Source organism: Streptomyces sp. CB02980 (assembly GCF_014451325.2).
In the GTDB taxonomy this organism is placed as follows: Bacteria; Actinomycetota; Actinomycetes; order Streptomycetales; family Streptomycetaceae; genus Streptomyces.
On sequence record NZ_JACSCH020000020.1, the window covers coordinates 1 to 56,900 of the forward strand.

At 72.3% G+C, this 56,900-nt stretch carries 46 protein-coding genes, 1 tRNA gene and 1 rRNA gene (1 of these 48 running past the window's edge); 23 read left to right on the forward strand and 25 right to left on the reverse strand.

The features are described from left to right. Positions 1-112 precede the first annotated feature (112 nt). Positions 113-229: ribosomal RNA gene (gene rrf, locus E0F75_RS32240) — 5S ribosomal RNA — on the forward strand. Between the two features lie 4 nt (positions 230-233). Then, positions 234-309: transfer RNA gene (locus tag E0F75_RS32245), tRNA-Thr, on the forward strand. A gap of 96 nt (positions 310-405) precedes the next feature. On the opposite strand, the gene E0F75_RS32250 is transcribed toward E0F75_RS32245, so the two are convergent. Further along, positions 406-3,051, reverse strand: a complete 2,646-nt coding sequence (locus E0F75_RS32250; RefSeq protein ID WP_229314507.1) for a SpoIIE family protein phosphatase — start codon at positions 3,049-3,051, stop codon at positions 406-408. 269 nt (positions 3,052-3,320) lie between these two features. Here E0F75_RS32250 and E0F75_RS32255 point away from each other — a divergent pair, with 269 nt between their 5' ends. The 9 genes from E0F75_RS32255 to E0F75_RS32295 all read left to right on the forward strand — a co-directional run bounded on the left by E0F75_RS32255 (position 3,321) and on the right by E0F75_RS32295 (position 17,696). Next, positions 3,321-8,798, forward strand: coding sequence for a HAMP domain-containing protein (locus tag E0F75_RS32255; protein WP_374115472.1), 5,478 nt, complete (start codon positions 3,321-3,323; stop codon positions 8,796-8,798). A 327-nt stretch (positions 8,799-9,125) separates the two neighbouring features. Beyond that, positions 9,126-9,800, forward strand: coding sequence for a two-component system response regulator (locus E0F75_RS32260; RefSeq protein WP_015036579.1), 675 nt, complete (start codon positions 9,126-9,128; stop codon positions 9,798-9,800). A gap of 126 nt (positions 9,801-9,926) precedes the next feature. Beyond that, a complete protein-coding gene (locus E0F75_RS32265; protein WP_229314509.1) occupies positions 9,927-12,764 on the forward strand; it encodes a DNA translocase FtsK in 2,838 nt (945 codons plus the stop codon). 298 nt (positions 12,765-13,062) lie between these two features. Beyond that, a complete protein-coding gene (locus E0F75_RS32270) occupies positions 13,063-13,890 on the forward strand; it encodes a helix-turn-helix domain-containing protein (RefSeq protein ID WP_030326335.1) in 828 nt (275 codons plus the stop codon). A 90-nt stretch (positions 13,891-13,980) separates the two neighbouring features. After that, positions 13,981-15,507: a 30S ribosomal protein S12 methylthiotransferase RimO gene (gene rimO, locus E0F75_RS32275; RefSeq protein ID WP_229314510.1), complete on the forward strand. Its 1,527-nt coding sequence runs from the start codon at positions 13,981-13,983 to the stop codon at positions 15,505-15,507. After that, a complete protein-coding gene (gene pgsA / locus E0F75_RS32280; RefSeq protein WP_229314511.1) occupies positions 15,504-16,178 on the forward strand; it encodes a CDP-diacylglycerol--glycerol-3-phosphate 3-phosphatidyltransferase in 675 nt (224 codons plus the stop codon). The genes rimO and pgsA overlap by 4 nt, the downstream gene beginning before the upstream one ends. Further along, complete coding sequence (locus tag E0F75_RS32285) at positions 16,175-16,696, forward strand: CinA family protein (protein ID WP_229314512.1); 522 nt, start codon at positions 16,175-16,177, stop codon at positions 16,694-16,696. The genes pgsA and E0F75_RS32285 overlap by 4 nt, the downstream gene beginning before the upstream one ends. Positions 16,697-16,805: 109 nt before the next feature. Next, positions 16,806-17,189 (forward strand): helix-turn-helix domain-containing protein, encoded by a 384-nt coding sequence (locus tag E0F75_RS32290; protein ID WP_030326330.1) that lies wholly within the window; start codon positions 16,806-16,808, stop codon positions 17,187-17,189. Positions 17,190-17,426: 237 nt separating this feature from the next. Beyond that, positions 17,427-17,696: a hypothetical protein gene (locus tag E0F75_RS32295; protein ID WP_229314513.1), complete on the forward strand. Its 270-nt coding sequence runs from the start codon at positions 17,427-17,429 to the stop codon at positions 17,694-17,696. On the opposite strand, the gene E0F75_RS32300 is transcribed toward E0F75_RS32295, so the two are convergent. The 3 genes from E0F75_RS32300 to E0F75_RS32310 all read right to left on the reverse strand — a co-directional run bounded on the left by E0F75_RS32300 (position 17,644) and on the right by E0F75_RS32310 (position 24,105). Beyond that, entirely contained in the window at positions 17,644-18,540 is an 897-nt protein-coding gene (locus E0F75_RS32300; protein ID WP_374115473.1) for an SDR family NAD(P)-dependent oxidoreductase, read from the reverse strand. The genes E0F75_RS32295 and E0F75_RS32300 overlap by 53 nt on opposite strands. After that, the gene (locus E0F75_RS32305; protein ID WP_229314515.1) at positions 18,537-19,352 is read right to left on the reverse strand and encodes a DNA-formamidopyrimidine glycosylase family protein; all 816 of its coding nucleotides are present in this window, start codon (positions 19,350-19,352) and stop codon (positions 18,537-18,539) included. The genes E0F75_RS32300 and E0F75_RS32305 overlap by 4 nt, the downstream gene beginning before the upstream one ends. A gap of 103 nt (positions 19,353-19,455) precedes the next feature. Beyond that, positions 19,456-24,105, reverse strand: a complete 4,650-nt coding sequence (locus tag E0F75_RS32310) for a DEAD/DEAH box helicase (RefSeq protein ID WP_229314516.1) — start codon at positions 24,103-24,105, stop codon at positions 19,456-19,458. Positions 24,106-24,216: 111 nt separating this feature from the next. Here E0F75_RS32310 and E0F75_RS32315 point away from each other — a divergent pair, with 111 nt between their 5' ends. From E0F75_RS32315 to E0F75_RS32325, 3 genes are read left to right on the forward strand one after another with little or no spacing between them, the layout of a single operon-like run. Beyond that, complete coding sequence (locus tag E0F75_RS32315) at positions 24,217-25,062, forward strand: AraC family transcriptional regulator (RefSeq protein ID WP_374115476.1); 846 nt, start codon at positions 24,217-24,219, stop codon at positions 25,060-25,062. A gap of 10 nt (positions 25,063-25,072) precedes the next feature. Beyond that, on the forward strand, positions 25,073-25,813 hold the full coding sequence (locus tag E0F75_RS32320) for an AzlC family ABC transporter permease (protein WP_229314518.1): 741 nt from the start codon (positions 25,073-25,075) through the stop codon (positions 25,811-25,813). Further along, complete coding sequence (locus E0F75_RS32325; protein WP_055601382.1) at positions 25,810-26,118, forward strand: AzlD domain-containing protein; 309 nt, start codon at positions 25,810-25,812, stop codon at positions 26,116-26,118. Before E0F75_RS32320 ends, E0F75_RS32325 begins: the two co-directional genes overlap by 4 nt. Before the next feature lie 85 nt (positions 26,119-26,203). Here the strand turns inward: E0F75_RS32325 and E0F75_RS32330 are convergent, their stop codons facing one another. After that, positions 26,204-27,133 carry a hypothetical protein gene (locus tag E0F75_RS32330; RefSeq protein WP_229314519.1) on the reverse strand — a complete coding sequence of 310 codons (930 nt, stop codon included), beginning with the start codon at positions 27,131-27,133 and terminating at the stop codon, positions 26,204-26,206. Between the two features lie 79 nt (positions 27,134-27,212). On the opposite strand from E0F75_RS32330, the gene E0F75_RS32335 reads away from it, so the two are divergent. After that, positions 27,213-27,407: a DUF3046 domain-containing protein gene (locus tag E0F75_RS32335; protein WP_229314520.1), complete on the forward strand. Its 195-nt coding sequence runs from the start codon at positions 27,213-27,215 to the stop codon at positions 27,405-27,407. A 348-nt stretch (positions 27,408-27,755) separates the two neighbouring features. After that, positions 27,756-28,940: an AI-2E family transporter gene (locus tag E0F75_RS32340; RefSeq protein ID WP_308189621.1), complete on the forward strand. Its 1,185-nt coding sequence runs from the start codon at positions 27,756-27,758 to the stop codon at positions 28,938-28,940. Positions 28,941-29,021: 81 nt separating this feature from the next. Here the strand turns inward: E0F75_RS32340 and E0F75_RS32345 are convergent, their stop codons facing one another. The 4 genes from E0F75_RS32345 to E0F75_RS32360 all read right to left on the reverse strand — a co-directional run bounded on the left by E0F75_RS32345 (position 29,022) and on the right by E0F75_RS32360 (position 33,417). Continuing rightward, positions 29,022-29,801: a cytochrome d ubiquinol oxidase subunit II gene (locus tag E0F75_RS32345; RefSeq protein ID WP_229314522.1), complete on the reverse strand. Its 780-nt coding sequence runs from the start codon at positions 29,799-29,801 to the stop codon at positions 29,022-29,024. Positions 29,802-29,866: 65 nt separating this feature from the next. Next, a complete protein-coding gene (locus E0F75_RS32350; protein WP_229314523.1) occupies positions 29,867-31,213 on the reverse strand; it encodes a cytochrome ubiquinol oxidase subunit I in 1,347 nt (448 codons plus the stop codon). A gap of 165 nt (positions 31,214-31,378) precedes the next feature. Next, positions 31,379-32,047, reverse strand: coding sequence for a response regulator transcription factor (locus E0F75_RS32355; protein ID WP_055604269.1), 669 nt, complete (start codon positions 32,045-32,047; stop codon positions 31,379-31,381). Beyond that, entirely contained in the window at positions 32,044-33,417 is a 1,374-nt protein-coding gene (locus E0F75_RS32360) for a sensor histidine kinase (RefSeq protein WP_229314524.1), read from the reverse strand. The genes E0F75_RS32355 and E0F75_RS32360 overlap by 4 nt, the downstream gene beginning before the upstream one ends. Before the next feature lie 72 nt (positions 33,418-33,489). Between E0F75_RS32360 and E0F75_RS32365 the strand changes: the two genes are divergently transcribed. Further along, positions 33,490-34,002, forward strand: a complete 513-nt coding sequence (locus E0F75_RS32365; RefSeq protein ID WP_229314525.1) for a hypothetical protein — start codon at positions 33,490-33,492, stop codon at positions 34,000-34,002. Here E0F75_RS32365 and E0F75_RS32370 read toward each other — a convergent pair. Further along, positions 33,999-35,684 carry an IucA/IucC family protein gene (locus tag E0F75_RS32370; RefSeq protein WP_229314526.1) on the reverse strand — a complete coding sequence of 562 codons (1,686 nt, stop codon included), beginning with the start codon at positions 35,682-35,684 and terminating at the stop codon, positions 33,999-34,001. The two genes, E0F75_RS32365 and E0F75_RS32370, sit on opposite strands and share 4 nt — an antisense overlap. 47 nt (positions 35,685-35,731) lie before the next feature. Here E0F75_RS32370 and E0F75_RS32375 point away from each other — a divergent pair, with 47 nt between their 5' ends. Further along, on the forward strand, positions 35,732-37,294 hold the full coding sequence (locus tag E0F75_RS32375; protein ID WP_229314527.1) for an IucA/IucC family siderophore biosynthesis protein: 1,563 nt from the start codon (positions 35,732-35,734) through the stop codon (positions 37,292-37,294). An 8-nt stretch (positions 37,295-37,302) separates the two neighbouring features. Here E0F75_RS32375 and E0F75_RS32380 read toward each other — a convergent pair whose 3' ends face one another. The 3 genes from E0F75_RS32380 to E0F75_RS32390 form a co-directional block, all read right to left on the reverse strand. After that, positions 37,303-37,815: a DUF3291 domain-containing protein gene (locus tag E0F75_RS32380; RefSeq protein WP_229314528.1), complete on the reverse strand. Its 513-nt coding sequence runs from the start codon at positions 37,813-37,815 to the stop codon at positions 37,303-37,305. Positions 37,816-37,847: 32 nt separating this feature from the next. Continuing rightward, positions 37,848-38,555 (reverse strand): metalloregulator ArsR/SmtB family transcription factor, encoded by a 708-nt coding sequence (locus tag E0F75_RS32385; RefSeq protein WP_229314529.1) that lies wholly within the window; start codon positions 38,553-38,555, stop codon positions 37,848-37,850. Positions 38,556-39,042: 487 nt separating this feature from the next. Then, a complete protein-coding gene (locus E0F75_RS32390; protein ID WP_229314530.1) occupies positions 39,043-39,648 on the reverse strand; it encodes a GPP34 family phosphoprotein in 606 nt (201 codons plus the stop codon). 675 nt (positions 39,649-40,323) lie between these two features. On the opposite strand from E0F75_RS32390, the gene recA reads away from it, so the two are divergent. Beyond that, the gene (gene recA, locus E0F75_RS32395; RefSeq protein ID WP_229314531.1) at positions 40,324-41,460 is read left to right on the forward strand and encodes a recombinase RecA; all 1,137 of its coding nucleotides are present in this window, start codon (positions 40,324-40,326) and stop codon (positions 41,458-41,460) included. 4 nt (positions 41,461-41,464) lie between these two features. Continuing rightward, on the forward strand, positions 41,465-42,031 hold the full coding sequence (gene recX / locus E0F75_RS32400; RefSeq protein ID WP_030325669.1) for a recombination regulator RecX: 567 nt from the start codon (positions 41,465-41,467) through the stop codon (positions 42,029-42,031). 43 nt (positions 42,032-42,074) lie between these two features. Here the strand turns inward: recX and E0F75_RS32405 are convergent, their stop codons facing one another. The 8 genes from E0F75_RS32405 to E0F75_RS32435 all read right to left on the reverse strand — a co-directional run bounded on the left by E0F75_RS32405 (position 42,075) and on the right by E0F75_RS32435 (position 48,654). Then, positions 42,075-42,491, reverse strand: a complete 417-nt coding sequence (locus tag E0F75_RS32405) for a rhodanese-like domain-containing protein (RefSeq protein WP_229314532.1) — start codon at positions 42,489-42,491, stop codon at positions 42,075-42,077. After that, positions 42,488-43,069: a cysteine dioxygenase gene (locus tag E0F75_RS32410; RefSeq protein ID WP_229314533.1), complete on the reverse strand. Its 582-nt coding sequence runs from the start codon at positions 43,067-43,069 to the stop codon at positions 42,488-42,490. Before E0F75_RS32410 ends, E0F75_RS32405 begins: the two co-directional genes overlap by 4 nt. A gap of 100 nt (positions 43,070-43,169) precedes the next feature. Continuing rightward, positions 43,170-43,256, reverse strand: a complete 87-nt coding sequence (locus E0F75_RS40790) for a putative leader peptide (protein WP_311605579.1) — start codon at positions 43,254-43,256, stop codon at positions 43,170-43,172. A 32-nt stretch (positions 43,257-43,288) separates the two neighbouring features. Next, positions 43,289-45,094 carry an FAD-dependent monooxygenase gene (locus E0F75_RS32415; RefSeq protein ID WP_229314534.1) on the reverse strand — a complete coding sequence of 602 codons (1,806 nt, stop codon included), beginning with the start codon at positions 45,092-45,094 and terminating at the stop codon, positions 43,289-43,291. A 192-nt stretch (positions 45,095-45,286) separates the two neighbouring features. Next, positions 45,287-46,189 carry an amino acid ABC transporter permease gene (locus E0F75_RS32420; protein WP_229314535.1) on the reverse strand — a complete coding sequence of 301 codons (903 nt, stop codon included), beginning with the start codon at positions 46,187-46,189 and terminating at the stop codon, positions 45,287-45,289. Continuing rightward, the gene (locus tag E0F75_RS32425; protein WP_229314536.1) at positions 46,186-46,860 is read right to left on the reverse strand and encodes an amino acid ABC transporter permease; all 675 of its coding nucleotides are present in this window, start codon (positions 46,858-46,860) and stop codon (positions 46,186-46,188) included. The genes E0F75_RS32420 and E0F75_RS32425 overlap by 4 nt, the downstream gene beginning before the upstream one ends. A 120-nt stretch (positions 46,861-46,980) precedes the next feature. Then, on the reverse strand, positions 46,981-47,802 hold the full coding sequence (locus E0F75_RS32430) for a glutamate ABC transporter substrate-binding protein (RefSeq protein ID WP_229314537.1): 822 nt from the start codon (positions 47,800-47,802) through the stop codon (positions 46,981-46,983). 54 nt (positions 47,803-47,856) lie between these two features. Continuing rightward, positions 47,857-48,654 carry an amino acid ABC transporter ATP-binding protein gene (locus E0F75_RS32435; protein WP_374115474.1) on the reverse strand — a complete coding sequence of 266 codons (798 nt, stop codon included), beginning with the start codon at positions 48,652-48,654 and terminating at the stop codon, positions 47,857-47,859. 274 nt (positions 48,655-48,928) lie between these two features. On the opposite strand from E0F75_RS32435, the gene E0F75_RS32440 reads away from it, so the two are divergent. Both E0F75_RS32440 and E0F75_RS32445 read left to right on the forward strand, forming a co-directional pair. Continuing rightward, the gene (locus E0F75_RS32440) at positions 48,929-49,642 is read left to right on the forward strand and encodes a response regulator transcription factor (protein ID WP_229314538.1); all 714 of its coding nucleotides are present in this window, start codon (positions 48,929-48,931) and stop codon (positions 49,640-49,642) included. A gap of 18 nt (positions 49,643-49,660) precedes the next feature. Further along, a complete protein-coding gene (locus E0F75_RS32445) occupies positions 49,661-51,094 on the forward strand; it encodes a HAMP domain-containing sensor histidine kinase (RefSeq protein ID WP_229314539.1) in 1,434 nt (477 codons plus the stop codon). Between the two features lie 102 nt (positions 51,095-51,196). Here E0F75_RS32445 and E0F75_RS32450 read toward each other — a convergent pair whose 3' ends face one another. The 4 genes from E0F75_RS32450 to E0F75_RS32470 form a co-directional block, all read right to left on the reverse strand. Next, positions 51,197-52,195 (reverse strand): TAXI family TRAP transporter solute-binding subunit, encoded by a 999-nt coding sequence (locus E0F75_RS32450; RefSeq protein WP_229314540.1) that lies wholly within the window; start codon positions 52,193-52,195, stop codon positions 51,197-51,199. Between the two features lie 386 nt (positions 52,196-52,581). Then, positions 52,582-53,757: a chromosome condensation regulator RCC1 gene (locus E0F75_RS32455; RefSeq protein ID WP_267499835.1), complete on the reverse strand. Its 1,176-nt coding sequence runs from the start codon at positions 53,755-53,757 to the stop codon at positions 52,582-52,584. 43 nt (positions 53,758-53,800) lie between these two features. Then, on the reverse strand, positions 53,801-54,988 hold the full coding sequence (locus tag E0F75_RS32465; RefSeq protein WP_229314541.1) for a chromosome condensation regulator RCC1: 1,188 nt from the start codon (positions 54,986-54,988) through the stop codon (positions 53,801-53,803). A gap of 14 nt (positions 54,989-55,002) precedes the next feature. Then, entirely contained in the window at positions 55,003-56,229 is a 1,227-nt protein-coding gene (locus E0F75_RS32470; protein WP_229314542.1) for a sialidase, read from the reverse strand. A gap of 663 nt (positions 56,230-56,892) precedes the next feature. Between E0F75_RS32470 and E0F75_RS32475 the strand changes: the two genes are divergently transcribed. Then, positions 56,893-56,900, forward strand: partial view of a hypothetical protein gene (locus E0F75_RS32475; RefSeq protein ID WP_229314543.1) — the beginning only. The gene runs 478 nt beyond the window's last position; the window shows 8 of its 486 coding nt (coding positions 1-8); its start codon is at positions 56,893-56,895; its stop codon lies off the right edge, out of view.

Here is a 56,900-nt window from a genome sequence, read left to right on the forward strand (position 1 = left end):
TGGAGCTGACCGGTACTAATAGGCCGAGGGCTTGTCCTCAGTTGCTCGCGTCCACTGTGTTAGTTCTGAAGTAACGACCGTGTTGTCATCCGGTTGGTTAACTTCATAGAGTTTCGGTGGTCATAGCGTTAGGGAAACGCCCGGTTACATTCCGAACCCGGAAGCTAAGCCTTTCAGCGCCGATGGTACTGCAGGGGGGACCCTGTGGGAGAGTAGGACGCCGCCGAACACCCGCCCTTTTAGCTCAGTCGGTAGAGCGTCTCCATGGTAAGGAGAAGGTCAACGGTTCGATTCCGTTAAAGGGCTCCAAGTAAAAAGGCCCCCGCCTTGTGGCGGGGGCCTTTTTGCGTTCCCGGAGCCAGACGGACCAGTCGGCGATCCCCCATGAGGGGATCGCCGGCATCGTCAACGGTCGTCCGGCTCCCGGAGGCGCATGGCCAGGATGGCCATGTCGTCGGAGGCCGGTGCCTGGGCGAAGCGTTCCACCGCGCGGAGCACTCGGGAGGCGACCGCACCGGCCGTCAGGCCCGTGCAGGTCTTGAGGACTTCGGCGAGGCCGTCGTCGCCCAGCATGCGGGTGCCCTCGCGGCGTTCCGTCACGCCGTCCGTGACGCAGAGGAGGACGTCGCCCGGGTCGAGCGTGATGGTCTCCTCGTACAGCTCGAGGTCGTCCATCACGCCGAGGAGCGGCTGCGGCTCGGCCGCGGACGTGACCGTGCCGTCCGGGCGGAGGCGCAGGGGGAGCGGATGGCCGGCGCAGACGACCTTGAGGATCGCGGAGCCGTCCTCCTGGGGGCGCATCTCGCCGTACAGGAGGGTGAGAAAGCGGCTGCGGGCGCCCTCGTCGAGGATCGCCGCGTTCAGCCGTTCCAGGACGGCCGGGCCGCCGAAGCCCTCGCGGGCCAGCAGACGGAGGGCGTGGCGGGCCAGGCCGGTGACGGCGGCTGCCTCAGGGCCCGTACCGCAGACGTCGCCGATGGCGAAGCCGTAGGCGCCGTCGCGGATCGGGAAGAGGTCGTAGAAGTCGCCTCCGACCTCGTTGCCCTCGCCTGCCGCGCGGTAGATGACGTCGACCTCGACACCCGGGATGTGGGGGAGGCCGGGCGGGAGGAGGCTGCGCTGGAGGGACTGGCTGATCGCCACGCGCTCCGAGTACAGCCGGGCGTTGTCAAGGGCCAGGGCGGCCCGGCGGGAGAGGTCCTCGGCGAGCTCCAGGATCTCCTGGCGGAAGTGGTCCTCCGAGGGCCGGCCCAGGGTCAGCATGCCGATGACCCGATTGCGGGCGACCAGCGGCAGGACGACCGTCTCGCCGGCGACCGCGCTCGCGGTGGCCAGGGTGGTGTCGATGCCGGAGGAGAGCGGGCTCGTGGGGTGGTCGAGGGCGCGGACCGAGGCGGTGAGGGCCGCGCGGTGGGCGGCGTCGCCCGGTGCGGTCCAGACGCGGGCGCCGGGGGTCGGCACCGGGTCGGGCGGGGAGATGGAGGAGAGCAGGTCCTTGAGGCCGTCGATGCGGTCCTCGTCCTCGTGGAGCACGTACGAGAGGTACGGGTCGGAGGACTGGTCGGCGATCGTGTAGACCGCGCACCAGGTGGCGAGGGTCGGGACCGTCATCTGGGCCATCAGGGCCAGGGTCTGGTCCCGGTCGAGCGTGCCCGCGAGCAGGTCGGAGGCCTCGACGAGGAAGCTGAGGGAGCCGCGGCGGAGTCGTTCCAGCTCGCCGAGGCGGGCGGATTCGACGGCCAGGGCGATGCGGTCGGCGGCGAACTGGAGGCGGAGGGCCTCTTCGTTCGAGTAGCGGTTCGCGGTCTCCGCGGCCACACCGAGCGAGCCGGTGAGCCGGCCCTCGACCTTGAGGGGCACGGTGACGACCGAGCGCATGCCGGTGCCTTCGAGGAGGGGGACGGCGCCGGGGACGGCGGCCAGGTCCTCGTGCACGGCGGGCATGCGGGCGGAGCCGTAGCGGCTGGCGCCGGTCTCGACCGGGACGCGGGCGAAGCGCTGGCGGGCGGCCGGGAGACCGGTGGTCGCCCGTACCTCGAGTTCCGTCTCGTCGTCGGTGGCGAGGAGCAGGAAGGCGGCGTCGCCGTCGAGCATGTCGCGGGCGCGTTCGACCGTGCGCTGGAGCAGACCGTCGAGGTCGTCGGGGGCCGGGGAGCCGATGAAGACCTCGAAGGGGTCGGCGGCGCGGCTCTCGGAGCCCGGCTCGGAGGCGGGGCGCTGCGGGGTCTGGAGGATCGCCCGCTCGTGCTCGCGGACCAGGAGGCAGACGGTGGAGGGCTCGCCCTGGGCGTCGCGGACGCGGAGGTGGGCGGCGTAGACGGGGATGACGCGGCCGTCTGCGCAGCGGATGCCGTAGCTGCCCTCCCAGCGGGAGAGGCGGAGTGCCTCGGCGAGGCCGGTGCCGATGCCCGGGGTGTGGGGCCAGGCCGCGAGGTCGCCCAGGGGTTTGCCGGTGACCTGCTCGGAGGCGTAACCGAAGAGTTCCCCGGCGTCCTCGTTCCAGGCGGTGATGGCGCCGCCGCGGTCGATCTGGACGACGGCGACGCGGGCGCGGCTGTCGGTGACCGGGAGGAGCGCGTCGGGGAGGACGGGGCCCGCGGAGCGGGTGCCTACCGGGCGCTGGACGAGGTCGAGGTGGAACCAGACGTGCTTGCGGGTGGGGGTGTAGTCGACGCCCCAGCGGTGGGCGAGGGCGGCGCAGAGCAGCAGGCCGCGGCCGTTCTCGCGGTCGGGGCTGCCGAGGGTGCGGCCGCCCTGGACGGGGATCTCGCGCTCGGGGTAGCGGTCGGCGACCTCGACGCGGATGCTGTCGTCGGAGCGGAGGCAGAGGACGTCGGCGGAGGTGCCGGCGTGGATGACGGCGTTGGTGACGAGCTCGCTGGTGAGCACGACGGCGTCGTCGACGAGTTCGGGGTGTCCCCAGCCCTGGAGGGTGTCCCGGACGAAGGCGCGGGCGGCCGCGACGGACCGCCCGACGGGCTCGAAGCTGGCAGTCGCCCGCGCGGTGATCACAGCACTCCTCGTACGCGTCTCGACGCCCGGCTCTGCCATGCTCGGTCTGTCCCTCCCGCTGCCCGGTGGTCGTACGCGCGCCACACCGCCCCCGCCGGGCGGACCGGGGCGGTTGGACAGTCGGAAGCCAGGTTACTTACCTTCACTGTCCGAGCGGATGCCGGTCATCGCTGAATCCGTCCCCAGGGGGTAGGGACGCTGTGCGAAGCTGCCGAACTGTTATCGCCTGGTTCGGTGGCGGTGAAACACTGGGCAGGCTACCGGCGAAAGCCGGAGCGGTACGGTCGACCCCTTTCGGGAGGGACACGGTGGAACCTGGCACGGCGGCGCGGCGCGGCGGAGGCAGCGGTACGCGCGCGAGGGGCGGGCGTTCCCGTGGGGGGACGGTACAGGTGGACGCGGCGGCGCTGGAGCGGCTGCTGGCCGCCCTGGTGTCCATGCGGGACGGAAACCTCCGCAGGCGGCTCACGGTGTCCGGCGACGGGGTCATGGCGGAGATCTCCGCCGTGTTCAACGAGGTCGCGGACCGGCAGATGCATGTGACGGGGGAGCTGTCGCGGGTCCGCCGGGTGGTGGGACGCGAGGGCAAGCTGTCCGAGCGCCTTGAGGCGGGAGCCGGTGAGGGGGCGTGGGCGGCGGCGATCGAGGCCGCGAACGCGCTCGTCGACGATCTGGCCCGGCCGGTGTCCGAGGTGGGGCGGGTGCTCTCGGCGGTGGCCGAGGGTGATCTGGACCAGCGGATGGATCTGCGTTCGGAGGGTGCCGACGGGGCGGTCCGGCCGCTGCGCGGGGAGTTCCTGAAGGTCGCCCGTACCGCGAACAATCTGGTCGACCAGCTGTCGGTGTTCGCCTCCGAGGTGACCAGGGTCGCCGTCGAGGTGGGTACGGACGGCAAGCTGGGCGGGCAGGCGCAGGTGCGTGGGGTGTCCGGTTCGTGGAAGGACCTCACGGACTCGGTCAACACGATGGCGAACCGGCTGACGGCCCAGGTGCGGGACATCGCGCTGGTGACGACGGCGGTCGCGGACGGTGATCTGTCGCAGAAGGTCACGGCGAACGTGGCCGGCGAGATGCTCGAGCTGAAGAACACGGTCAACCGGATGGTGGACCAGCTGTCGTCGTTCTCTTCCGAGGTGACGCGGGTCGCCCGTGAGGTGGGTACGGAGGGCGAGCTCGGCGGTCAGGCCGAGGTGGCCGGGGTCGCCGGTGTGTGGAAGGACCTCACGGACTCCGTCAACACGATGGCGGGCAATCTGACCAACCAGGTGCGGGGCATCGCCGAGGTCACGACGGCGGTCGCGAACGGTGATCTGTCGCAGAAGGTGCGGGTGTCGGCACGCGGTGAGATCGCGCAACTGGCGGACACCATCAACCAGATGACGAAGACGCTGCGGATCTTCGCCGACGAGGTGACCCGGGTGTCGGGCGAGGTCGGCGCCGAGGGTCTGCTCGGTGGTCAGGCGCAGGTGCCGGGGGCGGCGGGGACGTGGAAGGACCTCACCGACTCGGTCAACACCGTCTTCCGGAACATCACCACGCAGGTGCGTGACATCGCGCAGGTGACGACGGCGGTGGCCAACGGCGACCTGTCGCAGAAGGTCACGGTCGATGTGGCCGGCGAGATGCTGGAGCTGAAGAACACCGTCAACACGATGGTGGACCAGCTGTCGGCCTTCGGTTCCGAGGTGACCCGGGTGGCCCGGGAGGTCGGTGTCGAGGGTCTGCTCGGCGGCCAGGCCGAGGTGAAGGGCGCGGCGGGCACGTGGAAGGACCTCACGGACTCGGTGAACACGGCCTTCCGGAACCTGACCGGTCAGGTGCGGGACATCGCGCAGGTGACGACGGCGGTGGCCAACGGCGACCTGTCGCAGAAGGTCACGGTCGATGTGGCCGGCGAGATGCTGGAGCTGAAGAACACCGTCAACACGATGGTGTCGCAGCTGTCGTCGTTCGCGGACCAGGTGACGCGGATGGCGCGGGACGTGGGCACCGAGGGCCGGCTGGGTGGTCAGGCGCGGGTGGACGGCGTGTCGGGGCGCTGGCGGGAGCTCACCGACTCGGTGAACTTCATGGCCGGCAACCTGACGTCGCAGGTGCGGCAGATCGCGCAGGTGACGACGGCCGTGGCCCGCGGTGACCTGTCGCAGAAGATCGACGTGGACGCGCGGGGCGAGATCCTGGAGCTGAAGAACACCATCAACACGATGGTCGACCAGCTCTCCGCGTTCGCCGACCAGGTGACCCGGGTGGCCCGTGAGGTGGGCACCGACGGGCGCCTCGGCGGGCAGGCGCAGGTGCCGGGTGTGGCAGGTGTGTGGCGTGACCTGACGGATTCGGTGAACGGCATGGCCGGGAACCTGACGACCCAGGTCCGCAACATCGCGCAGGTCGCCACGGCGGTGGCGCGCGGTGACCTGTCGCAGAAGATCGACGTGGACGCGCGGGGCGAGATCCTGGAGCTGAAGAACACCCTCAACACGATGGTGGACCAGCTCTCGAACTTCGCCGAGCAGGTGACGCGGGTGGCCCGTGAGGTGGGCACCGAGGGCATTCTGGGCGGTCAGGCCGAGGTGCAGGGGGTCTCCGGCACCTGGAAGGACCTCACCCAGTCCGTGAACTTCATGGCGAACAACCTCACCATCCAGGTGCGGAACATCGCCGAGGTCACGACGGCGGTCGCCAAGGGCGACCTGTCGAAGAAGATCACCGTCGACGCCCGGGGCGAGATCCTGGAGCTGGTGACGACCGTCAACACGATGGTCGACCAGCTGTCGAACTTCGCGGACGAGGTCACACGCGTGGCCCGTGAGGTGGGTACGGAGGGCATCCTCGGCGGTCAGGCGCGGGTCCGGGGCGTCACCGGTACCTGGAAGGACCTGAGCGACAACGTCAACCTGATGGCCAACAACCTGACAAGTCAGGTGCGGAACATCTCCCGGGTCTCGGCGGCCGTCGCCAACGGCGATCTGACGAAGAAGGTGACCGTCGAGGCGCGCGGCGAGGTCGCCGAACTCGCCGACACCGTCAACACCATGGTGACGACCCTGTCGTCGTTCGCCGACGAGGTCACGCGGGTGGCACGTGAGGTGGGTACGGAAGGCGAGCTGGGCGGGCAGGCCCGGGTGCCGGGTGTCTCGGGCACCTGGAAGGACCTGACCGAGTCGGTGAACTCGATGGCCTCCAACCTCACCGGTCAGGTGCGCCAGATCGCGGCCGTCACCACGGCCATCGCCAAGGGCGATCTCACCAAGAAGATCGACATCGACGCGCGGGGCGAGATCCAGGAGCTGAAGAGCACCATCAACACGATGGTCGACCAGCTGTCGAACTTCGCCGAGGAGGTCACGCGGGTGGCCCGCGAGGTGGGTACGGACGGTCAGCTGGGCGGTCAGGCCCGGGTGCGTGACGTGGACGGCACCTGGCGGGACCTGACGGAGTCCGTGAACGAGATGGCCGGGAACCTGACCCGGCAGGTGCGGGCGATCGCCGCCGTCGCCACGGCGGTGACCCGGGGCGATCTGAACCTGAAGATCGACGGTGTCGACGCGGCGGGCGAGATCCAGGCCCTCCAGGAGAACATCAACACCATGATCGCCAACCTGCGCGACACCACCCTCGCCAACGAGGAGCAGGACTGGCTGAAGGGCAACCTGGCCCGTATCTCCGGCCTCATGCAGGGCCGGCGGGACCTGGACGACGTCGCCTCGCTCATCATGAGCGAGCTGACGCCGGTGGTCTCGGCCCAGCACGGTGCCTTCTTCGTGGCGATGCCGACCGGCCACGCCCACAGCGACGCCGAACTCGTCGGTGAGGGAGAGGGCTCGTACGAGCTGCGGATGCGCGGGAGTTACGGCTACTCCACCGGGTCCATGCCGACCTCGTTCCGCCCCGGCGAGACGCTCATCGGGACGGCGGCCGAGGAGAAGCGGACCATCCAGGTCAACGTTCCGCCCGGCTATCTGAAGATCTCCTCCGGGCTCGGGGAGGCCGCGCCGGCGCATGTGATCGTGCTTCCGGTGCTCTTCGAGGGCAAGGTCCTCGGTGTGATCGAGCTGGCCTCCTTCCAGCCGTTCACGCAGATCCAGCGCGACTTCCTCAACCAGCTCGCCGAGCTGATCGCCACCACGGTCAACACGATCAGCGTCAACACCAAGACCGAGGTGCTGCTCCAGCAGTCGCAGGAGCTCACCGAGCAGCTCAAGGAGCGTTCGGCGGAGCTGGAGCACCGGCAGAAGGAACTCCAGGGCTCCAACCTGGAACTGGAGGAGAAGGCCGAGCTGCTGGCCCGGCAGAACCGCGACATCGAGGTGAAGAACACCGAGATCGAGGAGGCCCGGCAGGTCCTGGAGGAGCGGGCCGAACAGCTCGCCGTCTCCATGCGCTACAAGTCCGAGTTCCTGGCGAACATGTCGCACGAGCTGCGCACCCCGCTCAACTCGCTGCTGATCCTCGCCAAGTTGCTCGCGGACAACGCCGAGACCAACCTGACGCCGAAGCAGGTCGAGTTCGCGGAGACCATCCACGGCGCCGGTTCCGACCTGCTCCAGCTGATCAACGACATCCTCGACCTGTCGAAGGTCGAGGCGGGCAAGATGGACGTCTCGCCGACCCGGATCGCGCTCGTCCAGCTCGTCGACTACGTGGAGGCGACCTTCCGGCCGCTCACGGCGGAGAAGGGGCTCGACTTCTCGGTGCGGGTCTCGCCCGAGCTGCCGGCCACCCTCCACACCGACGAGCAGCGGCTGCTCCAGGTGCTCCGCAACCTCCTCTCCAACGCGGTGAAGTTCACCGACACGGGGGCGGTGGAGCTGGTGATCCGGCCGGCCGGGATCGATGTGCCGCAGTCGATCCGCGAGCAGCTCCTGGAGGCCGGTTCGCTGCGCGATCCGGAGGCCGATCTGATCGCCTTCTCCGTCACGGACACCGGGATCGGGATCGCCGCGAGCAAGATGCGGGTCATCTTCGAGGCGTTCAAGCAGGCCGACGGCACGACCAGCCGGAAGTACGGCGGTACGGGTCTGGGGCTTTCGATCAGCCGGGAGATCGCGCGGCTGCTCGGCGGCGAGATCTTCGCGGCGAGCGAGCCGGGCCGCGGTTCGACGTTCACGCTCTATCTGCCGCTGAGCCCGACGGAGCTGCCTGCCGGGTACGGGCAGGGGGCGGCCGACGACCCGCAGCAGGGCGCCGAGGAGGGCGCTGCCGGGGCCGTCCACCCGTTCCCGCACTTCCCGCCGCCGCCCGTACGGACGGAGGCGCGGTCCGGGGCGGGGGCGCTCTTCCGGCACCGGCGGAAGGCGGCAGCGGAGGCGACCGGGGCGCGGACGGCGGTGCCGGGACAGTCCGGGCAGCAGATCGCCGCCGACCGGGCGGAGCAGGAGGCGGAGGCCGCGCAGCGCCGTACCTTCGGCTTCTCCGGCGAGAAGGTGCTCATCGTCGACGACGACATCCGCAACGTCTTCGCGCTCACCAGCGTCCTCGAGCAGCACGGACTCGCGGTGCTGTACGCGGAGAACGGGCGGGAGGGCATCGAAGTGCTGGAGCAGCACGACGATGTGACGATCGTCCTGATGGACATCATGATGCCGGAGATGGACGGATACGCGACGACGACCGCGATCCGGCGCATGCCGCAGTTCGCGGGGCTGCCGATCATCGCGCTGACGGCGAAGGCCATGAAGGGCGACCGGGAGAAGGCGATCGAGTCCGGCGCCTCGGACTATGTGACCAAGCCGGTCGACCCCGATCACCTGCTGTCCGTGATGGAGCAGTGGATGCGGGGGGAGTGACTCCGGGCGGGGCCCGTGGTGCGGGGGCATCGCCTCCGCGCCACGGGTCCGGCGCCGGCCGCGGCCCGGCTTCCGGGCTTCGCTGACGGGCTGGCGCCACGGGGGTGTGAGAGGCCGGGATACGGGGAACCTTCTGGTCTCCCACCGCGTTTCAGGTACGTGCACAGTGACATCGCGGTGACAGGGTGTGGCGACGGGCGGGGTGCGGCTACGATGACCGGCACAAGGACGGACGGCGTTAGGGAGTCGTCTTCTGGGGCGGCGCCCGGCGCTTCCCCCGGTTCGGGGAGCCGGGGAGAGACACTGCCGGGGCGAGGAGGACGGGGCATGGTGCAGAAGGCCAAGATCCTCCTGGTCGATGACCGGCCGGAGAATCTGCTGGCGCTGGAGGCCATTCTCTCCGCGCTCGATCAGACGCTGGTGCGGGCATCGTCCGGGGAGGAAGCGCTCAAGGCGCTGTTGACGGACGACTTCGCGGTCATCCTGCTCGACGTCCAGATGCCGGGTATGGACGGCTTCGAGACCGCCGCGCACATCAAGCGGCGGGAGCGGACCCGGGACATCCCGATCATCTTCCTCACCGCCATCAACCACGGCCCCCACCACACGTTCCGTGGGTACGCGGCCGGGGCGGTCGACTACATCTCGAAGCCGTTCGACCCCTGGGTGCTGCGCGCCAAGGTCTCGGTCTTCGTCGAGCTGTACATGAAGAACTGCAAGCTGCGCGAGCAGGCCGCGCTGCTGCGGCTGCAGTTGGAGGGCGGCGGCGAGGGCGGTCACGGCAAGGAGGCCGCCGGTCTGCTCGCCGAGCTCTCGGCCCGTCTCGCGGCCGTCGAAGAGCAGGCGGAGGCGCTGTCCAAGCAGCTCGACGACGACTCCGCCGACGCGGCCGCCGTCGCCACCGCCGCGCATCTGGAGCGCAAGCTCACCGGGTTGCGCCGGGCCCTGGACGCGCTGGAGCCGGGCACCGGCGCCGCGCCGACGCTGCCTGCCCAGAGCTGACGCACCGTCACCGAGGCCCCGGGCGCCCGATGTCCCGCGTGATACGGCGTCAGCCTCGGGCCGCGGTGGGAGCGACACGAACGGGTGAGGCGGACAGCAGGACTTCACACCGGTAACCTCGGCATCATGGCTTCACGTACGTCCGGCAAGGGTTCCCAGGGCACGGCGGGCACCGCAAAGCCGCGCGCCGGCCGTACGACGGGCGCCGCGAAGAAAGCGGCACCCGCGAAGTCCCCCGCCAAGCCGCCCGCCAAGAAGGCGCCGGCCAAGAAGGCCGCGCCCGCCAAGCGCGCGCCCGCGCGGAAGACCGCGGCGAAGAAGGCGGCTCCGCGGCCCGCGCCGTCCCCCACCGGGGGCATCTACCGGCTCGCCCGCGGCGCCTGGCTCGGCCTCGCGCATGCCGTGGGGGCGATGTTCCGGGGGATAGGGCGCGGCGCCAAGGGCCTCGACCCGGCCCACCGCAAGGACGGCCTCGCGCTGCTGCTCCTCGGCCTCGCGCTGATCGTCGCCGCGGGCACCTGGTCCAACCTCCGCGGCCCCGTCGGCGACCTCGTCGAGATGCTGGTCACCGGTTCCTTCGGCCGGCTCGACCTGCTCGTTCCGCTGCTCCTCGGCGCGATCGGCGTGCGCCTCATCCTCTTCCCGGAGAAGCCCGAGGCCAACGGCCGGATCAGCATCGGCCTCTCCGCCCTCGTCATCGGCATCCTCGGCCAGGTCCACATCGCCTGCGGCTCACCCGGCCGCGGCGACGGGAGCGAGGCCATGCAGGACGCCGGCGGCCTCATCGGCTGGGCCGCGTCCCAGCCGCTCGTCTTCATGATGGGCGAGGTCCTCGCCGTCCCCATGCTGGTCCTGCTCACGCTCTTCGGCCTGCTCGTCGTCACCGCCACCCCGGTCAACGCGATCCCGCAGCGGCTGCGCGCCCTCGGCGCCAGGCTCGGCATCGTCGAGCCCGCCCACGACCCCGCGGAGGACCACCCCGAGGGGCACGGGAGCCCCTCCGGGGAGTACGACGAGTACGACGAGGAGTGGCGCCAGGCCCGGCCGCAGCCCCGCACCGCCCGGCCCGTGCGGCGCCGCGGCCCCGTGGATCCCTACGACGTGGACCGGGCCGAGGCCGAGATGCTCGACCGGCGCAGCCGGCCGGCCCGCCGCCCCTCCCCGGAGCCCTCCTTCGACCACGGGCTGGACCCGGTGGACGTCGCCGCTGCCGCGGCCGCCGCGCTCGACGGCGCGGTGCTCAACGGCATGCCGCCCTCCCCGATCGTCGCCGACCTCACCAGGGACGTCACCGCCGACCGCAAGGCCGCCGTGGACGCCGCCGCGAAGGCAGCGGCCGAGGCCGCGGAGACGGCGGCTCCGGCCGCTCCCGTGCCGCCGGCCCGTGGCGGGGACCAGCGGCCCGGCGGAGGCGTACCGGATCTGACCAAGTCGGCGCCCGAGCCGACCGATCTGCCGCCCCGGGCCGAGCAGCTCCAGTTGTCCGGCGACATCACGTACTCCCTGCCCTCGCTCGACCTCCTGGAGCGGGGCGGGCCGGGCAAGACGCGCAGCGCCGCCAACGATGCCGTCGTGGACTCGCTCTCCAACGTCTTCACCGAGTTCAAGGTCGACGCCGCCGTCACCGGCTTCACCCGGGGACCGACGGTCACGCGGTACGAGGTCGAGCTCGGCCCCGCCGTGAAGGTCGAGAAGATCACGGCCCTGACCAAGAACATCGCGTACGCCGTGGCCTCCCCGGACGTACGGATCATCTCGCCGATCCCCGGCAAGTCCGCGGTCGGCATCGAGATCCCCAACAGCGACCGGGAGATGGTCAACCTCGGCGACGTCCTGCGGCTCGCCGCCGCGGCCGAGGACGACCACCCGATGCTCGTGGCGCTCGGCAAGAACGTCGAGGGCGGCTACGAGATGGCCAACCTGGCGAAGATGCCGCACGTCCTGGTCGCCGGTGCCACCGGATCCGGAAAGTCCTCCTGCATCAACTGCCTGATCACTTCGATCATGATAAGGGCGACCCCCGAGGACGTCCGGATGGTCCTCGTCGACCCCAAGCGGGTCGAGCTCACCGCGTACGAGGGCATCCCGCACCTCATCACCCCGATCATCACCAACCCCAAGCGGGCCGCCGAGGCCCTCCAGTGGGTGGTGAAGGAGATGGACCTCCGCTACGACGATCTGGCGGCCTTCGGCTACCGGCACATCGACGACTTCAACCAGGCGATCCGGGACGGCAAGATCAAGCTGCCCGAGGGCAGCGAGCGGGAGCTCAACCCGTACCCGTACCTGCTCGTCATCGTCGACGAGCTCGCCGACCTGATGATGGTGGCGCCCCGGGACGTCGAGGACTCGATCGTCCGCATCACGCAGCTCGCGCGCGCCGCCGGCATCCACCTCGTGCTCGCCACCCAGCGGCCGTCGGTCGACGTCGTCACCGGCCTCATCAAGGCCAACGTGCCCTCCCGGCTCGCCTTCGCGACCTCCTCGCTCGCCGACAGCCGGGTCATCCTCGACCAGCCGGGCGCCGAGAAGCTCATCGGAAAGGGTGACGGACTGTTCCTGCCGATGGGTGCCAACAAGCCCGTCCGCATGCAGGGCGCCTTCGTCACCGAGCACGAGGTCGCGGCCGTCGTGCAGCACTGCAAGGACCAGATGACCCCGGTCTTCCGGGAGGACGTCACCGTCGGGACCCGGCAGAAGAAGGAGATCGACGAGGACATCGGCGACGACCTCGATCTGCTGTGCCAGGCCGCCGAGCTGGTCGTCTCCACGCAGTTCGGCTCCACGTCGATGCTCCAGCGGAAGCTGCGCGTCGGCTTCGCGAAGGCCGGGCGGCTGATGGACCTCATGGAGTCGCGGAACATCGTCGGGCCGAGCGAGGGTTCCAAGGCGCGCGACGTGCTGGTCAAGCCCGACGAGTTGGACGGGGTGCTGGACGTGATCCGGGGGCAGTCGGGGGAGTAGCCCTCGGCGCGGCCGGTCGGAGTACGGCGGGGTCCCGTCGGAGTACGGCGAGGTGCGGCGGGGTGCGGCCGGAGTGCGCGGACGGGGAGCGGGTACGCGATCGAGACCGGGTCGAGACTCACTCGTAAGGGAATGGAGGGCAACCGTTTCCCCTGGCCGTACGTCAAGTTGAGCGGAGGGACAGAAGGATGTCCCAGCCTCATGGCGTACAAACAGCACCCGCCCGGTTGCCCCACCCTTTCGTACCACCCATAGACTGAACGTCCAGCAGGTGGCTACACGCTCGAAAGGCGCTCTCGTGTCCATCGGCAACTCCCCCGAAGACGACCGGATCTTCCCGGCAGACGACCGGGACTCGATCGGTCGCGCTCTCCAGCAGACCCGCATCGCCGCCGGTCTCACCGTCGAAGAGGTCAGTGCCTCCACCCGTGTCCGGATTCCGATCGTGCACGCGATCGAGGAGGACGACTTCTCGCGCTGCGGCGGCGACGTCTACGCCCGCGGCCACATCCGCACGCTCGCGCGTGCCGTCGGCCTCGATCCGGCCCCGCTGATCGAGCAGTACGACGCCGAGCACGGCGGTCGCCCCGCACCCACCCCCGCCGCCCCGCTGTTCGAGGCGGAACGCATCCGCCCCGAGCCGCGCCGGCCCAACTGGACCGCCGCGATGGTCGCGGCCATCGTCGCCGTCGTCGGATTCGTCGGCTTCACGATGTTCAACGGCAACGAGGCGCCCAAGGGCACCACCACCGCCGACGGCGGCCCGGCGCCCGCGCCGGAGAAGGCCACGTCCGCCGGCAAGCCGAAGCCGGTCAAGCCCGCGCCGCCGAAGCCCACCGAGAGCGCGATCGCCGCGGTCCCGCAGGACAAGGTGACGGTGAAGATGACCGCCACCGACGGCAAGAGCTGGATCTCGGCCAAGGACGCCAACGGAAAGCTCCTCTTCGACGGGCTGCTCCTGGACGGTGAGTCCAAGACCTTCCAGGACGACGAGCGCATCGACCTGGTTCTCGGCAACGCCGGAGCGATCGAGCTCTACGTGAACGGCAAGAAGATCGACGACAAGTTCGAATCCGGCCAGGTCGAGCGGCTGACGTACACCAAGGGTGACCCCGAGGCCGGCTGAGCCGCCCCTCCGGGCCCGTGATGTGGCCCCTGTCGCGCAGGTGAACCCTGCGCGACGGGGGAACGGCCGGGACGAAGTAGTCTTGAGTCCATGCCCGAACGCCGTACCGTCGCCCTTGTCACTCTTGGCTGCGCCCGTAACGAGGTGGACTCGGAGGAGCTCGCAGGCCGCTTGGCAGCGGACGGCTGGGAGCTCGTCGAGAACGCCGAGGACGCGGATGTCGCAGTCGTCAACACCTGTGGATTCGTCGAAGCCGCCAAGAAGGACTCCGTCGACGCCCTCCTCGAAGCCAATGATCTGAAGGACCATGGCCGCACCCAGGCCGTGGTCGCCGTCGGCTGTATGGCCGAGCGGTACGGCAAGGAACTCGCCGAAGCCCTCCCGGAGGCCGACGGCGTCCTGGGCTTCGACGACTACTCCGACATCTCCAACCGCCTCCAGACCATCCTCAGCGGTGGCAGTGTCGAGGCCCACACCCCGCGTGACCGGCGCAAGCTGCTGCCGCTCTCGCCGGTGGAGCGCCAGGCGGCGGCCGCCGCGGTCGCCCTCCCCGGGCACGGCGTCGTGGACGCTCCCGCGTCCGCTCCCGCCGCCGTCCCGGCCTCCGCTCCCGAGGACGTGCCGAGCGACCTGCCGGACGGTCTCGCGCCCGCCTCCGGGCCGCGCGCTCCGCTCCGCCGGCGTCTGGACACCAGCCCCGTCGCCTCCGTGAAGCTGGCCTCCGGCTGCGACCGGCGCTGCTCCTTCTGCGCCATCCCGTCCTTCCGCGGCTCCTTCGTCTCGCGCCGTCCCTCGGACGTGCTGAACGAGACGCGCTGGCTCGCCGAGCAGGGTGTGAAGGAGGTCATGCTGGTCTCCGAGAACAACACCTCGTACGGCAAGGACCTTGGCGACATCCGGCTCCTGGAGAGCCTGCTGCCCGAGCTCGCCGCGGTCGACGGCATCGAGCGCGTCCGCGTCAGCTACCTCCAGCCCGCCGAGATGCGCCCCGGCCTGATCGACGTCCTCACGTCGACCGACAAGGTCGTGCCGTACTTCGACCTGTCCTTCCAGCACAGCGCCCCCGACGTGCTGCGGGCCATGCGCCGCTTCGGCGACACCGACCGGTTCCTCGAGCTCCTGGAGACCATCCGGGCCAAGGCCCCGACCGCCGGTGCCCGCTCCAACTTCATCGTCGGCTTCCCCGGCGAGACCGAGGCCGACTTCGCCGAGCTGGAACGCTTCGTCACCCACGCCCGGCTCGACGCCATCGGCGTCTTCGGCTACTCCGACGAGGACGGCACCGAGGCCGCCACGTACGAGCACAAGCTCGACCAGGATGTCATCGACGCCCGCCTCGCCCACCTCTCCCGGCTCGCCGAGGAGCTCACCGCACAGCGCGCGGAGGAGCGGATCGGAGAGACCCTTGAAGTACTGGTCGAGTCCGTGGACGACGAGGACGGCGTGATCGGCCGCGCCGCGCACCAGGCGCCCGAGACCGACGGGCAGGTGGTCCTCACCACTGCCGACGGTACGAGCCCCGACCTGGCCCCGGGCCGTATGGTCATGGCGAAGGTCGTCGGCACGGAGGGCGTCGACCTGGTGGCCGAGTGTCTTTTCGAGGAGGCAGGCAGATGACCGGAGTCCCGGCATCCGCGACGGGCGGGACCGGTAGGCCGGCGCCCCGCGGCAAGCTGGGCACGGCGGCCGTCAACCAGGCCAGCCTGTGGAACATCGCCAACATCCTGACCATGATCCGGCTCGTGCTCGTGCCGGCCTTCGTGCTGCTGCTCTTCCAGGACGGCGGTCACGACCCCGCATGGCGGGCCTGGGCCTGGGCGGCGTTCGCCGTCGCCATGATCACGGACGTCTTCGACGGGCACCTCGCCCGTGCGTACAACCTGGTCACGGACTTCGGGAAGATCGCCGACCCGATCGCCGACAAGGCGATCATGGCGGCCGGACTCATCTCGCTGTCCTCGCTCGGGGACCTGCCCTGGTGGGTCACCGGCGTCATCCTGGCCCGTGAGTTGGGGATCACCCTCATGCGGTTCTGGGTGATCCGCCACGGGGTCATCCCGGCCAGCCGCGGCGGCAAGATGAAGACGCTCGCCCAGGGCACGGCGGTCGGCATGTACGTGCTGATGCTCACCGGCCCGCTCGCCACCCTGCGCTTCTGGGTGATGGCGGTGGCCGTCGTGCTGACGGTCGTCACCGGTCTGGACTACGTCCGCCAGGCGGTCGTGCTGCGCCGCAAGGGGCTCGCCGCGGAGCGGGCCGCCGCGCGGTCGGAGGCGGCGACGCGATGACCGAGGCCGCCCGGGTGCTGGCGCTGCTCGCGGAGCGTGGTCACACGCTCGCCGCGGCGGAGTCGCTCACGGGTGGACTGGTGGCCGCGGAGCTCACCGGGGTGTCCGGTGCCTCGGCCTCGTTCCGGGGGTCCGTCACGGCCTACGCCACGGACCTCAAGCAGGAGCTGCTCGGTGTCGACGCGGGCCTGCTCGCCGAGCGGGGAGCGGTGGATCCCGAGGTCGCGCTGCAGATGGCGGCCGGTGTACGGGCCCGGCTCGGCGCCGACTGGGGGATCTCGACGACCGGGGTGGCCGGACCCGATCCACAGGACGGACAGCCGGTCGGAACCGTCTACGTGGCGGTCGCGGGACCCGCCGCGACCGGCGCCCGCGCCGGGAAAGTGGTCTCGTTGAGATTGAACGGCGACCGCGCGGACATCCGTAGAGAGAGCGTACGGAGCGTGCTGGAACTGCTCCATGAGGAACTCTCGGGAAATGCGCGGGCACAGGATACGGAACACAACGGGGGGAATTGATGTTTGCAGCCCTGAGTGAACACGACATCGCTCCCCGCACGGCCGCAGCGCGAGGCGGTACGGTGGGGCGTGAAGGATGCGGCTACGCGGTCCGAGGAGGGAGCCACCGATGATTCTGCTCCGTCGCCTGTTGGGTGACGTGCTGCGTCGGCAGCGCCAGCGCCAAGGCCGTACTCTGCGCGAAGTCTCCTCGTCCGCCCGAGTCTCGCTCGGCTATCTCTCCGAGGTGGAGCGGGGGCAGAAGGAGGCTTCCTCCGAGCTGCTCTCCGCGATCTGCGACGCGCTGGACGTACGGATGTCCGAGCTCATGCGTGAAGTGAGCGACGAGCTGTCACTGGCCGAACTGGCCGAGTCGGCAGCGGCGAGCGAACCGGTGCCGACGCCGGTGCGCCCGATGCTCAATTCGGTGTCGGTGACGTCGGTGGGCCGTGTGCCCACCGAGCGGGTGACCATCAAGGCGCCCGCGGAAGCGGTGGACGTCGTCGCCGCCTAGTCGTCGCCGTACGAAGCGATACGGGGTCGAGCCTCGGTCGGTGCCCCTCGGGGGGCGTCGGCCGGGGCTTTTCTCTTGCTTCCGCGATGTGGGGCGAATTGTCTGAGATGCCGGGTTCCGGTGCCTCGTGCCATGGTGGGGGGAACGTACGACTGGGCCGTGTGCGCCGGGTTTGCCTCCGGTGCGCCCTCCCGCAGGGTGATCCTGCCGGTCTAGCGTCGACGGCAGGAGGCGGCCATGGTACGGCGACGGATGCCGCCGGCGACGCTCGCGCTGGTCGCGATCGGGCTGGTGGCCGGGGGGCTCTGGTGGTGGGCGGTGCTGCGCCTGCTCCTGGTGCCGGGGGAGGCCGGCACGGTCGAGGGCGCGGTGGCCGCGGGCGGCTGGGGGCTGAGTCTGTTGCCGGTGCACGTGGCCGCCTCGTCGGGACGGCCGGGGGCCCTCGCCCGGCGGGTCACCAGGGCATCGCGACGCCGCCGTTGGGGCGCAGGATCTGGCCTGTCGTGAACGCGGAGGCGTCGGACGCGAGGTGCAGGACGGCGTGCGCGATGTCCTCGGCCTCCCCGACCCGGCCCAGCGGGGAATGACGGATCATCGCGGCCTCCGCCTGTTCCTGGGCGGCCGGCTCGTGGCGGTCCGTCATGGGGGTGCGGACCCAGCCCGGGGCGACCGCGTTGACCCGGATGCCGTGCCGGCCCGCCTCCGTCGCCAGCGTCTTCGTCAGCTGGACGACGGCCGCCTTGGTGACGCTGTAACAGAGCAGGCCGGGGCCGGCGGTGTCCATCGCGCCCGAGGCCATCGTGACGATCGAGCCGGGGACGCCGGCCGCGATCATCGAGCGGGCCGCCTCCTGGCAGGCGTAGAGCACGCCCTTGAAATTGACGGCGAGGACGCGGTCCAGGTCCTCGTCGCGGGTCTCCAGGACCGAGCTCGTGTGCATGATCCCGGCGACGGCCGCCATGACGTGGAGGGGGCCGGCCGCGCGGACGGCGGCGGCGAGGGCGGCGCGGTCGGTGACGTCCAGGGGGTGCGCGTGCGCGGTGCCGCCCGCGCGGGCGATGAGGGCGACCGTCTCCTTGAGACCGGGCTCGTCGCGGTCCGCGCAGTGCACGGTGGCGCCGGCCTGGGAGAGGAGGACGGCGGTGGCGCGGCCGATGCCGCTGGCGGCGCCGGTGACGAAGGCGGTGCGGTGGGTGAGGTCGTAGGCGGGGAGGGGCGACTTGTTCGTCGTGTTCGTTTCGCTCGTCGTCGCGGTCGTCGCGGTCGTCGCGGTCGTCGCGGTCGTCGCGGTCGTCGTGTTCGCCTTGTCCGTCATGGTCGGACCGTACGGCTGGATCTGACGGGTCGTCAATTGTCGGGAGTGGGCCCGCTCTCGGGGCCGCGTTGGCAGCCCGGGCACCAGAACGTGACGCGGTCGCCGAGTTCCGCCTTGCGGATCGGGGTGCCGCAGCGGAGGCAGGGGTGGCCGACGCGGCCGTAGACGTGCAGCGGGGTGCCCGGGCGGCGTGTGGTCGTCGTGCGGCGGTCGGGGCGGTCCTTGTTCGCGTCCAGGAGTCGGTGGGCGGTCGCGACCAGGCGGGCGGGGACGTCGGCGGCGAGGTCGCCGACCGGGAGCCATGGCGTCACGCCGGCCAGGAAGGCCAGCTCCGACTTGTACACGTTGCCGATGCCGGCCAGGTTCCGCTGGTCGAGCAGGGCCTCGCCGAGTGCGCGGGCGGGGTCCGCCGTCAGCCGGCGGGTCGCCTCCTCGGCGGCCGTCGCGCCCCAGTCGGGGCCCAGCAGGTCCGGGCCCAGGTGGCCCACCGCTTCCGGCTCGTCCGCGGTGCGGATCAGCTCCAGGACCGGGAGACGGTAGCCGTACGCGGTGTGCTCGGCGTTGCCGAGGATCGCGCGGATCTGGTGGTCCGGGCCGCCGTGCGGGCGCGCCCCGGTGGCGTACACGCGCCAGGCGCCGTCCATCCGCAGATGGGAGTGGAGGGTGAGGCCGCCCTCGATGCGGGCGAGGAGGTGCTTGCCGCGGGGGGTGACGTCGAGGAGTGTGCGGCCGGTCAGGTCGGCGGTGGCGAAACGGGGGACTCGGAGGTCCGCGCGTGTCAGTGGCCGGCCTGCCAGGGCGGTGTGGAGGCGGTGGGCGGTCTGCCAGACGGTGTCTCCTTCGGGCACGGTTCCATGATGCCGGGTGGGTGGGGTCCTGCGCGGGTGCGGGTGCGGGTGCGGGTGGCTGTGCCTGTGCGGTGGCGGTGGCTGTGCTGGGTGGGGGTGTTGCCTATGCGCGGAGGCGGAGGCCTCTTGGGGTGGCGACGAAGCCTGCTTTTTCCAGGGGGGCTGCCAGGGGGGACGTCAGGGACGTCGTTCCGTTGATCCGTTCCACCGTGACCGTGCCCAGGGTGCCCGCCTTCGCGGAGGTCGCCAGGGTTTCCGCCGCGGCCTTCAGGGACGGGTCGTCCGGGTCCGTCGGCCAGGACAGGAGTGTCTTGCCGCCGCGCTCCATGTAGAGCGTGAGCTCGCCGTCGACCAGGACCACCAGGGCGCCCGCCTTGCGCCCCGGCTTGTGGCCGGCGCCCGTCGGGGGCTCGGGCCAGGACAGGGCCGCCCCGTAGGCGTTCGCCGGGTCGGCCGCCGCGAGGACCAGCGCGCGGGGGCCCGCCGCGGCCTCCGCGCCGCGGTCGCGGGCGGTCGAGGCGGCCCGGAGGCGGTCCACCGCCCCGTCCATCGCGAACTGGGCCGCGCCGAGACCCTCGACCACATAGCCGCGCCGGGCCTGCCCGCTGTCCTCGAAGGCGGCCAGGATCCGGTACGTGGCGGAGAAACCGCCCTCCACACCCTCGGCCGCCACCGCGCCCCGGGTGACCACGCCGTGCCGGTCGAGGAGGGTGCGGGCGAGGGCGTGCGCCCGGTGGGTCGGCTCCGGCTCCGGAGGGGGGAGCAGGGACCAGCGGCCGGAGACCGTGGGCGGGCCGGTGCGGGAGGCGGGGCGTGCGGCCGCGGTCAGCGTGCCGTACCGGCCGCGCGGGACCGTGCGGCGCGCCCGGTGGGCGGTGGAGCCGGCCGTGCGGCCCGAGCCGAGGAGCGCGCGCAGCGGGGCCAGGGTGTCGTTGGTCAGGCGGCCGGACCAGGCCAGGTCCCAGAGGGCGTCCGCCAGCTGCGGGTCGGTGGCGTCCGGGTGGGTGGTGGCCCGGATCTGGTCGGCGATCTGCCGGAAGAACAGGCCGTACCCGCCGGAGAGGGCCGTGAGCACCGACTCGTGCAGCGCGGACAGCTCCAGTGGGTGCGGCTGCGGGAGGAGCAGCGGTGCCGCGTCCGCCAGGTACAGCGAGACCCAGCCGTCCTTGCCGGGCAGCGCCCCGGCTCCCGCCCAGACGACCTCGCCGGTGGTCGTCAGCTCGTCGAGGAGTGCCGGGGAGTAGTCGCGGACCCGGGACGGCAGGATCAGCTTCTCCAGGGCCGACGCGGGCACGGGTGCGCCCTGGAGCTGCTCGATCGCGCGGGCGAGGCCGTCGATGCCGCGCAGGCTGTTGCTCCCCAGGTGCTGCCACTGCGGCAGGAACGTGGCGAGCGCCGCCGGGGGCACCGGCTCCAGTTCGTGGCGCAGGGCGGCGAGGGAGCGGCGGCGCAGCCGGCGCAGGACGGTGGCGTCGCACCACTCCTGGCCGATGCCGGAGGGGTGGAACTCGCCCTGGACGACGCGGCCCGAGGCGGCGAGCCGCTGGAGGGCGCCGTCGGTGACGGCCGCGCCCAGACCGAAGCGGGTGGCGGCCTGGGAGGAGGTGAAGGGGCCGTGCGTCCGTGCGTACCGCGCGAGGAGGTCGCCCAGCGGGTCCTTGACCGGCTCGGTGAAGGCCTCCGGTACCCCGACCGGGAGGGCCGTGCCCAGGGCGTCCCGGAGCCTGCCCGCGTCCTCGACGGCCGCCCAGTGCTCCCGGCCGCCGATCCGCACCCGGATCGCCCGGCGCGCCGCCCCGAGCTCGGGCGCCCAGCCCGCCTCGGCGCCGCGCTCGGCCAGCTCGGCGTCGGTCAGCGGACCCAGGACCCGCAGCAGGTCGGCGATGCCCTCCACGTCCTTGACGCTGCGGTCGTCCGTCAGCCACTGGAGCTCCCGCTCCAGCTCCGTCAGGACATCGGCGTCGAGCAGCTCGCGCAGCTCCGCCTGGCCGAGCAGCTCGGCGAGCAGCCGGGAGTCCAGGGAGAGCGCGGCCGCCCGCCGCTCGGCGAGCGGGGAGTCGCCCTCGTACAGGAACTGCGCCACGTAGCCGAAGAGGAGCGAGCGGGCGAACGGGGACGGTTCGGGGGTGGTGACCTCGACCAGGCGGACCCGGCGGGCCTCGATGTCCCCCATCAGCTCCGTCAGACCGGGGAGGTCGAAGACGTCCTGGAGGCACTCGCGGACGGCCTCCAGGACGATCGGGAACGAGCCGAACTCGCTCGCCACCTGGAGGAGCTGGGCGGCCCGCTGGCGCTGCTGCCAGAGCGGGGTGCGCTTGCCGGGGTTGCGCTTGGGCAGCAGCAGGGCGCGCGCGGCGCACTCGCGGAACCGGGACGCGAACAGCGCGGAGCCGCCCACCTGGTCGGTGACGATCTGACCGATCTCGCCCTTGTCGAAGAGGGCGTCGGCCGCGCCGACGGGCGCCTTGTCGGCGTCGAACGTCGTGTCGAGGTGCCGTCCGGGGTCGACCGGTTCGTGGTCGAGGAGGTCCAGGCCCATGTCAAGGCCCATCAGGTCGGCGTCCGGGAGGCGCAGCACGATGCCGTCGTCCGCGTGCATCACCTGCGCGTCCATGCCGTACCGCTCGGCGAGCCGCGCGCCGAGCGCCAGGGCCCACGGGGCGTGCACCTGCGCGCCGAACGGGGAGTGGATGACGACCCGCCAGTCCCCGAGCTCGTCCCGGAAGCGCTCGACCAGGATCGTCCGGTCGTCGGGCACGTGGCCGCAGGCCTCGCGCTGCTCCTTGAGGTACGCCAGGACGTTCTCCGCGGCCCAGGCGTCCAGGCCGGCGGCGAGCAGTCGCAGCCGTGCGTCCTCGTCCGGGAGGGCGCCGACCTCGCGGAGGAACGCGCCCACCGCCCGGCCCAGTTCGAGCGGGCGGCCCAGCTGGTCGCCCTTCCAGAAGGGCAGCCTGCCCGGCACCCCGGGCGCCGGCGTGACGAGTACCCGGTCCCGGGTGATGTCCTGGATCCGCCAGGAGGTGGTGCCGAGGGTGAACACGTCGCCGACCCGGGACTCGTACACCATCTCCTCGTCGAGCTCGCCGACCCTGCCCCCGCCCTTCTTGGGGTCCGAGCCGACGAGGAACACGCCGAAGAGGCCCCGGTCGGGGATCGTGCCGCCCGAGGTGACGGCGAGCCGCTGCGCGCCCGGCCGTCCCGTGACCGTGCCGGCGACCCGGTCCCAGACCACGCGCGGGCGCAGCTCGGCGAAGGCGTCCGACGGGTAGCGGCCGGCGAGCATGTCGAGGACGCCCGTGAACGCCGATTCGGGCAGGGAGGCGAACGGCGCCGCCCGGCGCACCAGGGCGAGCAGGTCGTCCACCTGCCAGGTGTCGAGCGCGACGATGGCCACCAGCTGCTGGGCCAGGACGTCCAGGGGGTTGGCGGGGATCCGCATCGACTCGATCGCGCCCGTGCGCATCCGCTCGGTGACCACGGCCGCCTGCACCAGGTCGCCCCGGTACTTGGGGAAGACCACGCCCGTCGACACCGCGCCGACCTGGTGCCCGGCGCGGCCCACGCGCTGGAGCCCGGAGGCCACCGAGGGCGGTGACTCGACCTGCACGACCAGGTCGACCGCGCCCATGTCGATGCCCAGCTCCAGGCTGGAGGTGGCCACCACGGCGGGCAGCCGGCCCGCCTTCAGGTCCTCCTCCACCTGGGCCCGCTGCTCCTTCGACACCGAGCCGTGGTGGGCACGGGCGAGCAGCGGCGGGGCGCCCTGGGCCGCGCCGGACTGGGCCATGATCTCCGCCGGGGGAGCCCCGTCGGGGAGGGGTTCGCCGGTCGCCCGCTCGTACGCGATCTCGTTGAGCCGGTTGCACAGCCGCTCGGCGAGCCGGCGGGAGTTGGCGAAGACGATCGTGGACCGGTGGGCCTGGACGAGGTCGGCGATCCGCTCCTCGACGTGCGGCCAGATCGACGGCTTGTCGCCGCCGTCCTTGCCCTCGGAGGCGGGGGAGCCTCCCAGCTCGCCCATGTCCTCGACGGGGACGACGACGGAGAGGTCGAACTCCTTGCCCGAACGCGGCTGCACGATCTCCACGGCGCGCCCCGGCGACAGGTACCGGGCCACCTCGTCCACCGGGCGGACCGTGGCCGAAAGTCCGATCCGGCGCGCGGGGCGGGGCAGCAGCTCGTCGAGCCGCTCCAGGGAGAGGGCGAGATGCGCGCCGCGCTTCGTGCCCGCGACCGCGTGGACCTCGTCCAGGATGACCGTCTCCACGCCCGCGAGGGCCTCGCGGGCGGCGGAGGTCAGCATCAGGAACAGCGACTCGGGCGTGGTGATCAGGATGTCCGGCGGCCGGGTCGCGAGCGACCGGCGCTCGGCCGGCGGGGTGTCGCCGGAGCGGATGCCGACCCGGATGTCCGGCTCGGGAAGCCCGAGCCGCACCGACTCCTGCCGGATTCCGGTCAGGGGCGAGCGCAGGTTCCGCTCGACGTCCACGGCGAGGGCCTTGAGCGGCGACACGTACAGCACGCGGCAGCGCTTCTTCGGCTCGGCCGGCGGCGGTGCGGCGGCAAGCCGGTCGAGGGAGGCGAGGAAGGCGGCCAGGGTCTTGCCCGAGCCGGTCGGGGCGACGACGAGCACGTCGGAGCCCGCCCCGATGGCGGTCCAGGCGCCCTCCTGCGCCGCCGTGGGCGCGGTGAAGGCCCCGGTGAACCAGCTGCGGGTCGCGGGGGAGAACGAGTCGAGCGCGGACCTGACCATGTCCCCCATCGTGCACCCCGGCACTGACAACCGCCCGGACCTGGGGATATCCGGACCGGGATGTCCGCACGCACCGCGGCGGCCCTCTCGGCCCTGCCGCAGAATGGAGACATGGCGAGCGGGGAGCGGGCACGGTACTGGCAGTACTCCGAGCTGCCCGGGGTCGACCTGCTGCACGCCCACTACATCCACAAGGCCTTCGCCCGGCACACCCACGAGACCTTCGTCTTCGCCGCGATCACCGAGGGCGTCGAGGCCTTCCACTACCGCGACGACCTCGTCCACGCGGGCCCCGGCCAGATCGCCCTGGTGAACCCCGACACCCCGCACACCGGGCACGCGGGCGTACCTGAGGGCTGGACGTACCGGACGATCTACCCCGACGCGGAGATCGTGCGGTCCATCGCCGCCGACACCCTCGCTCTGCGCGGCTCGGTCGGCTTCACCACGCCCGTCGTGGACGACCCGTACGCCGCCCGGCTCGTCGTCGGCGTCCACCGGGCCGCGGAGGAGGGCAACGCGCTCGCGGCCGACAGCCTGCTCCGGCTGGTCACCGCCCGGATGCTGCGCAGCCACGGCGGGATCGTCACCCCGCTCCCGCCCCGCTCGGCGGGCGCCCGGAACGCGGCACGCGCGCGTGCCGTCCTGGCGGACCGCATGATCGAGCCGCCGACCCTGGAGCGGCTCGCCACGGACCTCGGCACCAGCCCCTTCGCCCTCCTCCGGGCCTTCCGGGACGCGTACGGGATGCCGCCGCACACCTGGCTGACCGACGCGCGCGTACGCCGGGCCAGGCAGCTGCTCGACACGGGGACGCCGCCGGCGGAGGCGGCCGCGGCCGTCGGCTTCACCGACCAGTCGCACCTCAACCGGCATTTCACCCGCAGTGTCGGGGTGCCGCCGGGTGCGTACCAGCGCGCAAGAACGTACAAGACCGGGCCGCCGGGGCTGCCGTAACGTCCCTGACGTGGCAGAACAGACAGCACCTCCCGTCATACGCGACGGCACACCGACCAAACCCGACGCGGCCGTCGTCCGCGACGCCCTCGGGGTCGGCGTCGCCGTCGGGCTCTCCGGCTTCGCCTTCGGCGTGACCTCGGCGGGCTCCGGCCTCAGCGTCCTGCAGACCTGTGTCCTCAGCCTGCTCGTCTTCACCGGCGCCTCGCAGTTCGCCCTGGTCGGAGCGCTCGCCGCCGGCGGCAACCCCTTCACGGCCGCCGCCGGGGCCTTCTTCCTGGGCACCCGGAACGCCTTCTACGGGCTGCGGCTCTCCCAGCTCCTCGCCGTGCCGAAGGCCGTCAGGCCGTTCGCCGCGCACTGGGTGATCGACGAGACCACGGCCGTCTCCCTCGCGCAGCCGACCCGCCGGGCCGCCCGCATCGGCTTCACCGTCACCGGACTCACGCTGTACGTCCTGTGGAACGCCACCACCCTCCTCGGGGCGCTCGGCGCCGAGGCGATCGGCGACACGGCGGCCTGGGGGCTCGACGCGGCCGGACCCGCCGTCTTCCTGGCCCTGCTCGCCCCCATGCTGAAGTCCGCGACCGAGCGGACCACCGCCGGGATCGCCGTCCTGCTCGGCCTCGGGCTGCTGCCCGTGCTGCCCGCCGGCGTCCCGGTCCTCGCGGCGGCCCTCGCCGCGCCCCTGGTGCTCTGGTTCCAGGGCCGCCGGATGGGCCCCGCCGGACGAGAGAAGGACTCCCGATGAACGTCTGGATCGCGATCGCCCTGACCGCCGCCGGGTGCTACCTGGTGAAGCTGGCAGGCCTGCTCGTACCCGCCGGAGCGCTGGAGCGCCCGCTCGTCCAGCGGCTCGCCGCCCTGCTCCCCGTGGCGCTGCTCGCCGCGCTCACCGCGCAGCAGACGTTCAGCACGGGCGGCACCGTCGTCCTGGACGCCCGCGCCGCCGGCCTGGCCGCGGCGGCGGTCGCCCTCGTCCTGCGTGCACCGTTCCTGGTCGTGGTGGGCGCGGCCGTCGCCGTCACGGCGGGCGTACGGGCGCTGGGCTGGTGACCTCCGGTTCATGGGTATGCGCCGCGACGACCTCTGGTCGAGGGCCTCGGCGTGAGGGAGGCCGTGCTTGCGCCGCCTCCCGTGGTCATTCGAGCGGGCGGCCGTGGGCGCGGAGCGTGCGGAGGGCCTCGACCGTGACCATCGGGCGGCATTCCAGAGCCGTGCCGGGGGCCCAGGTGTGCCAGCGGATCGGCCAGCCGCCGTCCTCCCGCTGGTCGGCCGCGAGCCGGTCGAGGGAGCGGGTCATCTCCTCCTCCGTGAACCAGCGGGTCGCCAGGGAGTCCGGCACGCGCGCGTAGTCGTGCGGGAAATGCAGCTCCCCCGGCGCGTACCCGTCCGCCACCGGGTAGTCCTCCTCCCGGTCCGGATCCAGTACGGCGAGCCGCTGTTCCCGGACCATGCGGCCGAGGCGGTCGGCGGCCGCCTCCGCACGCGCGCGGTCCGGGGCCCCGTCGAGGAAGGCGACGGCCGCCTGGACCTCGTACGGATGGGACTTCTCCAGGGACTCCACCGCCGACCAGCAGAACTCGGTCGCCCGGAACAGCCACGCGTGCCAGACCTGGTTGCGGTGCAGCACCCCGACCACCGGACCGGTCGTGAGCAGCGCGCTCGGCGGGGAGTCGACGACCGGGACGAACGGTGCGGACGGGTAGGCACGTTGCGACGGGTGGATCGCCGGGAGCGCGCCCTCGTGGGTGGAGACGTCCGTGAGGTAGCGGCAGATCCGCTCCACGCGCAGCCCGCCGCAGCGGCCGATGGAGTCCAGCACCCGCAGCGCGTGCGCGGTGTGCAGGGGCTGGCTGACCGGCCCGCGGAGATCGGGTTCGAGTGCGTGGCCGTAGCCGCCGTCCTCGTTGAGGTACGCCGACAGGGCCGTCTCCACCTGATCCGCGCCACCGCGCAGGAAGTGGTAGGCGAACCGGCGCTGTTCCAGGACGCGGGCCGTCAGCCAGATGAAACGCTCGGCGCGGGCCAGGGGGGTCGCTGGCGGGGAGGAGAGTGGTTTTTCGGCCATGCTCCGACCGTAGGGCGGAAAGTCGCGGTGACAAGGGCTACGGAGCGGGCTGCACTCTTGGGAGCGTGATACTGGGGTCATGCGGTTGACGATTTTCTGGGAACGGATGGCGGACCACTTCGGTGCGTCGTACGCCGAGTCCTTCGCGCGTGACCATGTGATGGCCGAGCTCGGAGGCCGGACGGTGCACGAGGCGCTGGATTCCGGCTGGGAGACGAAGGACGTGTGGCGGGCCGTCTGCGCGGCTGTCGGCGTACCCGCCGACAAGCAGTGACCGACTCGGTCACGACAGGTGACCGAAGGGGATGTGGGGGGTCCGGGGTGGAATGTCCGTGCGGTGCGCGAGACTGGCGGGGTGGCTCCTCCGACTGACGACACCGACGGCTCCGATGACACCGACGGCTCCGACCTGACCGCATCGACGGGTTCGGGCGGATCGACCGGGCCGACTGGATCGACCGTACCGACCGGACCGACTGGATCGACCGGACCGACTGGATCGACTGGATCGGCAGGGCCGGTCGCCTCGACCGGATCGGCCGGGTCCGTCGCCTCCGCGGCGCCGGGCGGCAGAGGCGACGGCGGCGGCCCCGCGCCCGTGTCCGCCGCCCAGGAGGCCCGGATGCCGCGGTGGCTGCCACGCGCGATCGTCCTGGCCCTCGCGCTCTACGCCGTCTTCCTCCTCGGCAACTGGGCCTTCCACCAGCTCGTCGGGCTCCTCGTCAACATCCTGCTCGCCTTCTTCCTCGCCCTCGCCATCGAACCGGCGGTCGGGCGCATGGCGGCGCGCGGGATGCGCCGGGGGCTCGCCACCTTCCTCGTCTTCTTCGCCGTCCTGATCTTCAGCGTCGGCTTCGTCGTCCTCCTGGGGTCGATGCTCGCCGGCCAGATCGTGGACATGGTCGAGAACTTCCCCAAGTACCTCGACTCGCTGATCAACTGGATCAACCAGAACTTCCACACGGACCTGTCGCGGGTCGAGGTCCAGGACAGCGTCCTGAGCTCCGACTGGCTGCAGAAGTACGTCCAGAACAGTGCGTCCGGCGTTCTCGACGTCTCCGCCACCGTCCTCGGCGGCCTGTTCCGGCTGCTGATGATCTTCCTGTTCTCGTTCTACTTCGCGGCCGACGGGCCCCGGCTGCGGCGCGCGCTCTGCTCCGTCCTGCCGCCCGCCCGGCAGACCGAGGTGCTGCGGGCCTGGGAGATCGCGGTCGACAAGACCGGCGGCTACCTGTACTCGCGCGGGCTCATGGCCCTCATCTCCGGTGTCGCGCACTTCGTGCTCTTCGAGATCCTCGGCGTGCCGTACGCGCCCGCGCTCGCGGTGTGGGTCGGTCTGGTCTCGCAGTTCATCCCGACCATCGGTACCTATCTGGCCGGCGCACTGCCGATGCTGCTCGCCTTCACCGTGAACCCCTGGTACGCGCTGTGGGTGCTCGGCTTCGTCGTGATCTACCAGCAGTTCGAGAACTACCTGCTCCAGCCGAAGCTCACGTCGAAGACGGTGGACATCCACCCTGCGGTCGCCTTCGGTTCGGTCATCGCGGGGACGGCGCTGCTCGGCGTCGTCGGCGCGCTGATCGCCATCCCGGCCGTCGCCACCCTCCAGGCCTTCCTCGGTGCCTATGTGAAGCGGTACGACGTGACGGACGACCCGCGCGTCCACGGTCACCGGCGGTACGGGGAGGCCGTGGTCGCGCGGCTGCAGAAGGCCCTTCACCACAAGAAGGAGAAGGAGAGGGAGGCCGCTCAGGATCCTTCGGCCGAGGAGCCCGGGGCCGGGCAGTCCCCGCCCGAGGATTCCTGAGCCTGCGCCTCGGGGGATTCCTGAACCTGCGCCTCAGGGGACTCGTGAGCCCGCGCCTCGGGGGACTCCTGAGCCTGCCCCTCAGAGGTACGACGGCCCGGTGACCCGGTGCCGGAAGGCGTGCCAGATCCACGCCTGGACGGCCACGAGCAACGGCGTGACGACCAGCAGGGCGGGTACGAGCAGGCCGAGCGTGGCGGGGGACGCCGCCCGCTCGGCCAGCGGCAGCGCGGTGCCCGCCCAGAGCGGCAGCCCGCCCATCAGGACCGCGGTGAGCGCGAAGGACTGCCAGGGGCGCCCGGCGCGTCCGACGAGCCTGCGGGCGCGCTCGTACGGCAGTCCCGTGAGCCGGAGCGTGGCGAAACCGAGCCCGTGCGCGGCGAACAGCGCGGCCACGGCGAGCGCGGTGAGGAGGGCCGTCGCGCCGGTCGCCGGCGCGTAGGGCCGCCCGGTGAGCAGGGCCGTGAGCAGCCACCCCCAGGACAGTGCGACGGCCCAGCTCCCGCAGGTCACCGCCGCGTCGCAGGCGGCGCGCCAGCGCGGACCCGGACCGTGGCCGCGGGACCAGAGGCCCGCGTCGCGGACGATCCAGCCGGTCAGCAGGGCCACGAGGACCGGGAACTGGCCGCTCAGGAGCTCGCCTTCGAGCGCGGGGAAGCAGCCGACGAGGACGCCGACGGTGGCCACGAGCCAGACCTCGTTGCCCAGGAAGAACGGGGCGAACGAGGCGAGGACCAGCCGCCGCTCGCGGTCGTTCCGGCCGAGCCAGGGCGTGAGCATGCCGGTGCCGATGTCCGCCCCGGCGAGGACGAACCAGCCCGCTGCGAAGAAGGCGAGCAGGGCGATGGCCAGGGTCTCCACGGGGGCTCCTCGGGCTTTCCTGGGGGAGGGAGAGGGGAGGTGAGGTGATGGGGGGAGCGGACGGTTCAGTAGCGGGGGGCCGGGAGGGCGTCGGCCGGGTCGGGTGTTCCGCCGTCGCCGTCGCCGTCGCCGTCGTTCCCGTCCCTGTCCCTGTCCCCGCCCCTGTCCACGGTGGGCCTTTCGTCGTGGCCGAGGCCGGCGTCGACCGGGCCCCGGCGGGCGTGGCGGGTGAGGAGCCAGGCGTTGAGGACGACGAGCAGGACGAAGACGGTGGTGAAGACGGTGAGGGAGAGACGCATGGTGCCGGGGGAGAGATCCGAGACCGCGTCCTCCGTCTTCAGCAGTCCGTAGACCACCCAGGGCTGCCGCCCGGACTCCCGGAACACCCAGCCGCTGATCATCGCGATGTACGGCAGCGGGACGGCCGCCATCAGGACGAGATGCCACAGGCGGAAGCGGAAGACGACCTTCCTGAAGGCGGCCAGGATCACCCCGGCGAAGGACAGGTACATCATCAGCGCGAAGCAGATCAGCATCACCAGCGCGCCGCCCCGGGTCCACGCCTCCGAGGGCACGTAGTCACCGGGCCCGAAACGTTCCGTCAGCTCTGCCTGGACCCGCGCGATCTCCGCGGTCTTCCCGCTGAACACGGCCGACTTCATCGGCTGGAAGGCGTCGAGGACGGCGAACTGCACCCCGCCGAAGACGGCGGTCACCATCAGCGCGGGCGCCGAGAGGAACACCCCGATCCGCAGGCTGCGGCCGAAGAACTCCCACTCCGGGCTACGCCGGAACAGGTGGTACGCGCTCACCCCGGCCATGAAGAACCCCGCCGTGAGCAGCGCGCCCGCCACGATGTGGCCGAAGGCGAGCAGCGCGGAGGGGTTGGTCAGCACCGCGACCGGGTCGTCGAGGACGAGCTCGCCGTTCTCGGAGCCGTACCCCACGGGGTGGTTGAGGAAGCCGTTGGAGACGAGGATCCAGTACGCCGAGACATAGGCGGTCAGGACGACGATCCAGATCGCCGCCAGGTGGGCCCAGCGGTTGAGCCGGTTCCAGCCGAAGATCCACAGGCCGAGGAAGGTCGACTCGACGAAGAACGCCACGATCGTCTCGACGGCGAGCGACGCCCCGAGGATGTTGCCCGCCTCGTGGGTGAGCCCGCTCCACGCCATGCCGAACTGGAACTCCATCACCAGACCGGTGACGATGCCGACCGCGTAGTTGATCACGTACAGCTGGCCCCAGAACCGCACCATGCGCGCGTCCAGCGGCTTCCGGCTGAACGTGGCCCGCGTCTGGAGCACGGCCACGACGGTCGCGAGCCCCAGGGTGAGGGCGACGAAGAGGAAGTGGCCGCCCGCCGTGAGGGCGAACTGCAGCCGTGCGAGATCGAGTACGTCCTGGTTCACCCGATCAGCGTCGGCGTACGGTCGGGGACCTGGCGTCACCCCCGGGTGGACAGTGGCCGTACCCCAGCGGTTGCGCCTCCCCACGCGCGCGTACCCCGTGAGTTGTGCCGAGCGGTTCCCGCCACCTAGGGGTGGGGACGCCGCAGAAGGGGCGCCGGCCCTCGGTCAGGCAAGCCAGCCCGGCGTGATCATCCCCGACTCGTACGCCAGGATCACCAGCTGCGCCCGGTCCCGTACGGCCAGCTTGGTCATGATCCTGCTGACATGGGTCTTCGCGGTCGCGGGGGACAGGACGAGGCGGCCGGCGATCTCGTCGTTCGAGAGCCCGGCGCCCACCAGGCCGAGGACCTCGCGCTCCCGCTCGGTGAGGGCGTTGAGCCGGGGGCTCGGGTCCGGCTGCCGGTCGGCCCGGCCCGCGAACTCGGCGATCAGACGGCGGGTCACGGCCGGGGCGATCAGGGCGTCACCGCGCGCCACGACCCGTACCGCGTGCAGCAGTTCCATCGGCTCGGTGTCCTTCACCAGGAAGCCCGACGCGCCCGCGCGGAGCGCCCCGTACACATGGTCGTCCGCGTCGAAGGTGGTCAGGATGACCACCCGTACCCCTTCGAGCCGCTCGTCGGCGGTGATGCGGCGGGTGGCTTCGAGGCCGTCGAGGACCGGCATGCGGATGTCCATCAGGACCACGTCCGGGCGCAGTTCGCGGGCGAGCGCGATCGCCTGCTCCCCGTCCCCGGCCTCGCCGACGACCTGGAGATCCTCCTCGTCGGAGAGGATCGACCGGAAGCCGGCCCGGACCAGGGTCTGGTCGTCGGCGAGCACGACACGGATCATCGGGGGTCCCTCTCGGACGCGTCGCTGTCGGACGCGGTGGGTTCGGACGCGGTGGGTTCGGGCGTGGTCGGTTCGGACGCGGTGGGTCCGGGTGCGGTGGGTTCGGGTGTGCTGGGTTCGGGCGTGGTCGGTTCGCGCGGGCCGGCTTCGGACGTGCTTGGTTCGGGCGGGCCGGGTTGTGAGAGCGGCAGTCGCGCGTCCACCAGGAAGCCGCCGTCGTCCCCGTTCTCGGCGGTCAGTTCGCCGCCGAACGCACGGGCCCGCTCGGCCATGCCCCGGATACCGCTGCCGAGGGGACGCCCCTCCGGCGCGCCCTCGCCGTCGTCCGCGATCCGCAGCCGCACCGCGTCCGCGCCCCAGTCGAGGGTGATACAGACGGTCCTCGCGCCCGCGTACCGGGTGACGTTCGTCAGCGACTCCTGCACGATCCGGTACGCGGCCAGGTCGACGGGCGGCGGAAGGGGCACGGGCGTGCCCGTGACGTCCGTACGGACATCGAGACCCGCACTGCGCGCGCGTGCGGCGAGATCGCCGAGGAGCGCGAGACCCGAGGACGACGGGGCCGTGGGCGTCGGCTCGTCGGCGCTGCGCAGCACCCCGAGGGTGGCCCGCAGCTCGCGCAGCGCGTCCTTGCTGGTGGACTTCACCGCCTCCAGGGCCTCGGTGGCGGTGGCGAGCCCGGCCTCCGGGGCGGGCCCCTTGCCGAGGCGGTGGAGCGCGGCACCCGACTGGACGTTGATCAGCGAGATGCTGTGGCCGAGTACGTCGTGCACCTCCCGGGCGATCCTCAGCCGCTCCTCGGTGGCGCTCTGCCGCGCCCGGGCCTCCTGCTCCCGCTCGGCGGCCAGCGCCCGCTGCTCCACCTCGTGCAGATAGGCGATCCGGGTGCGCTGGGCCCGGCCCACCGCGACGAGGCTGATCAGCCAGCCGGCCAGCATGACGAGCGAGGTGTCGTCGATCTGCCGGTGCCCCGGCCGCTGCCGGATCTCGCCGAGCCCGACCGCGAGGAGGGTGACGGCGGCCAGTGCGACGGCGGCGGCGAAGCGGCCCTCCGCGGCGGCCGTGTACAGCGCGAGCGCGAAGGCGATCATCAGCGGGCCGTCCTGGGCGGACAGCGGGTAGTAGACGACGCAGGCGAGCAGCGTGACGACGGAGACGGCGACCGGCTGCCGCCGCCGGAAGTACAGGGCCCCGCACCCGATCAGGATCAGCACCCAGCCGAGCACCGTACGGACGGTGGGCTCGCTCGCGTACTGCGCGGAGACGAGCGTCCAGACGGCGACGACGAGCAGGACGACACCCGCCACGACGGCATCGGCGGCCCGTGGCGAAAGACGCCCGCCGCCCGGGGAACGGAGGGGGAGGGGCATGCGTCGAAGGATAGGCGGGGGACGGTTCGTGGGGGGCGGCAGCGTGCGGGCCGACGGGCTTGGGGGGCTTCGATGATGTTCGGGTACTCGGACGAGTGGTGGGCGTTGCTGTTCGTGCCCGTGGTGCTGTGGGTGCCGTTCGGGCCCTTCGTCATGGGGGGAATGGGGGTGTGGTGCGCCCGGCGGCCCGGGTGGTGGCCGCGACTGTGGTCGGTGCTGCTGCCGCTGGTGCCGGTCGCGGTCTCGGCGACCGCGATCATTCTGCCCACGGACACGTGGGACGAGCCCACCCACGGTGAGGACGTGCTTGGTTACGTCCTCGTGTACGTCCTGGGGATCACCGTGCTGCCCTGGGCGCTGGGGTACGGGATCACTCGGGTGGTGCGGGGGGTGCGGGCGCGCCGGGGGCGGGGTCGGGGGCCGGAGCGGGGGTCGGAGCCGGAGCCGGAGCGGGAGCCGATGCGGGAGCCGATGCGGGACCAGGACCAGGACCTGGGCCTGGACCTGGGCCTGGACCTGGGCCAGGACCTGGGCCAGGACCTGGGCCAGGACCTGGGCGAGGGCCTGGGCCGTACGGAGTCCTAGGCGGTCATGAGGGGGTTGGGCACCGGGAGGTAGTGGGGCGCGGTGCCCTCCGCGCGGAGCCAGCGGGAGAGCAGGTTGGCCTTGCCGGGGACGGTGGGGGAGTCGAGCAGGGCCTTGACGTCGGGGAGCGCGGGCAGCCGGCCGCCCCGTTCGAACTCGGCGCGGGCCATCGCCCACAGCGCGGGGGCGGAACCCGGGAAGCGGTGGGTGAGGGCGCCGGCGATCTCGGAGAGGTTGTTGACGACGAGGCAGTACACGAGCCTCCGCCAGGCCGCCGTACGGGGCATCTCGGGGATCGTCTTGGCGCCCTCCGCGTCGCGGAAGACGGACTGGACGGGGGTGCCGTGGGCGTCCACGGCGATCAGGGTGTTCTGTAGATGGCACTCCACGACGACGCCGAAGCGGGCGAACGCCTCCAGGACGGGCGCCACGACGCACCGCAGATACGCCGCCCACCAGGGCCGGGGGTCGGCGATCCGGTCGAGGGGGTTCCCGGGGAAGCCCTCCGCGAGCGCGGCGGTCAGCACGGCGGTCGAGCCCAGGGCCAGGTGCCGGTCGAGGCCGTCCCGGACGAGGACGGCGCAGGTCTCGAAGAGGCCGTCCACCGTGCGGTAGCCGCGGTCGCTGAGCCAGGACGCCGGGCCGCCCATGGCGGCGAAGGCGGCGCTCACGACGGGGTCGGTACGGCGGACCTGGAGCAGCTCGTGGCGTCGCATCCGGCGGATGTCGTTGGTGATCCGGACGTCGAGACTGAACTTGAGGAACATGTCCCCGGTTCCGGTGCTCCGCGCGTCCCCGGGAAGGTGCAGAGTGCGGACCGAGGCGGTCGGCCGGGCGGCCCTCGGCGTGACGCCCAGGCGGACGAGGCGGCCTTCGGCGAAGGCGGCACGCACGCGCGTGGCGCGGTCGGAGAGCGCGAGCTGCCAGGGGTGGGCCGGCAGCAGGCGGTAGCCCGGGGGCGCTTCGCCGAGGGTGTCCAGGGCCCGGGTGTCACCGTCCTCGACCACCGCGTCCTCGCGTACGCCGAGCAGGACGAGCGGGAACTGGGCGTACGCCTCGGGCGCGTAGCGCAGCCAGTCGGCAGCCGGGCCCTCGCCCATGCGCGCCTTGGGGGCCGGGTGGTACGGGTGGCCCATGACCAGCGCCTGTTCGGAGCGCAGCCAGGGGTCCTCGGGCGGCGCCACGCGGGCGCGTGCGGCCAGCACGGCCTGGACGGCGGTGCGGCTGGCGGCCATCTCGGCGGCCAGGGCGGGGTTGGCGCGCCCGGTGGAGGCGTACATCTCCTGGACGGCGACGTCGACGAGCTCCGCGTGACGGAGGAGCCGCCAGCCGCGGCCCGTCCACAGCTCGGGGGAGGAGGGGCGGTGGCCGGGGCGGACGCGCAGGAAGCGGCCGCTGACGCGCAGGCGGTGGACGGCGTACGGGGTGGTGCCGCCACTTCGGGGTGGGCCCGCGGGCACCTCCGCGGGCGGGCCCGCGGGTGCCGGCGTGGACAGGCCCGCGGGTGCCTCCGTGGACAGGCCTGCGGGTGCCTCCGTGGGCAGTCCCACAGACGGGTCCGCGGGTGGGTCCGCGGGTGGGTCCGCGGGGGTGTCAGCCGCCGGGTCCGCGGCCTCCCGGAGCAGGCAGTTGAGCAGGGGCGTCACCGCCAGTGCGTCGGCGGTCCGCGCGAGTGTGTTCATCGCCTTCAGTATGTGTGGATCGCGTTCGACCGCGATAGAACAACCGTATGTGCCGAACCGCCGCGGAGCGGACTCTGGCCGCCGAGCTGGACGTCGTACGCCCGGGGCTCACGGCCGCGTACGCGGCGGAGCTTCCGGGCGCCAGAGCCGCCGTGCTGACCCGGCTGTGGCGCGGGCTCGTCCACGAGCCGCTTCCGTGGGTCGCCGCGCGGACGTCCGACCGCGAAGGCGTCACCCTGTGTCTGGCGGACGGGCGTCGCCTGCGCGGGCCGCACTCGGATCCCTGGGCGACGACCGCGTCGGTGTCAGGACTCGACCTTGCCGGCGTCCGGTACGACCATCCGGCTGACCTGGTGGCGGCCCTGGCCGTTCCGCGGGGCGGGCGCCTGGCGGCCGAGCTCGACCACAGTGTCGCGTCGCTGGCCCTTTCCCGTACGGCCCCTCGGCGAGCGGCCCCGCCCGTCCACCCGTGGGAGTGGGAGCAGGGCGAGACCGACGGGCATCCGTACCATCCGGGCTGCCGCTCCCGGCCCGGTTTCTCCGCCGCCGAGCAGCTCGCGTACGCCCCCGAACACCGGCCCGTGGTGTCCCTGCGCCTCGCCCCGGTCGAGGGTGCGGCGGTGTCGTTGTCGGGGGAGTGGCCGCGCGAACTGCGCGACGGCTCCTCCGTGCTGATCCCCGTGCACCCGTGGCAGGCCCGGCACGTGCTGACCGGCCTTACGCTGCGGCCCGGCCCAGACGCCCACCCGCTGCTGTCACTGCGGACGCTCGACCTGGGCGGCGACCGGCACGTCAAGACCTCGCTGACCACACAACTCACGTCCACCGTGCGGGACATCTCGGCGTACACCGTCACCCACTCCCTCGCGACGTCCGAGTTCGTCGAGGGGCTCGCCCGCCGGCTGGACGACCGGCTGCGCATCGCCCGTACGGTCGCCGCCGCGGGGGCGGGAACGGCCGATCTGGCGGCGCTCCTGCGCGAGTCGCCGCAGGTGCACGCGGACCCGGCGGCCGGGGAGCGCGTCGTTCCGGTGGCTGCCCTGCCCGCGCTGCTCGCGGCCCGCCCGGCGGGTGAACGGCTCGACCGCGTCGTCGAGTTCGCGCGCCTCGCCCTCGGTGTCTGTCTGGAGCTGCTCGACCTCGGGGTGGCCCTGGAGGCGCACGGCCAGAACCTGCTCGCCGTCGTCGACGCCGACGACCGGACCCGGCGCCTCGTCTACCGGGACCTCGCCGACATCCGCATCAGCCCCGCGCGCCTCGCCCGGCATGGCGTCCCGGCCCCGCCCGTCAGCGGCCGCCTCCTGAACGACGATCCGGCCGTGCTCCGCCGCAAGGTCCTCGGCAGTCTGGTCACCGGCGCGCTCGGCCCGCTGGCAGGCGACGCGCCGACCCTCGGAACGGTCCTGGAGACGGCAACCCGTGGCCTCGCCGCCACACCGGACCTGCAGGCCCTGCGGACGGAACCGCTCCCGGCGAAGGCGCTCACGCTGATGCGGCTGGCCACGGCGGGCGGCGGGGGCGGGGACCTGTGGACGGCGCTTCCGAACCCCTCGGAGGACGGGCGGGGCAGTGACCGTCGTACCGGCGACGGCCTTCGGACCGCCGAGTAGGTGCTGTCTCAGCCGACACGCGACTCCTCGACGGGCGTCGCCTCGGCGTGCTGTGCGGCCTCGGTGGCGCTGTAGGAGGAGGCGAAGGTGAACGCGCGCGGGGACGGGCCGTTCGTCCGTAGGTCCGCCAGCCGCTCCAGGGCCTCGGCGACGCTCGGCACGTGTCCGGCGGGGACCCACCACAGCACCAGGTGCGACTCGACGTGCCGTGCGAACCATTCGCGGCGCCGCCGCATCACCTCCAGGTGCCCACTGCGGTAGGCGAAGTCCCACAGGGCGTCCTGGGTCTCCCAGACCGACAGGTTGACGATGACGTCCTCGCCCGCCGGGCGCAGGGCGGTGGCGTCGGCCGCGCCGTCCTCCACCAGCCGCCACACGAAGCCGGGTGTGCCGTCGGCGGCGGCGTTGACCGGGTCGAGGAGCTCGACGAACGGCGCCAGGCGCGGGTCGTCGAGGGGGTGGAGGAGCGTGGCGACGTTGAGTTGGGCGAGGTGGGCGGCGGTGTGCGGGGATGCGGTCATGGCCTCATCCCAGCACGGCGTGGTTTTCTATGTCAATGATCGTTGTTTTTAGAAGGCTCGACCACCACGCAGCACTCGCCCGGCCGGGCGTCCATGCGGGCGCGTACGGCGCCGTCCGCGCCCAGGAGGCCCTCCAGGAGCGCGAGGTTCATGCCGCAGACGAGGGGCGGGAAGCGTTCGGCGACGGCGTGGAAGGGGCAGTTGCGCATACGGAGGGTCGTGCCGGCGGCGTCTGCGGCATCCTCGGCATGTTCGGAGCGCTCGGGGGCTTCCAGGTGTGGTTCGTAGCCTCGCGCCGCCAGCGTCTTCATGGCCGCCTCCAGGTCGCCGCACGGCGCCGCCGAGCCGCGCAGCTCCTCGCCCCGGCGGCGTGCGGCCGCGAAGAGTCCGGCGTCGAGCCCGGCCTGCTCGGCCGCCTCGGCGAGCAGCTCGGCGGCGGTGCGGTAGTCGCGGGCCGGCAGGGACACCGACCGCTCGGCCCGCGCCCGCGTGTAGACCTTGGCGGGGCGCCCGGCTCCCGGCCCCGAGCGGCCCGTCAGGCGGCGGCTCCCGCTCTCCAGGAGCCCTGTGTCGGCCAGTTTGTCCAGGTGGTGCGCGGCGAGCGTGCGCGTCACCCCGGTGGCCTCGGCGGCCTCGTTGCGCCCGACCTCACGGCCCTGTGCCGCCACGTACTCGTACAGGCGGCGCCGCACCGGGTCCTGCAGCATGGCGATCGCGTCGATGTCCTGCGTGTCCTCCATCCGGCCATTCTAGGAACAACGCAGGTTGGAGATAGAAGGTCGACGGAGGCGCCCCCCCCCGGCCGGGTGGCCGTCGCGCCGAAGCAGGTGCCGGCGCCCGTGGCCTCCTTCACGTCGACCGAACCGATCGTGCTGCGGGTCGCAGAGGGCGACCGGGGCGTCAACGCCTTTCGCACCTTCGGACCGGACGCCACCGGCGACGAGGGGGGAGGATCGCGCCTTCCGCGACGGCCTGGGCGGCGTCGACGCCCTGCTGCCGTACAGGGACCCTGTCGACGTCGGCCGTTCGGGCGGCAACGTCCGGCCCTTCTCCGCGTACGAGCGGTGGTCACGGCTCGGCGAGAGGTACGCGGCGGGGTCGGCGGGGCGGGCTCTCACCCCTGCCGTCGGCCGCGCCCGAGGACCGGAATCGGGGCTGGGGCCGGGGCCGGAGTCGGGTCCGGGCGCGGAACCGGGGCCGAAACCGGGGTTGGGGCCGGGACCGGGCTCACGGTCCGCGCCAGATGTTGGCGAAGGCGGTGTTCTCGATGGTCCGCCTCTGACGTACGGCTTCGAGTTCCATCACCGCGTCGTGGACGACGGCGACCACCGTCGTCACCGCCTCGTCGTCGAGGCCGGACTCGTCGTCGGACCGACCGCTGTCGATGCCCACGGTCGAGGCGAGGGCGGCCAGGACGGGTTCGTTCTCCTCCCAGCGGTCGGCGGCCCGGCGGCTCGCGGGTGTGTCGGCCGGTTCCACGCGTTCCGGCCCGAAGGGCAGCAGGCCGCTCCGCTTCCGCGTCAGCTCACCGGCGCCCTCCAGCGCGGTCCGGTACGCGGCCGAGAGGTCGCGGCCCCGGCGCCACAGCCAGTCCTCGACGAGCTCGTACGGCTCCTCGCGGGAGAGTTCCGCCGCGGCCTCGCCGAGGAGCCGGTCGTCCGGCGCCGACGGCTCGCCCGGCACGATGCGGTCGTCGTCCACGGTGACGGCCCCGGCGCCGAGGAGATCGATCAGCTCGGCTCCCGCGAGTGCGAGCGACAGGTCTCCCTGGCCCACGGAACGGTCCGACCTCGGGTCCATGGCGATGATGAACAGGTCTTTCGCCGTGGTCATGAAGGCTCCCCTCGGAACATCGACAACGATGCGTTCCCGCCCCCCACCCGGCCGGCCCTGTCCAGGACCGGTCGGGCGCGAGGCGACTGCCACGATCAGTATCGCCCCCCGCCCGCACGTCCGAAGCCCCGTCGCGGGGAGGGGAGTTCCGCCCGGCGGTCAGGGGGCGAGGGTGAGGGCGAACCGGGCGAAGACATCGGACACGTCGTCGATCCAGCCCACGTGCCGCCGGCCGTGGTGACGATGTCCTCGGCGTCGTAGCAGTGGCCGGCGGTGACGAGCCACTGGCGTTGGTCCACGGTGCTGACGGCCGGGATGCCGCTGGTGCAGGCTGCCCGTCTGCCCGTCTGCCCGTCTGCCCGTCTGCCCGTCTGCCCGTCTGCCCGTCCGCCCGTCCGCCCGTCCCCCGTCCGTCCGCCCGCGCCCGCGGGCCCGAGCGCGCCTCCGGCGTAGAACTCGGTGGCGGCGGGCCGTCGTGACACGTCGGCGTGTCGCCCGGCGGGTGTGCTTGACACTGAAATCGAACATCCATTCTCATGGAAGCCCGGCCCTTGGAATCTCGGGCTTCTCGCCGAGTTGTCCACAGGCTGGAGGGGACGTCGGGGCCCATTGTCAGTGGCAGGGGTTAGCGTCTTTCACATGAAGCGATCGACTCAAGCAAACCGGGTGGAACCCATGGCAGGAACCGACCGCGAGAAGGCGCTCGACGCCGCGCTCGCACAGATTGAACGCCAATTCGGCAAGGGTGCCGTGATGCGCATGGGCGACCGCACCCAGGAGCCGATCGAGGTGATCCCGACCGGATCGACCGCCCTCGACATCGCCCTCGGCGTCGGCGGCCTGCCGCGCGGCCGTGTCGTGGAGGTCTACGGTCCGGAGTCCTCCGGCAAGACGACCCTGACCCTGCACGCGGTGGCCAACGCCCAGAAGGCCGGCGGCCAGGTGGCCTTCGTGGACGCCGAGCACGCCCTCGACCCCGAGTACGCCAAGAAGCTCGGCGTCGACATCGACAACCTCATCCTGTCCCAGCCGGACAGCGGCGAGCAGGCCCTCGAGATCGTCGACATGCTGGTCCGCTCCGGCGCCCTCGACCTGATCGTCATCGACTCCGTCGCCGCGCTCGTCCCGCGTGCGGAGATCGAGGGCGAGATGGGTGACTCGCACGTGGGTCTCCAGGCCCGTCTGATGAGCCAGGCGCTCCGGAAGATCACCGGCGCGCTCAACCAGTCCAAGACCACCGCGATCTTCATCAACCAGCTCCGCGAGAAGATCGGCGTGATGTTCGGCTCGCCGGAGACCACGACCGGTGGCCGCGCCCTGAAGTTCTACGCCTCGGTGCGCCTCGACATCCGCCGTATCGAGACCCTCAAGGACGGCACGGACGCGGTCGGCAACCGCACCCGCGTCAAGGTCGTCAAGAACAAGGTCGCGCCCCCCTTCAAGCAGGCCGAGTTCGACATCCTCTACGGCCAGGGCATCAGCCGCGAGGGCGGTCTGATCGACATGGGCGTGGAGCACGGCTTCGTCCGCAAGGCCGGTGCCTGGTACACGTACGAGGGCGACCAGCTCGGCCAGGGCAAGGAGAACGCCCGTAACTTCCTGAAGGACAACCCCGACCTCGCCGACGAGATCGAGAGGAAGATCAAGGAGAAGCTGGGCGTCGGCGTCCGGCCCGAGGCCGCCAAGGCCGAGACGGCGACGGACGCGGCCGCCGCCGCGGACACCGCCGGCACGGACGACGCCGCCAAGAGCGTCCCGGCACCCGCGAGCAAGACCGCGAAGGCGACCAAGGCCACCGCGGTCAAGAGCTGAACCAGTGACCGGTCGCACCGAATGGCCGGGTGACAGCCCCGACTCGTCGAGGGCCGAGAAGGAGCTGTCACCCCAGGACCCGGCCGAGCGGGCGCGGGCGATCTGCCTGCGCCTGCTCACCGGGAACCCCCGCACGCGCAAGCAGCTCGCCGACGCACTGCGCAAGCGGGAGATCCCCGACGAGGTGGCCGAGGAGGTCCTCTCCCGCTTCGAGGACGTCGGGCTCATCGACGACGCCGCCTTCGCGGGGGCCTGGGTGGAGTCGCGCCACCACGGCCGGGGCCTCGCCCGCCGGGCCCTCGCCCGCGAGCTGCGGACCAAGGGCGTCGAGCCGGCCCTCATCCAGGAGGCGGTGGAGCAGCTCGACTCCGACCAGGAGGAGGCCACCGCGCGGGAGCTCGTCGCCCGCAAACTGCGCGCCACCCGCGGTCTCGACCGCGACCGGCGCCTGAGACGGCTCGCCGGGATGCTCGCCCGCAAGGGCTATCCCGAGGGCATGGCCCTCCGCGTGGTCCGCCAGGCGCTGGAGGCCGAGGGCGAGGACACGGACGGGCTCGACGAGTCCTTCTGATCCCCGGGGGAGATCAGAAGGAGCGTCCCGTCCCGTCCGGGGCTCAGCCCGATGTCGTCGGCAGCAGGACCGGGAGGCCCGCCGACTTCCAGGCCTGGAAGCCGCCGATCAGGTCGGTTGCCCGGTGCAGGCCCAGACGGCGCAGGGACTCGGCCGCGAGGGAGGAGGCGTAGCCCTCGTTGCAGAGGACCACCACCAGCAGGTCGTGGCCCGTCGCCTCCGGCGCGCGATGGCTGCCCTGCGGGTCCAGTCGCCATTCCAGTTCGTTGCGTTCCACCACCAGCGCGCCCGGGATCAGGCCGTCCCGTTCGCGCAGGGCCGCGTAGCGCGTGTCCACCAGGAGCGCCTCACCCGTCTCGTACGCCTCGTAGGCGGCCCGCGGTTCGATCCGGTCGAGGCCGGACCTGACCTGCTCCAGGAGCTCGTCGATGCCGACGCGGTCGTTGTCGCTGTCGCTCACTGCCAGTCCTCCGGGCGTTCGACCTGCTCGAGACGGAGTACCGCGCCCGTTCGGCTGAAGCGCCGGATCAGCGGGAGCGGCGGATAGTAGGCGTGCACCGAGACGGCGTGGGTGTCGGGGGACTCGTTGAGCACCTCGTGCACGTGGTGACGGCCGAAGGCGCGGCCGCCGCCCTCCCCGAGCCGGCGGGAGCGGTCGAGGCCGTCGGCCAGTTCCAGGGTCTTCCAGCCGCTCGCCGGCAGTCGGACCGCCAGCGCGTTCTCGGTGAGGGTGCCGCGCGCGGTGGCGAAGGCGCCCAGCGACTCGGCGTGGTCGTGCCAGCCCGTGCCCGTGCCGGGCGGCCAGCCGATGAGCCAGGCCTCGCTGCCGCCGGGGCCTTCGAGCCGTACCCAGGTACGGCCCTCGGGGTCGAGGGGCAGGGAGTCGACCAGTTCCCGGTCCGCCGCCGTGCGCCGGACGAAGTCGAGCAGATCGGCCGCTGTCGGGGCGCCGGGGGGCGGGGCGGCGGGAGCGGCGGGGGAGTCGGCGGAGGCGTCGGCGGAGACGCTCAGGGAGCGTGCGGGGGCGGGTTGAGACACGGGTGACCGTCCTGGGTTCGCTGAGAGCGCGCGGCGGCAGCACGGCACACGGACGTACCTGGACGTACGGCGGTGGCGGGGCGCGCGGGGAAGGGGCGAGTCAGCAGGACGGGCGACACACGCAGCCCGCATAGCGGACGAGGTCCATATGGACCCTCCGCCACAGGCGCACATCGGTGTCGGTCACGCTCCGGAGTACACCATGCGCGCCGATGGGAATCAATGCATGTCCGCCGTGCGGTCACTCCCCGTGGACGCTCCGGCGGCTCCCACCTTCGCCGCGGCCTTCGCTCCCGCCTTCGTCCCCGCCTTCGTCCCGGCCTTCGCTCCCGCCTTCGCCGCGGCCTTGGCTCCGGGGTCCGTCCCGTCCTCCGTCCCGGTCTCCTGCTCGTCCTCCTGCTCGTCCTCCGGATCGTCGGTCGGCGAGCCGCCGCGGGCCGCGTCCGCCGCCGCGTACAGCTCCTCGGGGTGCACCCCGGCGAAGGCCGCGACGAGATGCCCGTCGGGCCGTACCAGCAGGACGGCGTGGGCGGGGGCGCCCGGGTAGGCCTCCGTCACCAGGACCTCGGCCTTCGCCGGGAGGGCGGCGACCGCCTCTTCGAGTCGGGGCATCACCCCGGCGCCGCGCCAGTGCCGCCGGTCCCAGACCCCGGTGCCGGGGGCGACCAGGAGGACCAGGAGGCGGCCCTGACCCAGTCGGTCCCGGAGCCGTACGGTCGTGCCGTCCGGGGCGGTCACGCGGACGTCCTCGACCGGGGCGCCCTCCGGGGTGCCGACCGGGGTCCGGCCCTCGGTGTACGGAGGCGCGAGGGGGGAGTGGGGGTACGCCGGGGGCGCGCCGAGCGGGCCGCGCCCCACATGGCCGTCGGTGAGGAGGGCGTCGTGGCCTCGCGTGGCCCCCGGGAGGTACGTCCGCAGGCCGCCGCCGCCCCGCAGCACCGGCAGCGACTGGTCGGCGCCGCGCAGCCGGTGGGCGACCGCCGCGCGCCGCTCGCTCTGGTAGCTGTCGAGCAGCCGCTCGGAGGCTCCGTGGTGCCAGGTGTGGGCGAGTTTCCAGGCGAGGTTGTCGACGTCCCTCAACCCCTCGTCGAGGCCCTGGGTGCCGACCGCGCCGAGCAGGTGTGCCGCGTCCCCGGCGAGGAGGACACGGTCGACCCGCCAGCGCCGGGCGAGCCGGTGGTGGAGGGTGTGCACGCCGGTGTCGATGAGTTCGTACGGGGGCGTCACGCCGTCGCACCAGCCGGCCAGGGTCTCGCGGATCCGGCCCACCAGCGCGTCGGGGGTGACGAGGTCGCCCCGGGGCGGCAGCAGCCAGTCGATCCGCCACACCCCGTCGGGCAGCGGGCGGGCGGTGATCTCGTCGGCGGCGCCGCGCCACGGCGGCTGACGGTGCAACAGTGCCTCGCCGGGCCAGGGGAGTTCGGTGCGGAGCGCGGCGACCGCGTGCCGCTCCACGGCCGTACGGCCCGGGAAGCGGATGCCGAGCAGTTTGCGTACGGTCGAGCGGGCGCCGTCGCAGCCGACGAGGTGGCTGCCGCGCCACCAGGTGCCCGCCGGGCCCCGGGTGTGGGCGACGACGCCGTCGGGGTCCTGCTCGATGGTGTCGAGCCGGGCCTCGGTGACGAGCCGGATCAGCTTCTGGTGGGCGATGGCGTCACGCAGCCCGCGTGCGAGGGCGTGCTGCGGGATGTGCAGCGGCGCGGCCGGGGCGGAGGGCGCGGCGGGGTCCTCGGACCACTCCTCCGTACCGCCGAGTCCCAGGTCGAGGGTGAGGTGGCGGACCACCTGGCGGCGGCGCATGCCGCGCCAGCCGACCCAGCGGACACCCTCGTCACGCAGGGTGGTGCAGCCGAGCCGCTCGACCATGGCGGCCATGTCGGCGCGCAGCACGACGCTGCGGGCGGGGCGTGGTTCGTCCTTGCCGGAGCCCTCGTCGAGGACGACGCTGGGCACGCCCTGCGCGGCGAGCGCGAGGGAGAGCGCGAGGCCGACCGGCCCCGCGCCCACGATGATCACCGGGTCCACGGCGCGGCTCCTGAAGGCCGGACGGTCATGGGGGCAGCACATCTGAGTGTGGCACGAGCCCGGTGCTTGATCACAGACCGTATGCAACCCACTGAGGGTGCTTGCGTCAAGCGACGGGGTGGGCGCGGTGCGGCTGACCTGAAGTCAGTACCGCTCCGGCCCACCCCTGTTGTCCCAGGGACCCCTGTGGGGTCAGCCGCCGCTTACGGCGTCGCTCTTCACATCTACCTTGGCGTCGGTGGTTCCGGCCTGGGCCGGGATGGTCACCGCGGCGGACTTCCTGCCCCGCCGCAGACGCTTCTCCAGGCGTCCGGCGAGGCTGGTGAGGATCGCGTTGATGACGATGTAGATCAGCGCGATGACCGTGAACGTGGCGATCGTGTTGGCGCCGTAGTTGGCCGTGATCTGCCGGTTCTGGCTGAGCAGCTCCGTGAACCCGAGCAGCGCGCCGCCGATGGCGGTGTCCTTGACGATGACGACGAGCTGGCTGACCAGGGCGGGGAGCATGACGGTCACGGCCTGCGGCAGCAGGACGTACATCATGGTCTGGCCCTTGCGCATGCCGAGCGCCTCGGCCGCGTCGCCCTGGCCGCGGGGCAGCGAGAGCACTCCGGCGCGGACGACCTCGGCGATCACCGAGGCGTTGTAGAGCACCAGGGCGGTGACGACCGCGTACAGGGGGCGGAAGTCGGAGCTGATGGTGGTGAACTCGCGGTAGATCGCGCTCGCGAACATCATCAGGAGCAGGACCGGGATGGCGCGGAAGAACTCCACGACCGTGCCGACGGGCACCCGCACCCAACGGTGGTCGGAGAGCCGGCCGATGCCGAGGAGGGCGCCGAGCGGCAGCGCGATCAGGATGGAGAGCCCGGCGGCCTTGAGGGTCTCGGTCAGGCCGGGGAGCAGGTACGTCGTCCAGACCTGGGAGTCCGTGACGAACGGCTTCCACTTGTCGGCGTCCAGCTGGTGCTTGTCGGCCAGAGCGCCCAGGACCCACCACGCGACCAGCGCGAGGACGGCCAGGAAGCCGATCGTGTAGAGGACGTTCCGCCGCTTGGCGTGCGGGCCGGGAGTGTCGTACAGGACGGAACTCATCGCTTCACCGCCAGTCGCTTGGCCACCCAGCCGAGGAGCAGGCCGGTGGGGAGGGTGAGGACGATGAAGCCGAAGGCGAAGATGGCGAAGACGGCGAAGAGCGCGTCGGTCTCGTTCTCGATCATCGCCTTCATCAGGAACGCCGCCTCGGCGGCACTGATCGCCGCGGCCACCGTGGTGTTCTTGGTGAGGGCGATCAGGACGTTCGCGAGCGGGGCCACCACGGCGCGGAAGGCCTGCGGGAGCACCACCAGCGTGAGGACCTGGGTGAAGCTCAGCCCCAGCGCGCGGGCCGCCTCGGCCTGGCCCGGCGGAACGGTGTTGATGCCCGAGCGCAGCGCCTCGCAGACGAAGGTGCCGGTGTACGCGGTGAGTCCGAGGATCGCGAGCCGGAAGCCGATCTCCTCGAAGGTGCCGCCGCCGAGCTTGATGCCGAGGGTCTGGTTGAGGCCGAAGGAGCAGGCCACGATGACCACGGTCAATGGCGTGTTCCGGACGATGTTGACGTACGCGGTGCCGAAGGCCCGCATGACGGGCACCGGGCTGACCCGCATCGCGACCAGGGCGGTGCCCCAGATCAGTGAGCCGATCGCCGAGTAGAGGGCGAGCTGCGCCGTCACCCAGAAGGCGCCGAGCAGGTCGTACTGCCCGGAATCAAGAAAGTCGAACACGATGCCCGCGCTCTCCCCTGGTGGTCGGTCGGTGTGAAGGCCGGTGCGGGGGCAGCGGCCGGTGCGGGTCCGTGACGTCCGCCCTGAGCGGGGCGGCCGTCACGGACCGAGCGGGGTGGATCAGCCGGCGATCTTCGGCGCGGGGTCGTTCTTGTAGCCCGAGGGGCCGAAGTGCTGCTTGACGAGCTTGTCCCAGGTGCCGTCGGAGACCATCTTCTCGAGGGCCTTGTTGATCTTGCCCTTGAGCTCGGAGTCGCCCTTCTTGATGCCGATGCCGTAGTTCTCGTCGCTCATGGAGAGACCGGCCAGCTTGAACTTGCCCTGGTGCTCCTTCTGCGAGGCGTAGCCCGCGAGGATGGAGGCATCCGTGGTCAGCGCGTCGACGGCCTTGTTCTCCAGGCCGGTGAGGCACTCGGAGTAGCCGCCGAGCTGCTGGAGGTCGGCCTTGGGGGCCAGCTTCTCCTTGACGTTCTGCGCGGAGGTCGAGCCGGTGACCGAGCAGAGCTTCTTGGAGTTGAGGTCGTCGACCTTGGTGATCGAGGAGTCGTCGGCGCGCACCAGCAGGTCCTGGTGGGTCACGAAGTACGGGCCGGCGAAGTCGACCTCCTTGAGGCGCTTCTCGTTGATCGAGTAGCTGGCGACGACGAACTTCACGTCACCGTTCTTGATCAGGTTCTCGCGCTCGGCGCTCGGCGCCTGCTTCCAGTTGATCTTGTCCTCGGCGAAGCCGAGCTCCTTGGCGACGTACTTGGCGACGTCCACGTCGAAGCCGGCGTACGTGCCGTCCGGGGTCTTCAGGCCGAGGCCGGGCTGGTCGAACTTGATGCCGACGGTGATCTTGTCACCGTTGCTGCCCGAGTCGGAGCCGCCGCCACAGGCGGTGGCGGTCAGCGCGAGGACGATGGCGGCCGCGGCGGCGGCGGGGGTGCGACGAAGCTTCATCGAGGAATGTCCCTTGGTCTAGAAGTGAGTTGGGAAGAATAGGCCCGAACTCGCTCAGTGGTGAAGGATCTTGGAGAGGAAGTCCTTGGCCCGGTCACTGCGCGGGTTGCTGAAGAACTCCTCCGGCGTCGCCTGCTCGACGATGCGACCGTCCGCCATGAAGACGACCCGGTTGGCGGCGGAGCGCGCGAAGCCCATCTCGTGGGTCACGACGACCATCGTCATGCCGTCCCGTGCCAGCTGCTGCATGACCTCGAGGACCTCGTTGATCATCTCGGGGTCGAGCGCGGAGGTCGGCTCGTCGAACAGCATGACCTTCGGGCCCATCGCCAGCGCGCGGGCGATCGCCACGCGCTGCTGCTGGCCGCCGGACAGCTGCGCCGGGTACTTGTCCGCCTGGGTGCCGACCCCGACCCTGTCGAGCAGGGTGCGGGCCTTCTCCTCGGCGGCCTTCTTCTCCGTCTTCCGGACCTTGATCTGGCCCAGCATCACGTTCTCGAGCACCGTCTTGTGCGCGAAGAGGTTGAACGACTGGAAGACCATGCCGACGTCGGAACGCAGGCGGGCGAGCTCCCTGCCCTCCGCCGGCAGCGGCTTGCCGTCGATGGTGATGGTGCCGGAGTCGACGCTCTCCAGCCGGTTGATCGTGCGGCACAGCGTCGACTTCCCGGACCCGGAGGGTCCGATGACGACCACGACTTCGCCGCGGCTGATCGTCAGATCGATGTCCTGGAGGACATGCAGTGCGCCGAAGTGCTTGTTCACGCCGGACAGTACGACCAGGTCGTCCGTGGCGTGCGGGGTGTCCTCGGGACCCTTGGGCAGGGGCTTGGACACAGACTCTCCGCTCATCGGGCTCTAGCTCCGTCCTCCTCGGTTGGGGAGGACACTAGAGACCCGATGTGATGACCGTCATCACATCTGAGCGGAAATTGAGGATAACGATCCGGCCGCAACCGGACACAGTGTGTGAACGGGACACCGCGGGCCGTACCGGCTGCATAACGGAAACGCCGCCGTCACAGCGGGACACTTGACTGTGGCACCGATGTTCGGTGTTCATGCCCTGGTACCACCTGGTACACAGAGAGCCGCCATCAGGAACATCTTCACGGAGGAGGTACGTATGCGACTGCTGCTCGTCGAGGACGACGATCATGTCGCCGCCGCCCTCTCCGCGATCCTCGCGAAGCACGGCTTCACGGTGACCCACGCCCGCAACGGCGAGGAGGCGCTCCAGGCCGTGCTGCCCACGGCGCAGGGCGAGCGTCCCTCGTACGGGGTGATCCTGCTGGACCTCGGTCTGCCCGACCAGGACGGCTACCAGGTCTGCGGCCGCATCCGGAAGCTCACCACCACCCCGGTGATCATGGTGACCGCGCGCGGCGACGTACGCTCCCGGATCCACGGGCTCAACCTCGGCGCCGACGACTACGTCGTCAAGCCGTACGACCCCGGCGAGCTCCTCGCCCGGATCCACGCCGTCAGCCGGCGCAACGCCGGCGCGGAGGAGACGACGGGCGGCGGCGCGGCCACCGACGGAACCCGGCTGCGGCTCGGCTCCGTCACCATCGAGCTGCCCACCCGCCGGGTCAGCGTCGACGGCGAGAGCGTGCCCCTCACCCGCAAGGAGTTCGACCTGCTCGCCCTCCTCGCGCAGCGCCCCGGAGTCGTCTTCCGCCGCGAACAGATCATCAGCGAGGTCTGGCGCACCAGTTGGGAGGGGACCGGCCGCACCCTGGAGGTGCATGTCGCCTCCCTGCGCTCCAAGCTCCGGATGCCCGCCCTGATCGAGACCGTGCGGGGCGTCGGCTACCGCCTGGTCGCCCCCGCCGCCTAACCGTCGGACGGCCCCTCCGTGCGCACCCGCCTCCTTCCGCTGCTCATCGTGCTGATGGCCGGCGTCCTGCTCGCCCTCGGCTTCCCGCTCGCCGCCAGCCTCGCCGCCTCCGAGCAGCAGCGCGTCGTCGTCGACCGGCTCGACGACGCCGCGCGCTTCGCCGCGCTCGCCCAGTTCGTCAGCGAGACCAGCCCCGGCACCGACGAGCGGCGCACCACCCTCGGCGGCGAACTCGCCAGCTACCACGACGTGTACGGCATCCGGGCCGGCATCTTCTACCGCAACAACCGGTCCATGGCCGCCGCGCCCGAGGACTGGGTCGTCCCGTACGAGGGGGAGGGCCGCCGCGCCTTCAACGAGTCGCTGCTCGGCCGCCGCAGCCACGATCCGCCCCAGGTGTGGCCCTGGCAGGCCCACGCCCGGCTCATCATCGCCTCCCCCGTCGTCAGCGACGGCGACGTCATCGCGGTCGTCGTCACCGACTCGCCCACCGGGCAGCTCCGGCTCCGCATCCTGCGCGGCTGGCTGCTGATCTTCGCGGGCGAGTCCCTGGCCATGCTGGTCGCCGTCGGCGCCGCCTTCCGGCTCACCGGCTGGGTCCTGCGGCCCGTCCGCGTCCTCGACTCCGTCACCCACGACATCGCCACCGGCCGGATGAACTCCCGGGTCGCCGCGACCGGCGGACCGCCCGAACTCAGGCGCCTCGCCCTCTCGTTCAACGAGATGGCCGACAACGTCGAGGAGGCGCTCGAACAGCAGCGGGCCTTCGTCGCCGACGCCTCCCACCAGCTGCGCAACCCGCTGGCCGCGCTGCTCCTGCGGATCGAGCTGCTCGCCATGGAGCTCCCCGAGGGGAACGAGGAGATCGCCTCCGTACGGACCGAGGGCAAGCGCCTCTCACAGGTCCTCGACGACCTCCTCGACCTGGCGCTCGCCGAGCACGCGGCGGCCGAGCTGCGGCTCATCGACGTGGGCGCGCTCGCCGCCGAGCGGGTCGCCTCCTGGCGGCCGGTCGCCGACGACAAGGGCGTCGTGCTCACCGGGGAGTGCGGGGCGGTCACGGCCTGGGCGGACCCGGTGGCGCTCTCCAGCGCGCTGGACGCGGTGATCGACAACGCGCTGAAGTTCACCCCGGCCGGGGAGGAGGTCACCGTGACGGCCAAGGCACAGCCCGGCGGGGAGAACGTCGCCGTCGTCGTGGCCGACCACGGGCCGGGCCTCACGGACGAGGAGCTGGGCCGGGTCGGCGACCGCTTCTGGCGCTCGGGCCGGCACCAGAACATCAAGGGATCGGGCCTCGGCCTCTCGATCACCCGCGTCCTGCTCACGGCGGGCGGCGGCGGCATCGCGTTCGCGCCGAACGAGCCCCACGGGCTGCGCGTGACGGTCACCGTGCCCCGGAACCCCCCGGTGGCGCAGCCGGGGGAGCGGTGGACGCCGGCGGAGCGGTAGGGCGGTAGACGGCGGGGCGGCCGGGGCGGGGCGCGGCGGCGCGGCGGGGCGGCGGGGCGGCCGGGGCGCGGCGCGGCTAGGGCCGGGCCCTCTCCGGGAGGCTCAGGGCTTCACCGAGCGGTAGTAGCGGCGGGCGCCGTCGTGCAGGGTCAGGGGCTCGGTGTAGACGGCGGTCCGCAGGTCCACCAGCTGGGCCGGGTGGACCTTGCGGCCGATCCGGTCCCGGCTCCCGATCACCGTACGCGTGAAGCCCTCGACCAGGTCGTCGTCGGCCTCCTCGGTCGTGACCAGCAGGTTCGCCACCGCGAGGGTCTCGATCGGCAGGCCGTCCTGCGCCTTGGCGTACGCGTCGGCGGGGATCACCGCTGACCGGTAGTGACGGGTCGAGTCGCCGACGTCGTGGAGCCGGTCGATCAGCGCCGAGTCGAGCGGCAGCAGCCGGATCTCGAAGCGCTCGGACAGCGTCTGCACCGGCTGGGTGGGCAGGCCGCCCGACCAGAAGAAGGCGTCGAGCTCGCCCCGCTCCATCAGTCCGGGCATGGTGTCGATGCCCGCCGGGACGGGCACGATGTCCCGGTCCGGGGTGAGGCCCGCGGCCGCGAGGACCCGGTCGGCGATCAGTCGTACGCCGGACCTGTCCTGACCGACGCCGACCCGGAGGCCGCGCAGGTCCCGCACCTTCTGCAGCGGGGAGCCCTTGCGCACCACGATCTGCACGTAGTCGTCGTAGAGCCGGGCGCAGCCGCGCAGCCGCTCCCAGCCGGGCTTGCGCTCCCGCTGGTACTGGGCGACCGCGTCCGCCGTCGCGACGGTGAAGTCGGCCTCGCCGGTGGCCACCCGCTGCACGTTCTGCTGGGAGCCCTCGCTCTCCTTCAGCGTTATCGACACCTCGGGCAGGTCCTGTGCAAGGTCCTGCTTGAGGAGGTCTCCGTACCGCTGGTAGACGCCGGTGGAGACTCCCGTGCTGAAGGTGACCGAGCCGCGGGGAGTGGGGGAACCGAAGGGCATCAGCCACCACGCCAGCACCCCGCACACCGCGAGCAGCGCGGTCGCGCCCGCCAGGACACGGCGGCGGGCAGCACGGGAGAGGGAGGCGAACATGCTCGCGATCCTGCCAGGCCGCAGGCGTGTCTGGCCAGGCTCGATCGCGTGAGGGGGCGGCGGAGCCGGCGGCGGGGTGGCGCCCCGCGCGTGCCTGGGGGCGGCGCCCCGCGCGTGGCCGGGGGTGGCGCCCGCGCGTGGCCAGGGTGCGCCCCGCGCGTGGCCGGGGTGGCGCCCCGCGCGTGCCTGGGGGTGGCGCCCGCGCGTGGCCGGGGTGGCGCCCCGCGCGGGACCTGGCGAGAGGTCCGCTCGAGGCGGGTACGCAGCCCGAGCGTCCGGTACGAAGCCGGAGAGGTCGGTACGAAGCCGGGAGAGGCCGGTACGAAGCCCGAGAAGCCCGTGTGAGGCCGCGCGGGCCCGGCGAGGGGTCCGCGCGGCCGTGCCGGTCAGTAGGCGAAGGCGGACTTGCCCGTCACGGTCGTGGCGACGTGAGTGATGCCACTGCCGGGCGGCAGCGCCACCGTGGTGCCGGTGGGGTTGGTGGTCGTGCCGTCGCCGAGCTGGGCGGCCGCGTTGGCACCCCAGCCGATCACCGAGCCGTCGTCCAGCGCGGCCACGGTGAAGTCGGCGCCGCCCGCGATGCTCTGGACGCCCTTGAGCGTGTCCAGGACGACCGGGGTGGTGCGGTTGGCGTTCGTGCCGTCGCCGAGCTGCCGGTCGGTGTTCTTGCCCCAGCCGGCCAGGCTGCCGTCGTCGAGGACGGCGAAGCCGGAGGCGGAGGTGGCGAAGATCCTGGCCACGGCGTCGAGGTAGGCGACGTCCACCGGCTTGTTGCTGTCGGCGGTGGTGTCGTTGCCGAGCTGGCCCTCGGCACCCTTGCCCCAGGCCTTGACCACGCCGTCGGCGGTGAGCGCGAGGACGTGGTCGCAGCCCACGGCCACGGACTCGACGTCGACGAGGTCGGGCACCTTCTGCGGGGTCTCGCGCGTGGTGTTGTTGCCGGTGCCCAGGCGCCCGTTGTCGCCCTTGCCCCAGGTCCAGACCGTGCCGTCCTGCCGGAGCGCCACGCTGAAGTCGCAGCCCGCGCCGACGTCCTCGACCTTGTCCAGGCTCTGCACGGGGATCGGGGCCTTGTACGGGTTGGTGGTGTCCTGGCCGGTGCCCAGCTGCTTGGAGGCGTTGCTGCCCCAGGCGAGGACCCGGCCGCCCTTGACGGCGAGGGCGTGGTTGAGGCCCGCGGAGACCTCGCTCACGCCGGAGAGTCCGGCGACGGTCGCGGGGAAGGACTGGGCGACGAGGGTGCCGTTGCCGAGCTGGCCGGTGGCGTTGTTGCCCCAGCTCTTCACGGTGCCGTCGTTGAGGAGGGCGACGGTGAAGCCGTTGGCGGCTGCCGCGGCGCCGCCGCCTCCTCCGGAGAGCTCGCGCACGTCGTCACGGGTGATGCCGACGACGGCGGCGGGGGTCTGCTGGGCGAGGACGCTGCCGTTGCCCAGCTGGCCCTGGGCGTTCTCGCCCCAGGCGCGCACCCAGGGGTCGGTGCCGGCGGAGGCGGGGAGGGCGGAGGCGGTGAGGGCCGCGAGGGACAGCGCGGCGAGGAGGGTGAGACGCAGGGGTGGGGTCATCTGCGTGCCTTTCGCTTCATGAGGGTCGTGGGGTCGGTGGGGATCAGTAGGCGTAGCTGGACTTGTTCGCGACCGAGGCGGCGACGCGGGTGACGCCGCTGCCGGCCGGCAGGGCCGTGACCGGGGTGGGGGACGAGTCGGTCGTGCCGTTGCCCAGCTGGCCGTTGCTGTTGTTGCCCCAGGCGAGAACGGACTGGTCGGAGAGGACGGCGAGGGTGTGCTGCCAGCCGCCTGCCATCTCCTGGACGTCGCTCAGGCCGGGGAGGGGAACGGGAGTCGTCCGGCTGACGGTGGTGCCGTCGCCGAGCTGGCCCTGACCGTTCCAGCCCCAGGCACGCACGGTGCCGTCGTCCAGGACCGCGTAGCTCTGATAGGCGCCCGCGAAGACCTTGGTGACGCCGTCCAGATGCTGTACGTCGACGGGCACCCTGCGGTGCTCGGTGCTGTCGTCGCCGAGCTGGCCGTTGGCGTTGTGGCCCCAGGCCTTGACCCTGCCCCCGGCAGTGAGGGCGAGGGTGTGGCGGCAGCCGGTGGTGACGGCCACCACGTCATCGAGGCCGGGCACCTTCCGGGGCGTGTTCCGGTCGGTGTCGGTGTCGTCACCGAGCTGTCCGACGTCGTTCCTGCCCCAGGTCCAGACGGTGCCGTCCTCCCGGAGGGCGACGGAGTGATCGCAGCCGCCCGAGACGTCCTTGACCCTGTTCAGGCTCTGGACGGCGACGGGGCGGGTCGCGAGGCCGTCCTTGTCGGGGGTGGTGAGGCCGTTCCCGAGCTGCCCGTAGGCGTTGGTGCCCCAGGCCAGGACGCGTCCGCCGCGTACCGCGAGGGCGAACGGGCCGCCGGCGGCTGCGATCGAGGACACACCGGAGAGTCCGGCGACCGTCGCGGGGAAGCCCCGCTGGGTGGTGCTGCCGTCGCCGAGCTGTCCCGAGGTGTTGCCGCCCCAGGACAGGACCGTGCCGTCGTTGAGGAGGGCCAGGGCGAAGGAGAGGTTGCTGTTGAAGCCTCCGGCGGAGAGCTCGCGGACGTCGCCGCGGGCCACCCCGACGACGGAGCCCGGGGTGCCCTGGTTGAGCGTGGTGCCGTTGCCGAGCTGGGCGCCGATGTTCAGCCCCCAGGACCGGACCCACGGATCACGCGGTTCGGCCTGTGCGGGTGCCGGCGAGGTCGCCAGGGCGGTCAGTGCGACGGCCGCGGCGAGCGCGGCCCGTACGTACGACGGGTATGACATGCCGTTCACCGGCCTCAGTACGCGTACGTCGTGTTGCCGCCCAGGGAGACGGCCACCGCCTTGATCGCCGAACCCTCGTCGAGGATCTTCACCGACTCGTAGCGGGCGACCGTCGTGCCGTTGCCGAGCTGGCCCTCGCCGTTGTGGCCCCAGGTGAAGACCTCGTCCGCCGTGACGGCGACGCCGTGCCGGGCGCCGGCCGCGAGGTGCTGGACGCCTTCGAGGCGCGGGATCTCGACGGGTGCGGTGCGGTTGGTGCGGGAGACGTTGGAGTCGAAGGCCTCGTCGGACTCCAGGAGCTGGCCGTACTGGTTGTTGCCCCAGCCCCAGACGTGGCTGTCGCTCGTCTTGACGTAGTTGTGGAAGGCGCCCGCCTCGATGTCGGAGACGCCCTCGATCCAGTCCACGTCGACGGGGAGCGTGGCGGACTTGGTGGAGGAGTTGCCGAGCTGGCCGTAGAGGTTGTAGCCCCAGGACTTGACCGTGTCGTCGGCGGTCAGCGCGAGGGCGTGGTGGCAGCCCGCGTCGATCTCGACGATGTTCTCCAGGCCCAGGACCTGCCGGGGTACGGAGCTGGTGGCGCGGGTGCCGTTGCCGAGCTGGCCGTGGATGCCGCGGCCCCAGGCGTACACCTTGCCGTTCTCCAGGAGCGCGAGGCTGAAGTCGCAGCCGGCCGAGATCTGCTTGACCTTGGGCATGCCCTGGACGCGGTCGGGGACCGTACGGCTGTCGCCGGTGCGGTTGTTGCCGAGCTGGCCGTACGCGTTGTCGCCCCAGGAGTAGACCTGGCCGCCGGTGTCGAGGGCGAGGGCGTGCTTCCCGCCCGCGGCGACGTCCTTGATGTTGTTGAGGCGGGGGACGGTGGTGGGCACGGCCTGGTTGGTGTTGCCGCCGTTGCCGAGCTGGCCCGAGGAGTTGTGGCCCCAGGACTTGACCGTCTTGTCGGTACGGGCGAGGGCGAACGAGTCGGCGGAAGAGGTGCCGCCCGCCGACATCTGGTCGACGTCTCCGCGGAAGAGACTGGTGACCGAGGACGGGCTGAGACTGTCGGCGAGGGTGCCGTTGCCGAGCTGGCCGGTGCGGCCCGCGCCCCAGCCCAGCACGGTCGGGTTGCCCTCGTTGGCGTTCGCCGCGGGGGCGAGGGCGGGTACGGCGGTGAGGGCTGCCGCGGCGAGGGCGGCGGCGGCGAACCGCCGGGCGCGCGGTGTCGTGCGCGAGGGACTGCGTCGTGAACGGGACATGGCTCTGCTCTCCTTCGACGGGGACATACGGGAGCGCGGCGCCCGGCCGGTGCCGTCCGCCGGGAGACGGAGGCGTACACGGGCCGGTCGCGGGTCATGCGAACACGTGGTGCCGGGCCCTTGGGCATGGGGTGCCCACGGCCGGGTGCGACGGCCGGGACGGGCCGTCGGGCACATCAGCAGACTGTCCGAAAATGATCACCGAGGCGCGCTGGAACTGCTGAAACACCCGTTTGTCGGACGTCCGTTCGGGGTGGTGTTCCGGGGGCGCATTCGCCCCCGCCACGAGCCTGGAGCGAGACGCGGGCGGCGCCGGGGGCGGGCCGCCGAACGGCGGCGGCCGGGTGGGTGAGAGGCCCCGACGGACACGCCCGCCCGCTCTCTCCTCCCTGTCCCCGAATCCCTACGAACGGGTGGACCGGCGGGTCGGGGGACGGGCCCGCCGGCGCCCCAGATCCGACCCCTCGGGGCAGCCCCGTATGCGCTCCGCCGAAGTGGTGAGCGGCCCCCGGGGTACGCGCCGCGCCGTGTGTCCTGCCGGAGTGCCGAGGCCCCGACGGTTAGCGTCTGGATGCGCTCGGTGATCTTGAGGGCAGTCCCCCTGTCCGCCCCTGGCGTCCCCTTCCGAGCACACCAAGTCACCCCTGTCCCAAGGGAGTTCCCATGCCCGA

What these genes read in the sequence shown, in the direction of transcription:
- E0F75_RS32250 (WP_229314507.1), bottom strand. Translation starts at nt 3,051, where the DNA reads ATGGCAGAGCCGGGCGTCGAGACGCGTACGAGGAGTGCTGTGATCACC.
- E0F75_RS32260 (WP_015036579.1), top strand. Translation starts at nt 9,126, where the DNA reads ATGGTGCAGAAGGCCAAGATCCTCCTGGTCGATGACCGGCCGGAGAAT.
- E0F75_RS32265 (WP_229314509.1), top strand. Translation starts at nt 9,927, where the DNA reads ATGGCTTCACGTACGTCCGGCAAGGGTTCCCAGGGCACGGCGGGCACC.
- rimO (WP_229314510.1), top strand. Translation starts at nt 13,981, where the DNA reads ATGCCCGAACGCCGTACCGTCGCCCTTGTCACTCTTGGCTGCGCCCGT.
- pgsA (WP_229314511.1), top strand. Translation starts at nt 15,504, where the DNA reads ATGACCGGAGTCCCGGCATCCGCGACGGGCGGGACCGGTAGGCCGGCG.
- E0F75_RS32285 (WP_229314512.1), top strand. Translation starts at nt 16,175, where the DNA reads ATGACCGAGGCCGCCCGGGTGCTGGCGCTGCTCGCGGAGCGTGGTCAC.
- E0F75_RS32290 (WP_030326330.1), top strand. Translation starts at nt 16,806, where the DNA reads ATGATTCTGCTCCGTCGCCTGTTGGGTGACGTGCTGCGTCGGCAGCGC.
- E0F75_RS32295 (WP_229314513.1), top strand. Translation starts at nt 17,427, where the DNA reads ATGGTACGGCGACGGATGCCGCCGGCGACGCTCGCGCTGGTCGCGATC.
- E0F75_RS32310 (WP_229314516.1), bottom strand. Translation starts at nt 24,105, where the DNA reads ATGGTCAGGTCCGCGCTCGACTCGTTCTCCCCCGCGACCCGCAGCTGG.
- E0F75_RS32315 (WP_374115476.1), top strand. Translation starts at nt 24,217, where the DNA reads ATGGCGAGCGGGGAGCGGGCACGGTACTGGCAGTACTCCGAGCTGCCC.
- E0F75_RS32325 (WP_055601382.1), top strand. Translation starts at nt 25,810, where the DNA reads ATGAACGTCTGGATCGCGATCGCCCTGACCGCCGCCGGGTGCTACCTG.
- E0F75_RS32330 (WP_229314519.1), bottom strand. Translation starts at nt 27,133, where the DNA reads ATGGCCGAAAAACCACTCTCCTCCCCGCCAGCGACCCCCCTGGCCCGC.
- E0F75_RS32335 (WP_229314520.1), top strand. Translation starts at nt 27,213, where the DNA reads ATGCGGTTGACGATTTTCTGGGAACGGATGGCGGACCACTTCGGTGCG.
- E0F75_RS32340 (WP_308189621.1), top strand. Translation starts at nt 27,756, where the DNA reads ATGCCGCGGTGGCTGCCACGCGCGATCGTCCTGGCCCTCGCGCTCTAC.
- E0F75_RS32355 (WP_055604269.1), bottom strand. Translation starts at nt 32,047, where the DNA reads ATGATCCGTGTCGTGCTCGCCGACGACCAGACCCTGGTCCGGGCCGGC.
- E0F75_RS32360 (WP_229314524.1), bottom strand. Translation starts at nt 33,417, where the DNA reads ATGCCCCTCCCCCTCCGTTCCCCGGGCGGCGGGCGTCTTTCGCCACGG.
- E0F75_RS32365 (WP_229314525.1), top strand. Translation starts at nt 33,490, where the DNA reads ATGATGTTCGGGTACTCGGACGAGTGGTGGGCGTTGCTGTTCGTGCCC.
- E0F75_RS32370 (WP_229314526.1), bottom strand. Translation starts at nt 35,684, where the DNA reads ATGAACACACTCGCGCGGACCGCCGACGCACTGGCGGTGACGCCCCTG.
- E0F75_RS32375 (WP_229314527.1), top strand. Translation starts at nt 35,732, where the DNA reads ATGTGCCGAACCGCCGCGGAGCGGACTCTGGCCGCCGAGCTGGACGTC.
- E0F75_RS32380 (WP_229314528.1), bottom strand. Translation starts at nt 37,815, where the DNA reads ATGACCGCATCCCCGCACACCGCCGCCCACCTCGCCCAACTCAACGTC.
- E0F75_RS32385 (WP_229314529.1), bottom strand. Translation starts at nt 38,555, where the DNA reads ATGGAGGACACGCAGGACATCGACGCGATCGCCATGCTGCAGGACCCG.
- E0F75_RS32390 (WP_229314530.1), bottom strand. Translation starts at nt 39,648, where the DNA reads ATGACCACGGCGAAAGACCTGTTCATCATCGCCATGGACCCGAGGTCG.
- recA (WP_229314531.1), top strand. Translation starts at nt 40,324, where the DNA reads ATGGCAGGAACCGACCGCGAGAAGGCGCTCGACGCCGCGCTCGCACAG.
- E0F75_RS32420 (WP_229314535.1), bottom strand. Translation starts at nt 46,189, where the DNA reads ATGAGTTCCGTCCTGTACGACACTCCCGGCCCGCACGCCAAGCGGCGG.
- E0F75_RS32430 (WP_229314537.1), bottom strand. Translation starts at nt 47,802, where the DNA reads ATGAAGCTTCGTCGCACCCCCGCCGCCGCCGCGGCCGCCATCGTCCTC.
- E0F75_RS32435 (WP_374115474.1), bottom strand. Translation starts at nt 48,654, where the DNA reads ATGAGCGGAGAGTCTGTGTCCAAGCCCCTGCCCAAGGGTCCCGAGGAC.
- E0F75_RS32440 (WP_229314538.1), top strand. Translation starts at nt 48,929, where the DNA reads ATGCGACTGCTGCTCGTCGAGGACGACGATCATGTCGCCGCCGCCCTC.
- E0F75_RS32450 (WP_229314540.1), bottom strand. Translation starts at nt 52,195, where the DNA reads ATGTTCGCCTCCCTCTCCCGTGCTGCCCGCCGCCGTGTCCTGGCGGGC.
- E0F75_RS32455 (WP_267499835.1), bottom strand. Translation starts at nt 53,757, where the DNA reads ATGACCCCACCCCTGCGTCTCACCCTCCTCGCCGCGCTGTCCCTCGCG.
- E0F75_RS32465 (WP_229314541.1), bottom strand. Translation starts at nt 54,988, where the DNA reads ATGTCATACCCGTCGTACGTACGGGCCGCGCTCGCCGCGGCCGTCGCA.
- E0F75_RS32470 (WP_229314542.1), bottom strand. Translation starts at nt 56,229, where the DNA reads ATGTCCCGTTCACGACGCAGTCCCTCGCGCACGACACCGCGCGCCCGG.